At 46.0% G+C, this 57,504-nt stretch carries 59 protein-coding genes, 1 tRNA gene and 1 pseudogene (1 of these 61 only partly in view); 37 read left to right on the top strand and 24 right to left on the bottom strand.

Going from position 1 to position 57,504, the window contains the following annotated elements:
• Window positions 1-209 precede the first annotated feature (209 nt).
• Together J7529_RS00570 and J7529_RS00575 are read right to left on the bottom strand one after the other, a co-directional pair.
• Window positions 210-282 (bottom strand) — tRNA-His (locus tag J7529_RS00570).
• Window positions 283-325: 43 nt separating this feature from the next.
• On the bottom strand, window positions 326-1,591 hold the full coding sequence (locus J7529_RS00575) for a lipid-A-disaccharide synthase-related protein (RefSeq protein ID WP_318727378.1): 1,266 nt from the start codon (window positions 1,589-1,591) through the stop codon (window positions 326-328).
• 495 nt (window positions 1,592-2,086) lie between these two features.
• Here J7529_RS00575 and J7529_RS00580 point away from each other — a divergent pair, with 495 nt between their 5' ends.
• Together J7529_RS00580 and J7529_RS00585 are read left to right on the top strand one after the other, a co-directional pair.
• A complete protein-coding gene (locus tag J7529_RS00580) occupies window positions 2,087-2,761 on the top strand; it encodes a vWA domain-containing protein (protein ID WP_271943500.1) in 675 nt (224 codons plus the stop codon).
• A 195-nt stretch (window positions 2,762-2,956) separates the two neighbouring features.
• Window positions 2,957-3,847, top strand: coding sequence for a hypothetical protein (locus J7529_RS00585; protein ID WP_318727379.1), 891 nt, complete (start codon window positions 2,957-2,959; stop codon window positions 3,845-3,847).
• A 66-nt stretch (window positions 3,848-3,913) separates the two neighbouring features.
• On the opposite strand, the gene prmA is transcribed toward J7529_RS00585, so the two are convergent.
• From prmA to codA, 3 genes are all read right to left on the bottom strand, one after another.
• Window positions 3,914-4,819: a 50S ribosomal protein L11 methyltransferase gene (gene prmA / locus J7529_RS00590; protein WP_271943495.1), complete on the bottom strand. Its 906-nt coding sequence runs from the start codon at window positions 4,817-4,819 to the stop codon at window positions 3,914-3,916.
• Between the two features lie 173 nt (window positions 4,820-4,992).
• Window positions 4,993-5,781: an RNA methyltransferase gene (locus J7529_RS00595; protein ID WP_318727380.1), complete on the bottom strand. Its 789-nt coding sequence runs from the start codon at window positions 5,779-5,781 to the stop codon at window positions 4,993-4,995.
• A 215-nt stretch (window positions 5,782-5,996) separates the two neighbouring features.
• Window positions 5,997-7,235: a cytosine deaminase gene (codA, locus tag J7529_RS00600; RefSeq protein WP_318727381.1), complete on the bottom strand. Its 1,239-nt coding sequence runs from the start codon at window positions 7,233-7,235 to the stop codon at window positions 5,997-5,999.
• Window positions 7,236-7,311: 76 nt separating this feature from the next.
• Between codA and J7529_RS00605 the strand changes: the two genes are divergently transcribed.
• The 16 genes and pseudogenes from J7529_RS00605 to J7529_RS00680 all read left to right on the top strand — a co-directional run bounded on the left by J7529_RS00605 (window position 7,312) and on the right by J7529_RS00680 (window position 23,343).
• On the top strand, window positions 7,312-9,357 hold the full coding sequence (locus J7529_RS00605) for a serine/threonine-protein kinase (RefSeq protein ID WP_318727382.1): 2,046 nt from the start codon (window positions 7,312-7,314) through the stop codon (window positions 9,355-9,357).
• 43 nt (window positions 9,358-9,400) lie between these two features.
• Entirely contained in the window at window positions 9,401-9,967 is a 567-nt protein-coding gene (locus tag J7529_RS00610) for a Uma2 family endonuclease (protein WP_318727383.1), read from the top strand.
• A 238-nt stretch (window positions 9,968-10,205) separates the two neighbouring features.
• Window positions 10,206-10,517, top strand: a complete 312-nt coding sequence (locus J7529_RS00615) for a type II toxin-antitoxin system VapC family toxin (RefSeq protein ID WP_318727384.1) — start codon at window positions 10,206-10,208, stop codon at window positions 10,515-10,517.
• 274 nt (window positions 10,518-10,791) lie between these two features.
• Window positions 10,792-10,965 carry a hypothetical protein gene (locus tag J7529_RS00620; RefSeq protein ID WP_318727385.1) on the top strand — a complete coding sequence of 58 codons (174 nt, stop codon included), beginning with the start codon at window positions 10,792-10,794 and terminating at the stop codon, window positions 10,963-10,965.
• Window positions 10,966-11,142: 177 nt separating this feature from the next.
• The gene (locus tag J7529_RS00625; RefSeq protein ID WP_318727386.1) at window positions 11,143-13,701 is read left to right on the top strand and encodes a CHAT domain-containing tetratricopeptide repeat protein; all 2,559 of its coding nucleotides are present in this window, start codon (window positions 11,143-11,145) and stop codon (window positions 13,699-13,701) included.
• Window positions 13,702-13,736: 35 nt separating this feature from the next.
• Entirely contained in the window at window positions 13,737-15,239 is a 1,503-nt protein-coding gene (locus J7529_RS00630; protein ID WP_318727387.1) for a hypothetical protein, read from the top strand.
• Between the two features lie 94 nt (window positions 15,240-15,333).
• Complete coding sequence (locus J7529_RS00635) at window positions 15,334-16,497, top strand: tetratricopeptide repeat protein (protein WP_318727388.1); 1,164 nt, start codon at window positions 15,334-15,336, stop codon at window positions 16,495-16,497.
• Between the two features lie 26 nt (window positions 16,498-16,523).
• Complete coding sequence (locus J7529_RS00640; protein ID WP_318727389.1) at window positions 16,524-17,486, top strand: hypothetical protein; 963 nt, start codon at window positions 16,524-16,526, stop codon at window positions 17,484-17,486.
• 204 nt (window positions 17,487-17,690) lie between these two features.
• The gene (locus J7529_RS00645; RefSeq protein WP_318727390.1) at window positions 17,691-18,962 is read left to right on the top strand and encodes a uracil-xanthine permease family protein; all 1,272 of its coding nucleotides are present in this window, start codon (window positions 17,691-17,693) and stop codon (window positions 18,960-18,962) included.
• A gap of 22 nt (window positions 18,963-18,984) precedes the next feature.
• Window positions 18,985-19,152, top strand: a pseudogene (locus J7529_RS00650) (RNA-guided endonuclease TnpB family protein); the annotation flags it as partial.
• Between the two features lie 218 nt (window positions 19,153-19,370).
• Window positions 19,371-19,505, top strand: coding sequence for a hypothetical protein (locus tag J7529_RS00655; protein ID WP_271937182.1), 135 nt, complete (start codon window positions 19,371-19,373; stop codon window positions 19,503-19,505).
• A gap of 425 nt (window positions 19,506-19,930) precedes the next feature.
• On the top strand, window positions 19,931-20,893 hold the full coding sequence (locus J7529_RS00660; RefSeq protein ID WP_318727392.1) for a GTP-binding protein: 963 nt from the start codon (window positions 19,931-19,933) through the stop codon (window positions 20,891-20,893).
• A gap of 56 nt (window positions 20,894-20,949) precedes the next feature.
• Entirely contained in the window at window positions 20,950-21,453 is a 504-nt protein-coding gene (locus J7529_RS00665) for a DUF1097 domain-containing protein (protein WP_318727393.1), read from the top strand.
• A gap of 87 nt (window positions 21,454-21,540) precedes the next feature.
• Window positions 21,541-22,281, top strand: coding sequence for a nitrile hydratase subunit beta (nthB, locus tag J7529_RS00670; protein WP_318727394.1), 741 nt, complete (start codon window positions 21,541-21,543; stop codon window positions 22,279-22,281).
• Between the two features lie 11 nt (window positions 22,282-22,292).
• The gene (nthA, locus tag J7529_RS00675) at window positions 22,293-22,919 is read left to right on the top strand and encodes a nitrile hydratase subunit alpha (protein WP_271937176.1); all 627 of its coding nucleotides are present in this window, start codon (window positions 22,293-22,295) and stop codon (window positions 22,917-22,919) included.
• 46 nt (window positions 22,920-22,965) lie between these two features.
• The gene (locus J7529_RS00680) at window positions 22,966-23,343 is read left to right on the top strand and encodes a nitrile hydratase accessory protein (RefSeq protein WP_318727395.1); all 378 of its coding nucleotides are present in this window, start codon (window positions 22,966-22,968) and stop codon (window positions 23,341-23,343) included.
• A 33-nt stretch (window positions 23,344-23,376) separates the two neighbouring features.
• Here J7529_RS00680 and J7529_RS00685 read toward each other — a convergent pair whose 3' ends face one another.
• Complete coding sequence (locus J7529_RS00685) at window positions 23,377-24,681, bottom strand: pyridoxal phosphate-dependent aminotransferase (RefSeq protein WP_318727396.1); 1,305 nt, start codon at window positions 24,679-24,681, stop codon at window positions 23,377-23,379.
• 33 nt (window positions 24,682-24,714) lie between these two features.
• Between J7529_RS00685 and J7529_RS00690 the strand changes: the two genes are divergently transcribed.
• Window positions 24,715-26,577: a tetratricopeptide repeat protein gene (locus tag J7529_RS00690; RefSeq protein WP_318727397.1), complete on the top strand. Its 1,863-nt coding sequence runs from the start codon at window positions 24,715-24,717 to the stop codon at window positions 26,575-26,577.
• 551 nt (window positions 26,578-27,128) lie between these two features.
• Here the strand turns inward: J7529_RS00690 and J7529_RS00695 are convergent.
• From J7529_RS00695 to J7529_RS00705, 3 genes are all read right to left on the bottom strand, one after another.
• Window positions 27,129-29,270, bottom strand: a complete 2,142-nt coding sequence (locus tag J7529_RS00695) for an ABC transporter substrate-binding protein (protein ID WP_318727398.1) — start codon at window positions 29,268-29,270, stop codon at window positions 27,129-27,131.
• Window positions 29,271-29,305: 35 nt separating this feature from the next.
• Entirely contained in the window at window positions 29,306-30,133 is an 828-nt protein-coding gene (locus tag J7529_RS00700) for an alkaline phosphatase family protein (protein ID WP_413038787.1), read from the bottom strand.
• A 157-nt stretch (window positions 30,134-30,290) separates the two neighbouring features.
• Complete coding sequence (locus tag J7529_RS00705) at window positions 30,291-30,749, bottom strand: NUDIX domain-containing protein (protein WP_318727400.1); 459 nt, start codon at window positions 30,747-30,749, stop codon at window positions 30,291-30,293.
• Window positions 30,750-30,843: 94 nt separating this feature from the next.
• On the opposite strand from J7529_RS00705, the gene J7529_RS00710 reads away from it, so the two are divergent.
• The gene (locus tag J7529_RS00710; RefSeq protein WP_318727401.1) at window positions 30,844-31,233 is read left to right on the top strand and encodes an HD domain-containing protein; all 390 of its coding nucleotides are present in this window, start codon (window positions 30,844-30,846) and stop codon (window positions 31,231-31,233) included.
• Window positions 31,234-31,854: 621 nt separating this feature from the next.
• On the opposite strand, the gene J7529_RS00715 is transcribed toward J7529_RS00710, so the two are convergent.
• A complete protein-coding gene (locus J7529_RS00715; RefSeq protein WP_318727402.1) occupies window positions 31,855-32,586 on the bottom strand; it encodes an SDR family oxidoreductase in 732 nt (243 codons plus the stop codon).
• Window positions 32,587-32,730: 144 nt separating this feature from the next.
• Between J7529_RS00715 and J7529_RS00720 the strand changes: the two genes are divergently transcribed.
• On the top strand, window positions 32,731-33,279 hold the full coding sequence (locus J7529_RS00720) for an AraC family transcriptional regulator (protein WP_318727403.1): 549 nt from the start codon (window positions 32,731-32,733) through the stop codon (window positions 33,277-33,279).
• A gap of 71 nt (window positions 33,280-33,350) precedes the next feature.
• Here J7529_RS00720 and sodC read toward each other — a convergent pair whose 3' ends face one another.
• From sodC to J7529_RS00755, 7 genes are all read right to left on the bottom strand, one after another.
• Window positions 33,351-33,857, bottom strand: coding sequence for a superoxide dismutase [Cu-Zn] SodC (sodC, locus tag J7529_RS00725; RefSeq protein WP_278003061.1), 507 nt, complete (start codon window positions 33,855-33,857; stop codon window positions 33,351-33,353).
• Window positions 33,858-34,115: 258 nt separating this feature from the next.
• A complete protein-coding gene (locus J7529_RS00730; protein ID WP_318727404.1) occupies window positions 34,116-35,261 on the bottom strand; it encodes a TIGR03364 family FAD-dependent oxidoreductase in 1,146 nt (381 codons plus the stop codon).
• Window positions 35,262-35,272: 11 nt separating this feature from the next.
• A complete protein-coding gene (locus J7529_RS00735; RefSeq protein ID WP_318727405.1) occupies window positions 35,273-35,935 on the bottom strand; it encodes an ureidoglycolate lyase in 663 nt (220 codons plus the stop codon).
• 16 nt (window positions 35,936-35,951) lie between these two features.
• A complete protein-coding gene (locus J7529_RS00740) occupies window positions 35,952-36,683 on the bottom strand; it encodes an HAD hydrolase-like protein (RefSeq protein WP_318727406.1) in 732 nt (243 codons plus the stop codon).
• A gap of 71 nt (window positions 36,684-36,754) precedes the next feature.
• A complete protein-coding gene (locus tag J7529_RS00745) occupies window positions 36,755-36,979 on the bottom strand; it encodes a FeoC-like transcriptional regulator (RefSeq protein WP_318727407.1) in 225 nt (74 codons plus the stop codon).
• A gap of 180 nt (window positions 36,980-37,159) precedes the next feature.
• The gene (feoB, locus tag J7529_RS00750; protein WP_318727408.1) at window positions 37,160-39,496 is read right to left on the bottom strand and encodes a Fe(2+) transporter permease subunit FeoB; all 2,337 of its coding nucleotides are present in this window, start codon (window positions 39,494-39,496) and stop codon (window positions 37,160-37,162) included.
• A gap of 118 nt (window positions 39,497-39,614) precedes the next feature.
• Complete coding sequence (locus J7529_RS00755) at window positions 39,615-40,229, bottom strand: FeoA family protein (RefSeq protein ID WP_271939578.1); 615 nt, start codon at window positions 40,227-40,229, stop codon at window positions 39,615-39,617.
• Between the two features lie 315 nt (window positions 40,230-40,544).
• On the opposite strand from J7529_RS00755, the gene J7529_RS00760 reads away from it, so the two are divergent.
• The 3 genes from J7529_RS00760 (at window position 40,545) to J7529_RS00770 (ending at window position 43,750) form a co-directional block, all read left to right on the top strand.
• A complete protein-coding gene (locus J7529_RS00760; protein WP_318727409.1) occupies window positions 40,545-41,156 on the top strand; it encodes an HMA2 domain-containing protein in 612 nt (203 codons plus the stop codon).
• Window positions 41,157-41,220: 64 nt separating this feature from the next.
• A complete protein-coding gene (locus J7529_RS00765) occupies window positions 41,221-43,350 on the top strand; it encodes a heavy metal translocating P-type ATPase (protein ID WP_318727410.1) in 2,130 nt (709 codons plus the stop codon).
• Between the two features lie 157 nt (window positions 43,351-43,507).
• Window positions 43,508-43,750, top strand: coding sequence for a hypothetical protein (locus J7529_RS00770; protein ID WP_318727411.1), 243 nt, complete (start codon window positions 43,508-43,510; stop codon window positions 43,748-43,750).
• Between the two features lie 130 nt (window positions 43,751-43,880).
• Here the strand turns inward: J7529_RS00770 and J7529_RS00775 are convergent, their stop codons facing one another.
• Window positions 43,881-44,171, bottom strand: coding sequence for a DUF5132 domain-containing protein (locus tag J7529_RS00775; protein WP_278003058.1), 291 nt, complete (start codon window positions 44,169-44,171; stop codon window positions 43,881-43,883).
• A gap of 169 nt (window positions 44,172-44,340) precedes the next feature.
• Between J7529_RS00775 and J7529_RS00780 the strand changes: the two genes are divergently transcribed.
• The 7 genes from J7529_RS00780 to J7529_RS00810 all read left to right on the top strand — a co-directional run bounded on the left by J7529_RS00780 (window position 44,341) and on the right by J7529_RS00810 (window position 49,353).
• The gene (locus tag J7529_RS00780; RefSeq protein ID WP_271939585.1) at window positions 44,341-45,135 is read left to right on the top strand and encodes an MlaE family lipid ABC transporter permease subunit; all 795 of its coding nucleotides are present in this window, start codon (window positions 44,341-44,343) and stop codon (window positions 45,133-45,135) included.
• Between the two features lie 487 nt (window positions 45,136-45,622).
• Window positions 45,623-46,054, top strand: coding sequence for a globin family protein (locus tag J7529_RS00785; protein ID WP_318727412.1), 432 nt, complete (start codon window positions 45,623-45,625; stop codon window positions 46,052-46,054).
• Between the two features lie 3 nt (window positions 46,055-46,057).
• Window positions 46,058-46,705 (top strand): cytochrome c3 family protein, encoded by a 648-nt coding sequence (locus J7529_RS00790; RefSeq protein WP_318727413.1) that lies wholly within the window; start codon window positions 46,058-46,060, stop codon window positions 46,703-46,705.
• Window positions 46,702-47,496 (top strand): cytochrome c3 family protein, encoded by a 795-nt coding sequence (locus tag J7529_RS00795; RefSeq protein WP_318727414.1) that lies wholly within the window; start codon window positions 46,702-46,704, stop codon window positions 47,494-47,496. Before J7529_RS00790 ends, J7529_RS00795 begins: the two co-directional genes overlap by 4 nt.
• A 30-nt stretch (window positions 47,497-47,526) precedes the next feature.
• Window positions 47,527-48,183, top strand: coding sequence for a DUF3365 domain-containing protein (locus tag J7529_RS00800; protein ID WP_318727415.1), 657 nt, complete (start codon window positions 47,527-47,529; stop codon window positions 48,181-48,183).
• Window positions 48,184-48,265: 82 nt separating this feature from the next.
• Complete coding sequence (locus J7529_RS00805; RefSeq protein WP_318727416.1) at window positions 48,266-48,868, top strand: hypothetical protein; 603 nt, start codon at window positions 48,266-48,268, stop codon at window positions 48,866-48,868.
• Window positions 48,868-49,353, top strand: coding sequence for a thioredoxin domain-containing protein (locus J7529_RS00810; RefSeq protein WP_318727417.1), 486 nt, complete (start codon window positions 48,868-48,870; stop codon window positions 49,351-49,353). The genes J7529_RS00805 and J7529_RS00810 overlap by 1 nt, the downstream gene beginning before the upstream one ends.
• 19 nt (window positions 49,354-49,372) lie before the next feature.
• Here the strand turns inward: J7529_RS00810 and J7529_RS00815 are convergent, their stop codons facing one another.
• The gene (locus tag J7529_RS00815) at window positions 49,373-50,299 is read right to left on the bottom strand and encodes a pentapeptide repeat-containing protein (RefSeq protein WP_318727418.1); all 927 of its coding nucleotides are present in this window, start codon (window positions 50,297-50,299) and stop codon (window positions 49,373-49,375) included.
• Between the two features lie 153 nt (window positions 50,300-50,452).
• Here J7529_RS00815 and J7529_RS00820 point away from each other — a divergent pair, with 153 nt between their 5' ends.
• The 3 genes from J7529_RS00820 to J7529_RS00830 all read left to right on the top strand — a co-directional run bounded on the left by J7529_RS00820 (window position 50,453) and on the right by J7529_RS00830 (window position 52,589).
• The gene (locus tag J7529_RS00820) at window positions 50,453-51,862 is read left to right on the top strand and encodes a cytochrome c biogenesis protein ResB (protein WP_318727419.1); all 1,410 of its coding nucleotides are present in this window, start codon (window positions 50,453-50,455) and stop codon (window positions 51,860-51,862) included.
• A 69-nt stretch (window positions 51,863-51,931) separates the two neighbouring features.
• The gene (locus tag J7529_RS00825; RefSeq protein ID WP_318727420.1) at window positions 51,932-52,279 is read left to right on the top strand and encodes a nucleotidyltransferase family protein; all 348 of its coding nucleotides are present in this window, start codon (window positions 51,932-51,934) and stop codon (window positions 52,277-52,279) included.
• On the top strand, window positions 52,251-52,589 hold the full coding sequence (locus tag J7529_RS00830) for a DUF86 domain-containing protein (protein ID WP_318727421.1): 339 nt from the start codon (window positions 52,251-52,253) through the stop codon (window positions 52,587-52,589). Before J7529_RS00825 ends, J7529_RS00830 begins: the two co-directional genes overlap by 29 nt.
• Window positions 52,590-52,622: 33 nt before the next feature.
• Here the strand turns inward: J7529_RS00830 and J7529_RS00835 are convergent, their stop codons facing one another.
• Together J7529_RS00835 and J7529_RS00840 are read right to left on the bottom strand one after the other, a co-directional pair.
• Complete coding sequence (locus J7529_RS00835; RefSeq protein WP_318727422.1) at window positions 52,623-52,868, bottom strand: hypothetical protein; 246 nt, start codon at window positions 52,866-52,868, stop codon at window positions 52,623-52,625.
• Window positions 52,869-52,971: 103 nt separating this feature from the next.
• Complete coding sequence (locus J7529_RS00840) at window positions 52,972-53,295, bottom strand: nucleotidyltransferase family protein (RefSeq protein ID WP_318727423.1); 324 nt, start codon at window positions 53,293-53,295, stop codon at window positions 52,972-52,974.
• A 223-nt stretch (window positions 53,296-53,518) separates the two neighbouring features.
• Here J7529_RS00840 and J7529_RS00845 point away from each other — a divergent pair, with 223 nt between their 5' ends.
• Entirely contained in the window at window positions 53,519-55,204 is a 1,686-nt protein-coding gene (locus J7529_RS00845) for a cytochrome c biogenesis protein (protein WP_318727424.1), read from the top strand.
• Window positions 55,205-55,222: 18 nt separating this feature from the next.
• Window positions 55,223-55,681, top strand: a complete 459-nt coding sequence (locus tag J7529_RS00850; protein WP_318727425.1) for a Rieske (2Fe-2S) protein — start codon at window positions 55,223-55,225, stop codon at window positions 55,679-55,681.
• On the opposite strand, the gene J7529_RS24580 is transcribed toward J7529_RS00850, so the two are convergent.
• The 3 genes from J7529_RS24580 to J7529_RS00855 form a co-directional block, all read right to left on the bottom strand.
• Window positions 55,664-55,822, bottom strand: a complete 159-nt coding sequence (locus J7529_RS24580) for an AAA family ATPase (protein ID WP_413038785.1) — start codon at window positions 55,820-55,822, stop codon at window positions 55,664-55,666. The two genes, J7529_RS00850 and J7529_RS24580, sit on opposite strands and share 18 nt — an antisense overlap.
• 85 nt (window positions 55,823-55,907) lie before the next feature.
• Window positions 55,908-56,243: a DUF86 domain-containing protein gene (locus J7529_RS24585; protein ID WP_413038788.1), complete on the bottom strand. Its 336-nt coding sequence runs from the start codon at window positions 56,241-56,243 to the stop codon at window positions 55,908-55,910.
• A 22-nt stretch (window positions 56,244-56,265) separates the two neighbouring features.
• Window positions 56,266-56,610, bottom strand: a complete 345-nt coding sequence (locus J7529_RS00855) for a nucleotidyltransferase family protein (protein ID WP_318727426.1) — start codon at window positions 56,608-56,610, stop codon at window positions 56,266-56,268.
• Between the two features lie 84 nt (window positions 56,611-56,694).
• Here J7529_RS00855 and J7529_RS00860 point away from each other — a divergent pair, with 84 nt between their 5' ends.
• On the top strand, window positions 56,695-57,504 hold the 5' portion of the coding sequence (locus tag J7529_RS00860; RefSeq protein ID WP_318727427.1) for a hypothetical protein. It continues 774 nt past the right edge of the window; 810 of the gene's 1,584 nt are visible here — the first part of the coding sequence; it begins with the start codon at window positions 56,695-56,697; its stop codon lies beyond the right edge, outside the window.

Raw genomic sequence — 57,504 nt, forward strand, 5'->3', positions numbered from 1 at the left:
AGGGAACCCCAGCTTCCCAAGAGGAAGCCCCTTGAATTTCTCTATGGATTCTATAGAAAACTCTAATTACTATCTAACTTATTTAACCTATTTCTTGCCCCTTACTTTTGGAGGTGCTATGGTGGTTTTAGGTGCAAATTAGGTGCAGCAAAGGATTGCAGTTCCGACATTTGCAGATGAAAATCCCGTAGCTAAAGGCTTTTGAAGAGGGCGAACGACGGGAGTTGAACCCGCGAATGGCGGAACCACAATCCGCTGCCTTAACCACTTGGCTACGCTCGCCATAAACTCAGACTATAGTTTAGTATAGCACAGGTCTAGGTAATTAACCACTCTGGGCAGAAATTTTTTCTAAGAAACCAGTCGCAATTCTTTGGGAAGCACCAGGTTCGCCCATCCGCCGTCTGCCATTGGCATAGATCAATTGTAGGCGATCAGGATTGTGTAAAAGGTCTTGGAGGGTTTGGGCTACGGCTTGAGGGCTTTTGACTGGTATCACGGATGGGCCGAGAAGTTTGGCTTGCACTTGGGCAAACTGGGAGGTAAATTGAGGGCCTTTTCCGGGGAAAGTCAGGGCCGGTTTACCGAGACCGACAAATTGTTCAGTGGCAGTTCCGGCCATGGCCAGGGCAAAATGGGCTTGCTGTAGACAACAATTATAGGCGTTTTCAGTTAAGAACAATGTGCCATTACTGAGGGTATAGCAGAGTGTTTCTGGAGAAGGCAGAGCCATGCCTTCGGGGGGGGCTTTGCGACGCCATCCAAAGGATTCCAGGATTTGGCCAAAGGTTTCTAAACCTATTCCGGGAGCGATCGCCGCAAACACCCTTATCGGTCGATGCAACCCTGGAAACGGTTTCGGTTCGCCCATAACTTGCCCCAGTGCAGTTAATAGCACCTGCCAATTCTCATAGGCTTCTGGAGCGCGGGAGCCGGGGAGTAAAACCAATGCCAAGGGTTTCCCTTTTTCCTCTTCTTCGGGTTCCTGCTCTACTGGTAATAAATCATCCATCATTGGATTCCCACAATCAAACACCGGTAACTGCTGCCATTGTTGCAGGGTTTGAGCCGTTAACCGATCCCTGGGAAACACGCCTATACAGCGCCGCCGTGCCATTAACCAGCGCTCCCAGGGCAAATACACCGAACCGGACCAACCCTGGGCGAAACCGGTGGTTAAGGGCCCATTCTCATCCCGAATCCAGTATTCTGACTTGGCTGTCGCTACAAATCCATAAGGCAAATCACTGAGCCAAGCTAACAGTAGAGGTATAATATCTCCAACAGCTAAGACTGAACCTCCATCTTTTGCCCAGGAGCGAATGGCTTGATACTGTTGCCAAAGGAGTTGCAGCATTCCCGCTTTGACATCTTTGGCTAATTGGCGACCCTCCATATATACAAAGCCACCAGAGGGCATGGCTTTGACTGGGCCAATCAGAGGAATATCCATGTGCCGATAGGCTTGACCTTCTCCCACCAAGGACAAAGCTGATAATTCTGGGGGATTGGGGGTGGCTCTCAATTGGCGTAAGATGCGAGTGGCGATCGCATCTTCCCCATGGCCATTACTCAAGCACAGGACTCGCATGGTTCAATGAAAAATTAAAAATTGGTTTGATCTTACAATAGCGCCGTCAGCAATGGGGAATAGGGAACGGGAAATTAGGACAATTACCCCTCTTCTAAACCTTGAATCCGGTCTTCTTCGCGATCGCGATCCGAAACAATAATCAGCCGATTGTACCTTCTGGAGATTTCCTAATCGATCGCTGCTGCAATGTTGCCTCGGGAATTAAATAATCTCGCTACATAATTAATCTTCCTCAATAGCACTCTAGGAATCACCTCTACTACACTGGAACTCTCAATAGCATAAGAATCTTTTCCCAGATAGAAGAGTAACATTAACCGGGTAATTGCCTAGAGTCCTGAGAACTCCTTTCAACAGAGGAATGAACCATGAATAATGAACAATTGTCAGAGATAAGGGGCAAGTTCGCTATTCTCCCATTACCCATTACCCGTGCAAAGCGCTATATACTTTTGATTAGCATAGAACCGGAGTAGAGATTAGTCGATCGCCATGCCTGAATCCTTAAGACTTGATGAAGCTGTTGAATTTGCGGAGAACCCAGAACCCCGTTGTCCCTGTGTCCTCTTGCTTGATACCTCTGGTTCCATGCAAGGAGAGAGCCTTGATGCTTTACACGAGGGCTTAGAAACCTTTCGCACTGACCTGAATAAAGATACCTTAGCTGCTCGTCGGGTGGAAGTGGCCATTGTCAGTTTTAATAATGAAATCAAGGTAGAACTGGACTTTGTAACCGCCGATCAATTTGAAACCCCCAAACTCAAATCCCAAGGAATGACTTATATGGGAGGTGCAATTAATACAGGCTTGGATTTAATTGAAGCGCGAAAAGCTGAATATCGCGCCAATGGAATTGCCTATTATCGTCCTTGGGTATTTTTAATTACTGATGGTGCACCCCAAGGGGAACCAGAAGAAGTGGTGCAAAAAGCCGCTCAACGCATCCAACAAGCAGAAAATAATAAACAAGTAGCCTTTTTTGCCGTGGGGGTGGAAAATGCTGATTTAGCTCAGTTAAGCGAGATTGTGGTGCGGACTCCCGTAAAATTAAAAGGCCTCAATTTTGTAGAAATGTTTCTGTGGCTATCTGCTTCCATGTCTGCTGTTTCCCATTCTAAGATTGACGATCAAGTGGCGCTACCTCCTCCAGGTTGGGGAACGGTTTAAGGAGTCGGGTAGCGGAAAAAGATAAGATCATCTACTGGAAATGTAATAAGGTAGAGTAGGAAAAGATCCCCCTAGACCCACCTTAAAAGAATGATTTAGGGGGATAAAAATGTATCGGATAAAAGTAGAAAGTGTTGCGAGTAATAATTAATCAGTAAACGGTTTCAAAATTCAGGAGTGATTGAGGCAAGAACCATGAGTAAACCGATCTTTGAATTAGTTGATGAACTGCCCACAGATAATATTACCATTAAGTCGTTACGTGCCCTAGATTTTGTAGTTCCAGGAGAGTGGAATAACTGGGTGGGGTTTGAGAATAGCATCCGCACCATTACTGGGGAAGAGGATGAAGAGATGATTCAGGCGATCGGCGATCGCGCGATCGAACTCTTCAATGATAAAGCTAAAGGCTATCAACGCGCCCTTTGGCTCTATCAAACCGTCAGTGGAGCAGGTCGAGCCTTGGGAGCAGCTTCGTTAGCGAATATGGTTGGTGATAAAATTCCTTTAGTGGGTGGTTTGTTAACTAGCCTGACTCCCAAACCGGGTAAAGCTCAAACGATTGATTTATCCTTAAAGGTGGTGGCGGAATTGCTCGGATTTTGCTCAATTAATGGAATTCCTGGGGATAGTATTGGGGATTTTGTTGGTGCTTTAGGGGATTATAGTGGTGAGTCGTTAATGCGGATGGCGGCCCTGGTTTGTTTTGATGGTTTAATTCCTTTAGGGCCAGACTTTTTAGGTGTAGCGGCGGATTGGATTGGTGGTCTTTCTACGAGTGATTTAGAAGAAAATCAAGGATTCCGGGCGATAGAAGAGGCAATTCCTGGCAACGATCAAGAGAGTAAGTTGGGCTTTATTGGTGAATCGTTTGGTTCGGTTGCCAATTGGATGGGTGATTTTGTCAGCGATCGCGGTATTACGCCAACGAATGTGGCAAATAGTCTCCAAAGCTTTGTCGAATTCAGTGATGATAAATTAGACTATTTGGCCGCATTCCTGGATGTAAGTACCAATTATTATGAACATACTGGAATTCAGACTCTAGCCCATCGTTTAATTGAACGTGCAGTTGCCGAAATTTAAGGAAATAGGCAATAGGGAGACACTGAAATAACTCCCTATTGCCTATTTCCTATTGCCTCTTCCCTTTCAATCCTCTAACTCGCGACGGATATTGAAACAACACCATTCTTTCCGTCGCCAAAGGGTTGCTACCATCCAACCATGTTGTTCTAAAGCATCAGCAACAGGTTTGGCTTGCTCTAAGAGGACACCACTAATAACTCCCCAGGTGCTGGGTTTAGAGATCGCCTCAAATTTGGGAATCAGATCGATCACGACTTCAGCCAAGATATTACAAAGGATGCCATCGACGGGGGCAGGGAGGGTTTCGATGAGTTCATTGATACTTCCTTGGGCAGCGATCAGGCGATCGCTTCCTAAATGATTGAGTTTGCCATTACAGATCGTCGCCTGAACAGCTAGGGGATGGGTATCAACGGCATAGACTTGATCCGCGCCCAACAATAGAGAGCCAATGGATAAAATGCCTGAACCACAGCCAATATCAGCTAAAACCAAATCTTCGTTTTTTTGAGGTTCACCTAGGCGCATTTCTAACGATTCTAAGCAAAGTTGGGTAGTCGCATGACCTCCTGTACCAAAGGCAATCCCTGGATCTAAGTATAAGATGTGTCTATCTGGGGCTTCGGGAGGAGATAACCAAGCGGGACAAATAATGAAGCGATCGCCAATAGATTCCGGTTCCCAATGCTTCTTCCAGGTAATTGACCAATCTTCATCCTCAATTAAGTGCCAGTGAACGCCAGGAACGGGTAGGGAAACGGTAAGGGCATCTTGGCGAAAACCAATGGATAAAGCCGCTAAATCGAGCAATTGGGCTTTTTCTTGGGGTAAATAGGCTTGCACTAACCGAGCGTTAGCTTTATTTTCGCTGCTGGTTCCTTGACAGCCAAATCGATCTAAACGCCAGAAAATCAGATCTTCTAAGGCTGGATCGCAGAGTATTTGAATTTCCCACCAGTGATTTGCCACAATCCCTAAGCCTCCCTTAAAGCCTTTTCCCGTAATGATTTATTCTTGACTTTATCAAAATATGGAGCTTTCCGCTGGGAATGGGTAATGGGTAATGGGTAATAGGTAATGGGGAATAGGTAATAGCTCCCTGAGCGGAGTCGAAGGGAGCGTCCCCCCATTCCCCCATCCCCCTATCCCCCCTCCGTCCATTGTCTTTGGCTTTCGTAGAGAATAAGAGCAGCGGCGATCGCCACATTCAAAGATTCTACTCCCTCAGCAATAGGAATGCTCACCTGGCGATCGGCTAAGTCGAGCAATTCTGGCGATAATCCTGCTCCTTCATTGCCCAATAACACCCAAGTCGGTTGTGTCCAGTTAATATCCCAGTAAGATTGGGGAGCATTAGCAGTCGTAGCGATAATTTGCATCTCCTGTTGACGGCATTGGGCGATAAAGTCGGGTAAACTCGGTTGCATTGCCATGGGAACCTGAAACCATGCGCCCGCAGAAGCTCGTAGGACTTTAGGATGGTCTAAATCGACACTATCTTGGCTGAGGGCGATCGCCTCTAAACCGACGGCGGCACTGGTGCGAAGGATGGTGCCTAAATTACCTGGATCTTGAAGCGTTTCTAGGATCAGTCCTAGTCGATGGAGTCGCGGGGATAGGGGGTTGGACGCATCTCGGCGGAGAGTAGCAATTACGCCATCAGGATTGACCGTAGTGGCGATCGCCTTTAACACCTCAGCACTCACCTGCTCCACCCGTTGACAGCACTCTTGCAATTGCGCCCCTAGCTGGGCATTTTTTTGCAACCATTCGGGAGTATAGGCTGCACTGTCTAAAGCCGCATTCACCTGACAAGCGGCTTCTACCAAATGGGTTCCTTCTAATAAACATAATTGGGCGATTTTACGCCCCTTGGCTTGATGCAACTTTCGTAATTGCTTCACCCAAGGATTTTGAAGACTGGTTAACATATAGCAGTGAAAGAGTTGATTAGGACAGTGAGGTTATGGTTTGAGGCAAGAGGCAAGAAGCACAAATCGCAATAGAGAATGTCCTAACTCTCCCTTTCTCAGCTATAGCACTTTGTACTAGGGAATAGGGAATGAGGAATAGGATTGTGGTACATGGCTTTGGGAATTCAACAGTCTACTCCATAACAGCCCAAAGTACTATATCTCTAAACGATTTAAGTCTGCCAATGGACTTGGGGCGCATCTGTTCGTACCCGAATTTTACCTTGAGCAATGACAACCTCCACCGTTGCCCGTCGGCGAATGGCATCATAGGGACTATCAGCATCCAGAATAATGATATTCGCCGGCTTACCCACTTCTAAGCCATACCCATCAGATCCATTTAAAGTTTTTGCCCCCCCTGTAGTCACCATATCGTAGCAAGCATTAATTTCTGGTATCCCCGTCATCTGACAGACATGAACCGCCATATGAGCAACTTCTAACATATTGCCCGTTCCCAAACTATACCAAGGGTCTTGGATACAATCATGACCGAGGGACACATTTAAGCCGTTTTGCCATAACTCTTTGACACGCGTAACACCGCGCCGTTTGGGATAAGTATCGGTGCGTCCTTGCAGAGTAATGTTAATTAAAGGATTGGCAATAAAGTTAATCTTCGCCCGTTTCAGTAACCCCATCAGCTTAAAGGCATAGGCATTATTATAGGAGCCGAAAGCCGTCGTATGACTCGCCGTTACTTGGGAACCGAGTCCACTACGAATCGCACAGGCAGCCACCACTTCTAAAAATCGGGCTTGATCGTCATCAATTTCATCGCAGTGAATATCAATTAGTTTATGGTACTGTTGCGCCAGTTCAAAGATGCGATGAACGGATTTTACCCCATCTTCACGGGTAAATTCATAATGAGGAATTCCCCCAACCGCATCTGCACCCAATTGCAGTGCAGTTTCTAAAAGCTGTTCGTTTTGGGGTTGTCCATAAATGCCATCTTGGGGAAAGGCGACGACTTGCAGCGTTAGCCAGTCTTTTACCTGCTCTCGCAAGTCCAATAAGGCTTTTAAGGCAATCAAGTTTGGTTCGCTCACATCGGCATGGGTGCGTACCCAAAGGACTCCTTGTGCGGCTTGCTGCTTGAGCGCTTTTAATGCTCTTTCTTGAACTTCTGCGTAACTTAAGGATTGCTTGCGATCGCCCCAAATGGCAATCCCTTCAAACAGGGTTCCGCTCTCATTCCAGCGGGGATCTCCTGCAGTCAGAGCAGAATCGAGATGAATATGGGACTCCACAAACGGAGGACTGATTAACTTATCCTTTACCCATAATTCCTGTTGACTGGGAGCATTGATTTCTGGGGCAATAGCGGCAATGTGACTGCCGGAAATCGCCAGATCCAGGCGATCGCCGTCTGGAAAACACCCCCCTTTAATCACGACATCATACATACTTTCAACTCACCCATTACCCATTACCAGCGCGTTTCATGTCCGCGAAGCGGAAAGCGCTATAAGATAGATCGATATGCCCCGCCCAACCTATGTTATGAGATATTGCCTCAACCCGGACTGCAAGCAACCTAAAAATTCTGACAGCAATACATTTTGTCAAAGCTGTCGAAGTGCCCTGTTGCTCAAAGACCGGTATAAAGCGCTCAAATGTATTGGTCAAGGGGGATTTGGGCGCACATTTTTGGGGATCGATCTCGATAAGCCTTCCCAACCCTATTGTGTCATCAAGCAGTTTTTTCCCCAAGCCCAGGGAACCAACAATGTGCAAAAGGCAACCCAATTGTTTGAACAAGAGGCAGTACGACTAGACGATCTGGGACAACATGCTCAAATTCCGGCTCTCTATGCCCACTTTACCCAAGATTCTCGCCAATATCTGGTACAAGAATTCATTGATGGACAAAACTTAAGCCAAGTTCTAGAACAAACGGGACGATTTAATGAGAACCAAATCCGCGATTTACTCTATAATCTTCTGCCGGTTTTAGACTTTATCCATCATCACCATATCATTCATCGAGATATTAAACCAGAAAATATTCTTTTGCGTGAAAATGGGCAATTGGTTTTAGTGGATTTTGGTGCGGCGAAATATGCCACATCAACCGCTTTGTTGAAAACAGGAACAACGATTGGCACGCCGGAATATTTAGCGCCAGAACAAGGACGGGGACGGGCCGTTTTTTCCAGCGATTTGTATAGTTTAGGGGTGACTTGTCTGCATATGCTGACTGGAAAGTCACCGTTTGAGCTATTTGATATTCATGAAGATACTTGGATTTGGCGGCAGAATTTGGGCGATAATCCGATTAGTGAACCCCTAGCACAAATTATCGATCGCCTCATCGCCGATGCCATTAATCATCGCTATCATTCTGCCCAAGAGGTTCTCAAGGATTTGCAAGGTTTACCGAGTCTGGATCGTCGGGTTAATCAGCCCACAGCAACGATAAAACCAGTGGTTTCACCCTTAGCGTCTCAGTCCCCTTCCCTTCCTTCATCGGATCGCTGGCAGTGCGTCCATACTCTCAGTGGTCATACGCAATGGGTGAGGGCGGTGGCGATACATCCGAATTCTAGGGTGATTGCCAGTGGCTCAGAAGACCAAACTGTCCGCTTCTGGGATGGGGTGACGGGAGAGCATGAGGGAACCCTTCGCCGTCATGCTTTATACGTGAATGCAGTGGCGTTCAGTCCCAATGGTCGGTTTTTAGCCAGTGGGGGAGACGATCGCGCGATCTACGTGTGGGATTTACAACAAGGGGAATGGGGGCCGCAATTGGGAGAGAGTCATGCAGGGGATCAGAGAAGTTATGGAGATGCAATTAATGCGATCGCCTGGAATCCTCAAGGAACGCTCTTGGCAAGTGCCAGTAAAGACCGCACGGTAAAGGTTTGGCAACTTGACCCCACCGATTCCCACTACGGAGAAGTAATCTATACTCTCAGTGGTCATTTAGCCTCCGTGCGAGCGGTGAGTTTTAGCCCCAATGGGCAAATTATTGCCAGTGGCAGTGATGATAATAGTATTAAACTGTGGCATGTTGGGCGGGAAGTCGAGTTTGCAACTCTTGGAGATTTGGCTTCCCGCTTAAAGATTGTCAACGCCTTAGCCTTTAGTCCTGATGGAAATATTCTTGCCAGTGGAGGTTGGGATAACTTGGTGAAACTGTGGGATTTTGAGACAGGGAAAATGGTGCAGATATTTGAGGGACATCAGGATTATGTGCGATCGCTTGCTTTTAGTCCCGATGGTCAATTTTTAGTCAGTGGTAGCGACGATCGCACCCTAAAAATTTGGCAAGTACAAACAGCTACCTTATTAACGACCCTAGACGGTCATCAAAATTCCGTCAATAGCGTTGCTTGGAGTGCCAATGGTCAATTTATTGTCAGCGCAAGTGCGGATAAAACCCTGAAGGTTTGGCAAGGAGAACCCCATCAACCCAAAATTCAAGATCGAACCGTGCAACAGATGACTCGCTCTACTCCAGTTACTTCTCGCCAACCCAAACGCCCCGTATATCGCCCTTCAGTCCATCAACCTTGGCTGGACTGAAAGGAAACGAGCAGCCAGAACCAATTGTTACTTTTTAATTGCAATGACTGATGTCCTCACCGAAAACTTAAGCCTAGAAAAATTTCTCGAACTCCCCAACCTCGAACACTCGCCCCCTTGGGAATACGTTGCGGGAAATGCCATTCAGAAACCCATGCCTAAATTTCGCCATGCTATTTTACAGAAGCGACTGTTAGCTGCAATAGACCAGGCAAGCGATCGCTATCTCACTCTACCAGAACTGCGCTGTACATTTGCCAGTCGTTCCATTGTTCCCGATATTGTTGTCCTATCCTGGGATAAAATTCAGCTTAATAACGAGGGTGAACCGGAAGATAACTTCACCCAAGCACCAGATTGGTGTATTGAAATCCTTTCCCCCGATCAAAGTACCAATCGAGTCATTGATAATATTCTCCATTGTCTCCATCATGGCAGCCAATTGGGGTGGTTAGTTGACCCGAATGATTATTCGATCCTGATTTTAACCCCTCAACAAGAAATCCAAGTGTGTCGAGGGCATGATAGCCTGCAAGTGTTATCCGATATAGACTTACAACTAACAGCACAGGACGTTTTTAGCTGGCTAAAGTTAGGTCAAAAAGAGTGAAATTCCCACCGAGTCTGCTAGAAATCGGGTTTCTTCCAACTCTGCTTGGCGATTCCATATTCCTGTAGAAACCCGGTGGCTTCTCCCAAAACGGCGATCGCTGCATAGCCAATCATCAAAGCGGACAATATTGTGATATTTTGGGTTTGAGTTGAGAGGCGGATTAGATCGACTACCTATGTATGTAAGCCCGTCTTGAAATTGGTTAAGATTTAGGGTGAAAGTCAATCTGTGACCAATGAGAATAGTAGTTGATACGTCAACCATTATTGCTGTAATTGCTGGTGAAGCCGAAAAAGCCAAGTTGATTGAGATCACCAAAGATGCGATCGTCGTTGCGCCAGCCTCAATTGATTGGGAAGTAGGCAACGCTTTTTCAGCGATGCTTAAACGTTCGCGTATCGACCTTCAACAAGCTATTGAAGCCATAGAGGTTTATCAAGAAATTCCCTTGGAAATTGTGGAGATAAACTTAAAAGAGGCAGTCCGGTTAGCAGGAAAATCCAATATTTATGGCGATCGATGCCTATATCCTTCAATGTGCTATTGAACAGGGTTTACCACTAATCTCATTAGATAGAAATCTGGTTGAAATTGCAAAACGCGAGGGCATTCAAGTGATTGAGGTGGAGATATAATAGTCTACTCTTATTCTGAAGCGCAAGAACAACTTTCATCTTTATTAGAAAGAGCCTTAAGTGAAGGCGAAATCAAACTCAGAAACCCAGATGGGCGCGTATTCGTTATTCGTCCAGAGCAACCAGTAAAATTATCGCCCTTTGAGGTGCGAAGCCTGAAACTTCCCATTAATAAGGCAGATATTTTTGAAGCGATTGGAGAAAGTCGAGCAAGGTTTTAGAGACTATTTATTTGGTGGAGGTATTCACTCAAGCTGTTACTTGCCAGACCAATTAATTCAGGCGATCGCCGAAAGGTTAACCGTGTTAAGCAAAGATGAGAACTTTAAGTTGTATAGCGTCCCCCTATTATCATTTTGAACCTTAACCGCCCCCACCCAACAGCAGAAACCGGGTTTCTTCCAACTCTGCTTGGCTATTCCATATCCCTGTAGAAACCCGGTTTCTTCCCCCTCACCAAGACGATCGCTACAATACAGACTAAGAGATCGGGCGAGATCGCCAACCCAAACCCATTTTTAATTGTTAATTGACCTCATGGATGCAGACGATCTATTCAACCAAGGGAGAGAGCAATACAACCAGTTCCGATTTCGAGAAGCTCTCGCCTCTTGGGAACAGGCGCTCACCCTCTATCGGGAAATGGGAGATCGCCAGGGAGAGGCTAATTCCCTGGGAAGTCTGGGCAATGCCTACCATGCATTAGGGCAAGTCCAAAGAGCGATCACCTTTCACGAGCAGTCTTTAACCCTAGCCAGGGAAATCAGCGATCGCCAGGGAGAGGCTAATTCCCGGGGAAATCTGGGCCTTGCCTACCGTGTATTAGGGCAATACCAAAGAGCGATCAACTTCTACGAGCAGTCTTTAACCCTAGCCAGGGAAATCAGCGATCACCAGGGAGAGACTGCTTCCCTAGGAAATCTGGGCATTGCCTACGAATCATTAGGGCAATACCAAAGAGCGATCAACTACCTTGAACAGACTTTAACCCTAGCTAGGGAAATCGGAGATCGCCAGGGAGAGGCTAATTCCCTGGGAAGTCTGGGCAATGCCTACCATGCATTAGGGCAATACCAAAGAGCGATCAACTTCCACCAACAGACTTTAACCCTAGCTAGGGAAATGGGAAATCGCCAGGGAGAGGCAGCTTCCCTGGGAAATCTGGGCAATGCCTACGAATCATTAGGGCAATACCAAAGAGCGATCGACTACCTCGAACAGACTTTAACCATAGAAAGGGAAATTGGATATCGTCAGGGAGAGGCTAATTCCCTCAATAATCTCGGTGTGGTTCTGCAAAAAACCGAGCAATTCCCAGAAGCAGAAGCAGTTTTGCGAGACTCGCTTACCGTTCGGGAAGCCATACGAGTCGGGTTACAAGACAGCCATCAAATCTCCCTCTTTGAAACCCAGCGTTCCTCCTACATCCTCTTGCAAGAAGTCCTCATTGCCCAAGATAAACCCATCGAAGCCCTAGAAATCTCCGAGCGCGGGCGCACTCGTGCCTTTATCGACCTCCTCAGACAGCGCTTCCCCGAAGAGAGCAACCCTTACATCAGCGCCCCTCAAATTCGCCAAGTTGCCCAAACCCAAAACGCCACCCTGGTCGAATACTCCATTGTCAATGAAGAACTCTATATCTGGGTCATCCAACCCACCGGCAAGATCGAGTTTCGCCGCTCCCCCATCACTGAAGCCGACCTCAACAACCTCGAAACCCTGATTCTCCGATCGCGAGTCTCCATCGGCATCACCGAAAAAGACAACGACAACCAACCCCTCAAACTCAACCCCGAAGAAAAACCCCGCAACGGTCACTTTCCCCTGCTGCAATACCTCTACCATATCCTCATCGCCCCCATTACCGACCTCCTGCCCACCAACCCCGAAGCGCGAGTGATCTTCATTCCCCACTATGCCCTCTATTTGGTTCCCTTCGCGGCTTTACAGAACCCCCAAGGGCGCTATCTGATCGAAGACCATACCCTCCTCACCGCTCCCTCCATCCAAGTCCTAGAGACCACCCACGCCCAACAGCAGCGCCTGCACCCAACCCAGAAAAAAGCCCTCGTCGTCGCCGAACCCACCCTGCACCCCAAATTCCAAGACAACCCCTACAAACTGCGCTCCTACGAGTATATGCAGGAAGCCGCCCAAACCATTGCCACCATTCTCGACACTCTCCCCATCATCGGCGACAGTGCCACCAAAGTGGCCGTCATCAACCAAATGCTGCAAACCCGCATCGTCCATATCTTCGCCCACGGACTCCTGGACGAATACCAACCCGAAGACACCAACCTCGGCGACATTCCCGGAACCATCGTCCTTGCTCCCGATGCCAACAGTGATAGTGATGGCGCTCTCAATGCCGCCGAAATTCTCGACCAACAACTCAACGCCGAGATTGTCGTCCTCAGCGCCTGTAGCACCGGCAAAGGTAAAATTACCGGCGATGGCATTATCGGCCTGTCGCGCTGTTTCATTCTCGCCGGAGTTCCCAGTCTCATCGTCTCCCTCTGGAACATCGGCGCACCAGCCGCCAAAGTCCTGATGACCGAATTTTATCGCCACCTGGCTAACGGCGAAAACCTCGCGTCCGCCTTGCGCCAGGCCATGCTCCACACCAAAAATACCCCCAATTATATCTATTCCAGTCCCGCCGACTGGGCCGGATTTACCCTCATTGGCGAAACCTCTGGTTTAAACTTAGAAACAATTCGTATTGATGATATTTTTAGCCTCATGTCTATTCCCGCAGATGCCACTGCCGAAGAAATTATCGACGGCTTTTATCAAGCCCTAGAAACCAACCATCCCCAACTCTTTGCTCCCCACCAAGAAGCCCTAGTTGAACTCTATTCTCGTCCCGGAGAAACCGACGTACAATTAGCAGAGCGCTTTCGCCAATGGTGCGAATCTCGCCCCCCTATTGCCCAAGCCGTTACCAATAAAATCTGCACGGCAGCCGCCGGACGCACCACCAGCAATCCTTCCGCCGAAACCGTCAGAAAATCCGATGAACGCTTAAAATCGAATACCGAACGACTCAGCACTCCTCCTGAAAATCCGCCAAAGAATCCTCCATCACCATAAACTATTCCCTATTACCTAGCGCGAAGCGCTGTAATATGCAAAATTCCTCCAAATCCACGATTAGTCCAGAAATCGTTCAAGACATTCAACTGCAAAATTCCACCCTAACTCTCTATCCATTTCAGTTGCGGGACGATCGCGATTTGGAAGAGGGAAAACTCGCCGATAGCGCTCTACACTTATGGCAACGCATCAACGATCTCGGCCAACAACTTAACATCAGCAAGATTGCTAACTTTTCCACATTCCTCATTCCCCCCACCGAAGAAAATCCAGAATCACCCTATGAAAAGTTATTAAAGCAAGCAGACGTAAACAATAACGAAATCTCTGGCTGTAATAACCCGTTAGAAGTAATCATTTCTCCCGTTCGCTTTCACGATACTTACAGTGCCGATATCACCGTTTCCCATCTGGCTCCCCTCTCCATTCGCCAACTCCATCAACTCCATCCTCACTCTTGCTTTTCTCCCCAATTTATTCAACCGTCTCTCGGTCAAACCCTACTATTCTATACCTGTCCAGTTATCGATTTATCCCTTCCTTCCGAGGAAGACACTCTCGATCTTCTCGCGCAACAATGCTATAAAATTCTCCTTCCTCACAACTTAGACATTCAACCCCAATTCATTGCCAAAGGAGTCCTATTCGGCAGTCCCATTTACGAATATGACAATCGTGCTACCGATCCCAAACAACGATATCACATCCTCATCTGGCTCGATCGCCATCCCCAAACCCTAGACTTGCTCACGGGTGATGTTAATCACTACTTGCATCGCCTGTTTCTCTATCGTCACAAAACCTTATTTTCCTATCACCGCTCCCGACTCTGGTATCAAGAAGGCAAAAAAATTGCCTCGCAGCTTGATGTCCAATCTGGAAAATTTACCGAAATTGACAACTGCGATGATGCCAACCAAAGACTGACACAACTGAAAGCATTTCTCGCCAAAACTAGACGATTAGGATTTAGCTACCGTCGCTGCATGCGAGATGTCACTGAATCCATTAACACGATTGCCACGAATACCGAAAATTATAGCCAATTTTTAGCCTATCTTCAAGAGCGAAAAATACTAGGTGATGATTTATCCTTTCTCGGTGACTTTGTGCAGATTAGTCAAACCAAATATCAAGGACAAGTTGCTGTCGATCTCAAGTATTTACAGGCCAGCGAACCCTTCTTTCAAGAAATGATTGCCACCATCCGAGGGAGGTTAGAAATCGAGCAAATTGAAGCTGATAGAAAGCACAATCAACAAGAATCCATCAGCAGTAGAGACTTAAATATTACTATTGGAGTGGTTGGTGGAGGCATGGCTGCTGCTAGTGTAATCGCTACCAGCTACGCCCTGACTACAGATAACCCCGTACTGATGCCTTGGGATGCCGAGGCTACCACTGTGCATCCATTTGTACATTCAGTGGGTTGGAGTCTCTTATTTGGGGCACTTCCGTTATGGATTTGGCTGGCAATACTGAATAGACGAAAAAAGAAAGAGCAAGATGAAAGCGATCGCCAAAATCCGAGATAGTCCATGACCTATTACCCGCACGTAGCGCCATAATTTTTAAGTTTTAATTGATAATAGGGAATCATGAAGGAGAAATCAATACTTGGTGATCGCGATGTGGAAAGAATTTTGGCGCTCTTTGATCGGTTGGATTAAGGGATTATGGGGACGGTTGTTTGGGAATCAAGGGAATTCCGGAGCAATCTCCTCCCAAGAGCAAGAGCGTCCAACTCCGCTCGATCGCACGGGATATGAGTTTGTGTTTATGCAACTGTTGGAAGGAGTCGATCAGGGATGGCAAACCCTTCAGGTGCAGCAGTATTTGAGTAAGTTATCCGATCGCACCACCGAAGAAGGATGGATCGATTGGTTAGGGGAATTTGGCGATCGCCTCTTAGAAAATCCGCTTCCCAACCACCAATTGGCTTCCCGAATGTTGAGATTGGGCGAAATTGAGCTGGGAGTAATCGGTCAAAAGGCGACTCAAGTGGGGCGATCGCTACTGAAAAAAACCTTTACCCTCGAAACCGTACAACCGATAACGACTGAGGCTCAGGAGCTATTTTATCAAGCCAATAGCTTGTATGAAGAGAAACACTACACCAAGGCTTTGGAAGTTTGGGATCGGGCGTTGGAGGTAAAGCCCGATTTTTATCAAGTTTGGACAAATCGGGGAGTAGCGCTCAATCAGCTTCAACGATATGAGGAGGCCTTAGCCAGTTACGATCAGGCTTTGGCGATTAAATCGGATTATGACATAGCTTGGAGTAATCGCGGAGTGTCTCTGAGAAATTTAGGGCGCTATCCGGAAGCTTTAGATAGTTATGAACAGGCCTTGAAATTACAACCCAATGCGTTTGATCCTTGGCTGAACCGAGGAACCGTATTGAGTGGGTTTGACCGATATGAGGAAGCCCTGCAAAGTTTTGAGAAGGCGACGGAAATTCGGCCGGAAGCATTTCAGGGATGGTTAGGACAAGCACGAATGTTAACGACACTGAAACGCTATGAGCAGGCGATCGCCGTTTGGGATGAGGTGATTGCCAGAAATGAGACCTTGGCTGATGCTTGGCAAAAGAAGGCGATCTCATTGTATGCTTTAGAACGGTATGAGGAGACCCTTACTTGTTGCGATCGGGCCTTGCAACTTGAACCGGAGCATCTGGAAACCATTTCCTATTGGAGTAAAGCTCAAGCACGATTAAGTGGTTTAGCGGCTCAAGAACAGGAGAGCCAGAACCCGGAAAACCCCTTAGAATCTGAACCAGAATCACCCTAATTGAACAATTGGTTTGAAAAGTCTGTATGCAACCCCCATCCTCTCCGTCTTCCTCCTTATCCGTCAATCAACTCCAGGAGCAAATCCATACCCTTAACCGCGATCGTCTGAAACTGTTAAAGAAAATAGAAAAGCAACAACAGAAAATCGATGATTTTGAACAAGAGCAAGAGCAGATTCTTCCTAAAGTGGCTCAGAACCTAGAGCCAATCTCAACAGAAATCGATCGGGTTGACCAACAAATTCATGAGTTATTTGAAGATATCTTCAGAACCCGTGGCTTAAGTCGTAAAAAAACGCAAAAAGTTCTGTTTATTTACGAAAGTATCCAAAAAATGGGTTGGATTAGCAATCGGCTCAAGACCCAAGAATCCATAGACGAACCCATGCAAGACAATCGAGAGAACATCCCTTGGCAAAATGTCAATAATCAGGATTTAAGTCAAGTTCGACAAAAATTTTTGCAACTTGCGTCGGTTTTCCATCCAGATAAAGTCAGCCATCATCAAGACCGGGATTACTACACGGAAGTCATGAAAGAAGTTAACCAAGCTTATCAAGCTGGAGACTTAGCTCAGTTAATCCAAATTGAAGCGCAATACCATCACGGGCAAATCAGGGTAATTAACCAAAACGATAACCTGGATTTAAAGCAACAGGTGAATCGATTGAAACAAGAAAATCAAATCCTGAAGAGACAGTACCAGGCTCTCAAAGAGGATTGGAAAGTTCAGCGCCGCACCCCAGAAGCAAAAGTCGTCAAAACCTATCACTCTCTGCGAGAAAAAGGAATAAATCCGATTGACCACATGAAACGAAAAAGTAACTCTCGTCTAGAAAAGCTAGAAGATATTCGATATTTTGTTAAACGATTTCGGGATCGAAAAATAAGTACCCAAGAATTCTTGAATGAACGGAATCCATCTAAAGAGATTGCTAAATTTGTCAAAGGGTTGTTTAGCTCTTCTTCTTTCTTTAGTAACAACTAGAGTCATTCCCCGCATTGACGAAGCTTGCACGAAGCGAGAAGGTTGTCCCAAAGGATTCTCTTTTCTATCAAGTACAACTTGAAGGCTTAGATCCTAAGCAATCCAAGCTATTCTCTATTGCCTATTCTCTATTGCCTATTGCCTACCGCAAACGACCATATCACTATAATACAATATTAATCTTGAATTCTAGACTAAACGCTGATGATTGAACCTCCTAATCCTAACCCAGAAACCCAAGAAACCGAGATCGACCCAACTGCCTATCGCTTTAGTTGGCGTTATTTTCCCTTGGGCGCTCAGATCCTCTCTATTGCCTTTGGAGCCTTGGTTTTAGTGCCCATTTTAACCGGATTGAATCCGAATGTTGCCCTATTAACGGCTGGTTTGGGAACCTTGGTGTTTCAATGGGTAACTGGGGGGAAAGTGCCGGTTTTTTTAGCTTCTTCTTTTGCCTTTATTGCCCCCATTCAACTGGGAGTAGAAAAGTATGGGTTACCCGAAACGTTATCGGGATTAATGACTGCGGGTGTCGTTTATTTACTCTTGAGTTTATTAATTGTATGGCGCGGTTCTGAATTTTTGCTACGGCTGTTACCGCCCATTGTTACGGGGCCGGTAATTATGGTGATTGGATTATCTCTTGCCCCCATTGCTATTGAGATGGCATCGAATGCAGGTGAAGGATACAGTGAAGGAGATGCTCTAGCCGTTTCTGGCAGCGCTTTACTAGCCACATTATTAACTGTCTTATTCAGTCGAGGCTGGTTAAGATTAGTGCCGATTTTGACCGGTTTACTCGTCGGTTATATCGTGGCATTTCCATTAGGAATGGTCGATCTAACCACTATCGCTCAAGCTCCTTGGTTTGCGCTGCCGGAATATACCTTACCCAAATTCCATTTACCGTCCATTCTCTTTATTGTACCCGTCGCGATCGCCCCTGCCATTGAACACTTTGGCGATATCCTAGCCATCAGTGCTGTCTCTCAAAAAGACTACTTTCGAGACCCTGGCATTCATCGTACCCTACTCGGAGATGGTCTCGCCACCAGTCTAGCGGCTTGTTTGGGAGGTCCGCCCAATACCACCTACTCAGAAGTGACGGGAGCCGTTGCCTTAATTAAAATCTTTAATGCCGGTATCATGACTTGGGCTGCAATTCTGGCGATTGTACTCGCCTTTGTAGGTAAACTGGGGGCCTTTTTGCGCTCCATCCCCGTACCCGCTATGGGCGGAATTCTGGTGATTTTGTTCGGGACAATTGTGGTAGTGGGGATGAATAGTCTGGTTCGCTCTAGAGAAGATTTAATGAAACCTCGAAATTTGGCGATCGTCTCCATTATCCTAGTGTTTGGAGTTGGCGGACTGAGCGTAAAAGCTGGAGAATTTGCCCTAGAAGGAATTGGTTTATCCGGTATCTTTGGAGTCCTGATGAATTGGCTCTTACCCGAATCTGGCGAAACAAACTCCTAGTTAATCTCAACCCTAGAACAGTAGAATGACCTGCAAAGACGATGTGATTGTGGTGGAGGATCTAGCAGTTAAAAACATGGTGCAGAATCACAACCTTGCCGAAGCAATCAGCAATGTGAGCTGGGGTCAATTCTGTACCCTGCTCAAATACAAAGCCGAGTTGGAGTGCAAGGTTTATTTGGAGATTGGGTGATTCTTCTCTTCTTCTCACCTTTGCTCCAACATCCTATTGCCGCTAGAAAAGATCTATAGCAGAGAAAGCGTTGGTTACGACAGTTAGGTTATGGTTTGAGGCAATAGGCACGAATCGCAATAGAGAATGTCCTAACTCTCCTTTTCTCTGCTATATCAGTGCGATCGTTTATGTGCCCTCATTGCCAGGAACGGCATGATAGATCCATCGCTTTTGTGGTTTCCTTTTTCCAGGCGATCGCCCAAAATTTTTTGGATACTAATATTACCTCAACGGCCCTTTGCCCTGGCGCTGTGGCTAGTGCTTTTGTGGCAGCAGGAGACCTGGAAGGCAACACCTTATGGAACTAAGCTGCATCCGCTGAGTTTGTTGGTCCGTGTGGTTATGAGGCGATGATGAAAGGCAAATTAGTGAAAATTAATGAGGTATCTTTTGGACCTTAAACTCAATTGAGTGTACGGTTTATTCCCCGCAAAACAGTATTGAAAATGTCACAACAGATGATGGAGAAAAAGGAATAATTCTATTGGCTTTCCGGCTTGGTACGGGGGAATTAAGGGGAGTAACTTGAGCGATCGCTCAAGTTGGTTAAATAGATTTTGAGGGAACTTCCCGTTAAAGTTTGTCAACAGTTTTCATGGCAATCTTTTTAAATCGTGATGCGTTATACGGTTCATTACTTGGCTGTATGATTTACTAAAACTCGGCAGTGTTCGATCCTTATCTCGATCAAACGGCAGCTTTATTTTTTTGATACGATCCTCGTACAAGGGTAATGGCTATAACGCAAAAAGTTCCTGTCACAGTTCTTACCGGCTATTTAGGTGCAGGAAAAACAACATTATTAAACCGAATTTTGACGGAAGAGCACAACAAGCGTGTTGCGGTCATTGTTAATGAATTTGGTGAGATTGGTATTGATAATCAACTGGTCATTGATGCTGATGAAGAAGTTCTGGAGATGAATAACGGCTGCATTTGCTGTACCGTTCGAGGGGACTTAATTCGCATTATTGGCAATTTAATGGATCGGCGCGATCGCTTCGATCACCTTCTCATTGAAACGACTGGGCTTGCCGATCCAGCCCCCGTCATTCAGTCTTTCTTCACAGATGAAGTGATGCTTCGACAAACACAGCTCGATTCCGTCGTCACGGTGGTGGATGTCAAGCATATTACTCAACATTGGGAGAGCGAAGAAGCCCAAGAGCAGATTGCTTTTGCCGACATTATTCTGCTGAATAAGGCGGAGTTGGTTGCACCCGAGATTTTGGAAACCCTGAAACAGAAGGTGCGCGGTATGAATGCGATCGCGAAAATCCACACCACCAATTATTGCAATCTGTCGCTGGATTCCGTCTTGGGCGTTCAATCTTTCGATCTCAAGAATGCCCTGGCGATCGATCCGGAATTTCTCGATGAATCGGCCCACGAGCATGATGATTCGGTATATTCAGTTGCGATTAACGAACCCGGCGCAATCGATACGGACAAGATTAATCGCTGGCTCTACCAGTTAGTCCAAGCCCACGGTCCCGATCTATTTCGCATGAAAGGCATTCTAAACGCCCACGATATGGAGCGCCGGTTTGTATTTCAAGGGGTTCATATGACCCTGGATGGTCGCCCGGGTAAGCCTTGGAAGCCGGACGAAACCCGTCGTAACGAGCTGATCTTTATTGGTCGCAACCTCGAACAAATGAATCTCCAAGACGGGTTTAACGCTTGTTTAGTTTGATGTGTCCCTTGGCTGGCATCAAGTATTTGGCAATTTAGCGATTAGGAGTGATAAACGTGAAGCAAGCAGAAGCATTGAGCATCAGTATTGGTGTCTTGGGAGGGATTGATGTTTTCCTCACAGCAACGGTTCTTCCCTTGCCCGTATGGGTAACATTTACAGCCTGGGCCTCCTTTTTTATTGTTGGGGGAGGGGTGGATGGCTTCAAGAAGTCGGTAGCCTGCAACATTACCGGGATTTTGATTGCTGGCGCATCCCTGCTGGCGATCGAGCTGATTGGTCCAACGCCGATCGTCGCGGCGATCGTCGTGGGTCTGGGTAGTGCTGCGATGGTGCAAGCCAGCAAGATTCCCTTTACAGCGGGGATTACACCCGCAATTGTTTGGGGATTTTCGCAAACTGTGGGGACTGCTGCCGTAACGGGTAATCCAATGACCTCCCCCTTCCTCGAAAACCCCGTCGCGATCGCGATCGCCGCCATGATTGTGGGTGCTATTTTCGGCTACCTTTCAGAATTGTGGGGGAAAGCCATGACAACAGCACCGGAAACCGCAGCTTGATCGCCAGGTTCGCTTGCGAACTGCACTGAATCTTTTCTTCATCGCAAGATAAGAAATGCTATTGTTAATCAACTAAGGGTTAAAGCCATGAAATTACAGCATAATTTAGGCGGTTTAGAGAATCTAGGGCCAATCAACTTTGAGACGGAAGTTTTTGTCGAACCCTGGGAAAAGCGCATTTTTGGGATTCATACCGCAATGATGGCATTAAGCAATCATCTCACCGAATCGCCGTATGACATCGAAAACGTTCCCACTGAATTCAAGAGTTTTTGGACTTGGGGACATCTCCGCAAGGGTGCCGAAGGGATGCATCCCTTTGAGTATTTTCGGTTGCGTTACTACGAGAAATGGCTTGGCGGCATTTCTGGCTTTTTTGTCGAAGAAGGCTACATTACCCAAGAAGAGCTAGATGCACGCACGGCTGAGATTTTAGCCGACAGCGCCAAGGCTGAAGCCCCACTGCCCCAAGGTGGGAATCCGGCGATTAACGTTCAGGTTGAGAAATACCTGCGTGAAGGTGACTCCCCCAAACGTCCAGTTGCGATGGAACCCAAATTCAAAGTTGGAGACCAAGTCCGCATTAAGGATGTGCCTCCGGCAGATCATACCCGTTTACCCGGACATTTGCGCGATCGGATTGGTGTAGTTGATAAGGTTTACGAAGGGGTTTATACTTACTTCTTCAAAACCGATGATGGCATTGGCACGCCAATGCCGATTTACAGTCTTTGTTTCCAGCCCGATGCCCTTTGGAATGAATCCCTGCTGGATTCCAAAGCGATTTACTACAACGACATTTTTGAAGTCTATATTGAAGCTGCTTAAGGAGAAAGAAAATGCCAAGTCTTTACGAAGGTTTCCAGTACGATCCAGAGCGCGAGCGTTACAGTGCGGCCAAGGTCAAAGCGCTGGAATCATTGCTAATTGAGAAAGGAGTGATCGCTGGCGATACAGTGGATAACATCCTTAGCTATTTTGAAACCCAAATGGGGCCATTTAATGGCGCGAAGTTAGTTGCCAGAGCCTGGGTCGATCCCGCATTTAAAGAATTGCTGGTCAATGACTGCAACGCAGCCTGTAATGAGATGGGCTTTCCCCCCGGTATGTCCGGTGCAGAGGGGGAACACATGCGGGTAGCGGAGAACACCCCTGAAGTACATAACGTGATTGTCTGCACCCTATGTTCTTGCTATCCCTGGCCAACGCTAGGCTTACCGCCTTACTGGTATAAAGATCCCACCTTCCGGGCCCGCACGGCGCGGGAACCCCGCACGGTGCTGAAGGAATTTGGGGTTGAGCTGGATGATTCGGTCGAAATTCGTGTTTGGGATACGAGTGGCCAGATTCGTTGGTGGGTGTTACCCATGCGTCCTGAGGGGACGGAAGGCATGAATGAAGAGCAACTAGCTTCTCTGTTGACCCCCGAAGCAATGATGGGCGTTGCACTGCCTAAAGCAGCATAAGACCTGCAAGAGTGCCAAGTTGATATCCGAGTGACAGAACAAAATTATGTTCACTAAATTTGAACATTTTGCGGCGACGAGCTTAATGGGTTCGCCAGAGGAAGCGCCACCTCGACGTGACGGTCATCTCTATTTCGATCGCGACTGGGAGCGTCTAGCGTTTGGGGTGGCGATCGCCCTTTCTAAACAGGGGCATTACGAATGGGAAGACTTTCGCCAGCAATTGATTAGCAAAATTGGGGAGTGGGAAGCAGAGCATGGAACAGACGATCCAAGTTGGGATTATTACCAACGTTGGTTAGCCGCGCTCGAAGAAATTTTAGTCGAGTCTGGGGTGTTGGCTCCCGGTGAGTTGGACGCTCGAATGGCAGACATTCTTGATGCTTGCAGTCCCGAGCAGAAGCAATCTGAGCTACCCCGTTAAGGGAGTGGTAAATCTCAGCGCTATATTACTGCTCTAAAGCGCTGCTACGGCTTCCCGAATGCGTTCTAGGGCACGCTGGAGTTGCTCTAAAGAGGTGGCATAGGAGAGACGTAAATAGCCCTCCCCATAGTTTCCAAAGGCGGTTCCAGGTAAGAGGGCGACTCCGGCTTGATTGAGGAGATAATCGGCTAACGCTTGAGAGTTTAAGGGCAGTTCTTTTATGTTCGGAAATGCATAAAATGCGCCTGGTGGAGTGAGACAGTGAATACCGGAAATTTGATTGAGTCCAGCAACGAGCAATTCACGGCGATGCTGGAAAGATTTCGCCATTTCTTGTACTGACTCTTGCGAACCTTGCAACGCGGCAATACCGGCTTTTTGGATAAAGGTACAAGTACAAGAATTGGAGTTGAGCATGAGTAATTCTAAGGCACTGATTAAATGTTGGGGCATCACGCCATACCCTAAACGCCATCCCGTCATGGAATAGGTTTTAGAAAAGCCATCGACTAAGAGGGTTCGATCTTCCATTCCAGGTAGACTGAGCAAACTATAGTGAGGATGGTCATATAACAGGCGAGAATAGATTTCGTCAGCTAGGATATAAAAATTATGTTTAATGGCTAAATAGGCGATCGCCTCTAAATCAGCTAAAGGTAAAAATCCTCCCGTGGGGTTATGGGGGGAATTGAGGATCAATAGCTTGGTTTTGTCTGAAATCAGCCCTTCTAAATCTTCGATGCGAAAGCTAAATTCCCGCTCTTCCACTAAGGGTAAGGGAATGGGACGACCTTGGGCAAACTGAATCACGGAGCGATAGGTGGGAAAACCGGGATCGGGATAGATGACTTCATCCCCAGGATTAACCACTGCTAGAATACCGAAAAAGAGTAGGGGTTTGGCTCCAGGAGTGACGATAATGCGATCGCCCCCTACCTGAATTTTCCGGGTTTCGCTAACCTGAGCGGCGATCGCCTCTCGCAGTTCTGGCAACCCTAACGTTAAACTATAACCGGTATAGCCCTGGGCGATCGCCTCGGTTGCTGCTTGGCAAATATGAGAAGGTGTAGGAAAGTCAGGTTGACCAATTTCTAAATGAATAATATCGCGTCCTTGCGCTTCTAAGGCTTTCGCTTTACCCAAAACCTCAAACGCAGATTCTGATAACAATCCCCCGATGCGCTCTGCTGGATTCATGAACCGATCTCCTCTAAAAATGGTAATGGGTGGGGAATAGGCAATAGGCAATAGGCAATAGGCAATAGGCAATAGGCAATTTCCCCGCGTCCCCGTGTCTCCGCGTCCCCCATCCCAGATCATATCCTGATCTCGATCCAAAACTCCGTATCAAGGAGTAGCGCATGGAGATGAATGGGAGTGGATGCTATGCGGATGTCAACCGTTGCCCTTGTTACATTAGCGGCCTTGATCGCGCCGGAATTTCGGTCTTCGTCTGATCTAAAGCAATCTCCACTTCAACCGATAGGAGATACTGGCAAAACCGAAAAACCGGATTTAGACCCTAAGTTTATTGATTCGATTGTGCAACAGGTGATGCCGGTTGCCCTGGCTTCTATTAGCCCTCCAGAAGTTGTTCTTCCGGTAGCAGAATCTACCGATGAACCCTTCGATCACACGTCCCTGTCTCAGGAAGATATTCAGCACCTGAAAACCATGATTGCTCAGGTGGTTGATACCTCTATTGCTCAGGAAAATTTAGCTTTAGTTAGAGGGGACGATCGCCTGCCAAAAATTGAAGGAACGATTACCGTCTTAAATTTATTGATGGTATTGATCGTTAGTATGCCAGTTATGGCGATGGCTTTATTTTGGTTCATTCGAGGTTGGGTAGTTCAAGATTTAGTCAAACTGATCCATTCCCAATTAGAAGGATTTAGCGATTTAGATCGAGATTTAAAGGATTATCATTTAAAAGCCGATGATTGGATGGGCGAGTTATACCGTCATCTGAATTTATATAAACAACATATTCGCGATGAGTTAACCACGGTTCATGAACAGTCCCAACAGTCTCAGATTTCCCTAGAGGAACTCGAGAAAATCAAGCGCCAAATGATGCGTCAGTTTCAGGAGATGTTGACGGAAACGAAAGCGGAAAAAGAGAGTTTATTCCAGGAAATGTCCCAAACACGCCCTTCCCAAATGGTGGAGGCTCTGCCGGTGAATTTGTCGTCTGAAGTGCCTGATTTTTCACCTCCTCAGTTAAATCGGAGTCTGGTTCCGGATTCAGCTCATCCGCAGTCTGTGGTGAATCCGGACGAGTTGACGATGGAAGATTATGTCAGGCAAGCGAAGCAATTCACCCAAGTTCATCGTTATGAGGATGCGATCGCCGCTTATCATAAAGCTTTGGAATGGCTGCCAGATTCCTATGAAACCTGGTTGGCGATTGGTAGATTATATGTGAAACAACACCATTATTATCGCGCTCTAGAAGCCTATCAAAAAGCGATTGATATTGATGAGACTCGGGATGAAGGCTGGTATAATTTAGGCAATACGCTCAGTAAATTAGAGAACTATCTCCGCGCTCTCACTGCCTACGATCGCGCCCTATCGATTTATCCGGGCCGCTATGAAGCCTGGTATAATCAAGGGAGTGCTTTCGCTAAGTTAGGACGTTATGCGGAGGCGATCGACTCCTACGATCGCGCCTTGATTCTTAATCCCCAAAGTTGGGAAGCTTGGTATCATCGGGGCAATTTATTGGGATGGATAGGAGAGTATGAAAAAGCGATCCTTTCCTATGATAAATCAGTCAATCTCCATTCTCAGAATAGCGAGCCTTGGTATAAACAGGGTTTAGCCTTAGCGAAATTGAATCGCCATCAGGAAGCCCTAGCCTGTTATGATATTGCTTTGTCTTTAGGTAAACACGGAGAAGGGTTATGGCGCAACCGTGGGGCTACCTTGGAAAGCTTAAATCGATATGAGGAGGCGATCGCGTCCTACGAACAAGCCTTAGCTGTTGAACCAGAAATGTTAGATTTATGGTTCAGAATTGCCTATCTTTTAGATCACCTCAATCGTCCAGAAAAAGCCCTAGAAACCTACAATCATATTTTATCCATTCAACCCAATCATCCAGAAGCCTTAAAACTCAAGGGCAATATTTTGGTTGAGTTTCACTACTATCAAGAAGCCATTGATTCGTTTACTGAAGCTCTGGAAGCGCAAAAAACAGGCACTTGTGCGGTGCAAGTGGCTAGTTGATGATGCGATCTCTCAATTCTCCAAACCGATGATTGGGCGATCAGAAAGCCTAATCATACTTCCCGACGTTTGTACGGACTATAGCAGTGAAAGAGTTGATTAGGACAGTGAGGTTATAGTTTGAGGCAATAGGCAATAGAAAATCTCCTAACTCTCCCTTTCTCTGCTATATGATATGACTTTTCACTCTGCCCCTGGGCTAGGCGATCCATCTATTGCAGAAATTATCTCTATGTTTAAGCCAGTTTTTGCACACCCACAAGACTCTCAACACCATAATCTCAGAGTCTCTGAGGGAGACAATCTAGAAAACTCCATCAAGAATTTGATGGGTTAGTGGCTCCCTTGCGTGTAAAAACGCCTCTCTTGAGATAAGACATCAGATATAGAGAACGGGTGGAATTTAGTGAAAAACGCGAAGTCTAGTTTTCAAGACTAGATGGAGAAGCCCGCGCTGTACCTTTCAGGTAGAGCATCGGGAGTATGTCACAAAGCGAGTTTCTGTCAGAAAACCACTTTCTAGCGTTTATCCATTACCAGCGCGTAGCGCTCTACTTCAAGAACCATTGACTGGGACGATAGGGATAAGCCCAGTAATAGTCATAGGATTTGGCAGTAAATTCCTGGAAATTACCTAAATCATTGCGATGGTAAACAGGTTCGGCAGGATTCCCTACCGTGCCGATAAAGAGTAAATCCGATTGCAGTAAATCGACGATTTGCTTACCCAGTTGATTGGATTCCGGTGTCCCCAACGTATACTTCTGATACTCCGTGGAAGCTTGATCCAACTCGGTCACCCATTCGGGAGGTTCCAAGCCTTCAGCGCCATCGGTTTCAATATATTTAGCCCAGAGATGACCGTTGGTGAGGCTAAAATAGTCACCAAAGGGAGGGAAGAAGGGTTCCCGCGAACCCGCTACAAATGCTGAGGTATAGGCTTTGGTCCAGGTCATGACATCCAAATCGTTTGACGCTTGACTGGCGCGATATTCATCGGAGGTGACTTCCTTGAGCTGCATATTAATGCCCACATCATCAAGATATTGGGCAAACAGTTCATGCAGTTTGACTGCACCACCTTGGGTAGAAAATTGTAAATTAATCACTAAGGGCTGACCGTTAGGGCGATCGCGTTTTCCATCCCCATTGGCATCCACTAACCCTATCTCATCAAGCAATTCATTGGCTTTATCTGGGTCATACTCAATTAAATAGGTCTTTTGCTCCTCCGTGATAAAATCTACCGTATTCGGGTCAATGCCTGTATATTGGGCGGGAGTAGCTAACCCAAAATACACCAACTCGTTCATCTCCTCACGATTCATGGCATGACTGACAGCTTGACGGAAGCGAAGATCGTCAAAAATCTCTCGCAAGCCTTCATCCTTGTGGTTGACATTAAAGGAGTAGACCACCATAGATTCCCCTACAGTGGGAACGGGATTGACACTATAATTCCCTTTACTTTCATTTTGTTGCAATACGGGCAAATCTTCAGCAAATACAGCTTGAGATTTATACACCACTTCCCCATTGGAGAGTTTTAAGTTCTGGACTTCCTTCTCTGGCACATACACCTCATCAATCCTGCTGATATAGGGGAGTTGTTGTCCTGTGGTATCAACTTGATGGAAATAGGGATTCGCCACCAAACGCCGACCTTCTGCGGTATCGGCAATGACAATATGGGATTCTAAAGTCGGCATTACTGCTCGCTCTAAGCTATTGGCTTTAGCTGTATCTTTGAGCAAAGGAGAGGGGACATCTTTCCAGTCACTGCTGCCATAGTAGAAGTTAAACGCTTCATCCCAGCTTTCAAAGCCATCATCTTTGGCGTTCTTTTCAGCATTGGAGTCAATATCGGGGTGGTATTTGCCTAAGAAATGTTTGGGTAGAAACGGTTGAGCGTAGTCGGTGGCAAATAAGGAGGTTAAACCGGGTTTGGCTTGGGAGAGGGTAAAGGTTACTGTGGTGGGATTAACCGCTTCTACTGCCATGGGTTGGCCGTTGACGAGGAAGCGATCGGGGATACCATTCGAGTATAGGGTTTTATTCGCTAGGACGTTGTTATACCAAAAGACAATATCTTCAGCCGTGAAGGGTTCGCCATCTGACCACTTGTGTCCTTCTCGTAGATAAACCGTGAGAACGGTGTAATCATCGTTCCATTCAAAGTCGCGAGCGATATTGGGAACTAAGGTTTTTAGGTCGTCGGAATAGCGGAAGAGGTTCACATGGCGAGTAGAGAGCAGGTCTGAAGTTCCAGATTCTGTGGCTTTGGAGAGTCCAGCTAGGATGCCCCCATATTGACCAATTTCTTCATAGGGAACGACAACTAATGGCTCGTTCGGGATTCTTTCATCTATGGAGGGGAGGTCAGCGTTGCCTTGAATTTCCCCATTGAGATCCTCAATTTCTGGGTTAGCGACGAAAGCCATCTCACACCCCGTTTCGGCTTCATAGTTCTGTAAGTCGTATTGCTGGGGATATTTTCCTTCACCAATGCCTTGGGTATCAGCGAGGGTAATGGCAGGACAACTGCCTTCAGCTCTGGTGGCGGTAGTCCCAGCAGTCGTTGTGGTTTCCACGTTAGAAGCACAGGCAGCAAGTCCGGCGATCGCCAATACTAAAGCAGAATGAGTAACTTTTGTGACTCTAGAACTCAAGGGTGGATTGAATCGATAATGCATGAGGTTCTCCTGAAAGTAGGAATAATCAAATGGGTTTAAGAAGCGGTGAGGGATAACGCTTGTGCAGATTTGAGCATCGCTGGTGCGGGCGAGATGTCCAATAGAGTGCAGATTAAAGGGGCGATCGCCAATTGGGATATCGGCTCAGTTGCCTCCCCCTTCGAGTCAGTCCCGATCGTAAATAGGGGAACCTCCCGCACATCCGGTAGAGTTCCTCCATGGTGACCGTCAGGATTCATACCATGATCGGCAGTAATGAGAAGGGTATAACCGGCTTCCCGCCAAAGGGGAATATAGTGGGACAGTAGACTATCGGCTAGCAAGGCATAACCGCGATACTCTTTACTATCCGAGCCATAGCCATGTCCCGCATGGTCAATTCCCATAGAATGGACAAGGAAAAAGTCAGGATTATAAGCTTGCCTGAGCATTTCGGCATCAGCAAACAGATGGGAGTCAGGGTAAGAGTCTTCCCAATAAAAGCGCCCATGTTGGATGGGGTTATGGGTATTATGCTGGTCGCGATCGCGCTGGGGAACAAACGGAGCATGATTGTAGAGTTCGCTAAACCACGAATAGGCGGCTGCTGCGGTAGTTAAGCCAGCTTCCGTTGCCAAATGAAACACACTTTGCTGATGGGACAGACGCACCACATCATTGGCTCCAATACCATTGACGGAAACCGGTGTACCGGTCAATAGCACTTCATAGAGGGGCCGGGATAAACTCGGCAGTTCAGCTCGGACTTGATACAGACTGGCTTGGAGGGTTTCCACTAAATGGCCCAAGTAACCCATTGAGGAAACAGCCACATCAAAACGCAAGCCATCTAATAGCACTACAATGACCTGTTTACTCATAATTCACCCATCCTGAATGCTTAGATAGTCATACCAGAGAAAGACTAAGCCCAGGTTATGGGTTAGGAGGTAATGGGTTATGAATCAATTAACTTGAGTTCAGGTTGAGGGATGGGGAAGATGGGGGATCGAGAGATCGCCTATTCCCTATTCCCTGTCTCTACTCACCAGCGCCCAGAACTTGTAGCGCTTGCCAGCAGCGAGTGGAGCAGGATTTTTGAGACACAGAAGCCATATCGACCCATTGAATGCCTTTGGGGCCAATTTCGGCTTCATCGCTATGGAGATGAGTGGGTTTACTCGGAAGTGAGCATTGGTAGATAATGTTAATCGTATGGAGGACGCGATCACCTCCTTCGGGAAAGAAACTTTCGGCTATTGTCAATAGATCATCGATTTCAAAGTTCTCTATTCCTGTCTCTTCTTTAACTTCTCGTCGTAGAGCTTCCCGAATCGGTTCGTGGGGTTCAATGCCTCCCCCTGGTAAGTCCCAACAGTCAGGTTCTGGGAACGTCATCTGATGAATCAGTAACACTTCGGTTTCGATGACAAATAAGGCGACAACCGCTACTCGTAAGCGAGTTTGAGGTTTAGTGGTTTCTATCTGCTGATTTTCCATGATATTAACTTTTCATGCACCTCTGATGTCAAGGGTATCATCATTGAGTCAATTAAAGATCAGCTCTATCAATCGTGTATTTCTAATTTCCGCCATGAATCCTATACTTAAAACACTCATAAACTGTTTATCTACCCAAGGTCATACTCAGTATGATGGGGAAGTAGTTAGCCAACTCGAACATGCTTTGCAATGTGCTACTTTAGCGGAAACTGCGCGTCAATCTAGAGAGATAATTCTCGCTTGTTTATTTCACGATCTCGGTCATCTATACCCGGAGCGGAGTACACTCGAAGGCGATCGCCATGAATATTGTGCTTTGCCGGTTTTGCGATCGCTCTTTCCTCCCGCTATCACAGAACCCATCCGTCTCCATGTTGAAGCAAAACGCTATCTTTGTGCAGTCGATCCCAAATATTTGAGTCAACTTTCCCCGGCTTCCCAACAGAGCTTAATTATCCAAGGAGGTGTGTTCTCTCCATAAGACGCTCAAGCATTTGTCGCACAACCTTATGCTCTCGATAGTATTAAACTTCGTTGCTGGGACGAACAAGCCAAAGTTGAGGGTTTATCGACTCCAGATCTTGACTATTTTGTTCGGAAGTATTTATAGCACTTACAGCGGTTTGCGATGTAATGAGATACAGTAAGAAAAATCCCTCTAAATCCCCCGATCTTCGGGGGACTTTTACTGCCCTCCTTAGAAAAGGGGGGTTGGGGGGATAGAAATCTACCACATAAGAGCGAAAACTGCTGTAATATCCAGCAGAGCGGGCAGGAAAATAAACTCACTTCTTCTGAACTTTTAATAGTTTCTGGTGTTATAGTCAATTCAAATAACAGTGAGACATTTTTGTAGGGGCAAAAATTTTTTCGCCCCTACATATACCGTCATTGTAGACACTCTAAGAGTGTCTCAGTGTTAATTGAATCAACTCATGATAGCCGAGGACAAACCAAAGGGACTCTCGTTCACCAGTAAGGAGGGTTGGCTTCAGCCACGCGCCAGGGGCTTTACCGCGTTCACCCCCAGATGAACGGTTGCACCTTGTTCCACAGTCTGCTTAATCGTTGCCAGTAAACTTTCGATCTTTATGAATTGGGTTTAGGCCGGTTGCCGGGTAGCCGCGATCGTGATATCACGGATGTTTACATTCTGCGGTTGGGAATACATAAACACTGCTGTGCGAGCAATGTCGTCGGCAACCAATGCGCCGCCCATTGCCTTTTTCCACTCCTCATAACCATCAATGATTTCCTGCGAAGTGGTGTGACTCAGCAGTTCGGTTTCTACTGCGCCAGGGTGAATTGCCATCACGCGTACATCGCTGTTAGAAACCTCTTCACGAACATTCTCGGTAATTGCGGAGACAGCAAACTTGGTTCCAACATAAGCCGCATGGTTGGGAAAGGACTTTTTGCCTGCAATAGAACTCATGTTTATGATGGTGCCAGTGCTTCGCTCCTTCATCGAGCTAAGAACCGCCTGCATTCCGTTTAACAAGCCGAGAACGTTCACATCAAACATTCTGTGCCATTCCGCTGGGTCTTGTGTATCAATCTGCCCTAGAAGCATCACACCAGCATTGTTGACTAAGCAATCTACCGGGCCATATTCAGCTTCAGCCTCTTTAATGGCAACATGGAAAGCTTCAGCATCGGTGACATCGAGTTTGCGGCACATTGTGTTGGGTAGGCCAAGCGCTTCGAGTTTTTCAATTCGGCGAGCGAGAAGTAACAGCGGGTGACCAAGTTCGGCGAAACGTCGAGCAATAGCCTCACCAATACCGGAGCTTGCACCGGTAATAACCACTAAGGATTTCTGATTTGTCTCCATATTTTCCCCTCTCTAGTGTCATGTAAATGCAGTGTACTTTTGAACTACTAGCAAGCTCAAGGCCTATTTCTGCTTAGACATTGCCTATTTCTGCTTTCTGCCCATTGTTTGAGCGCAATTCTTGACAGCGATTGCTATAGTCAAGTGATAAGGCTATTTGAGGAGGAGCGAATTATTTATCTACAACAAATCATGGATGTTTATCAGTTTTCCAAAGTGGAAGGCTTTATCGAGACTCATATCAGAGGTGTCAGTTTCTTCTGGGCAACAAAAGCTATAGCGTGTTCGCCGCTCGTCTACAATGCTGGGCGAGTGATTATTGAGCAGGGTAATAAGGTTGGATACCTCGGCGATCGCGTGTTTCACTACGATAGTGACCATTACCTTGTCCTTAGTGTGCCACTCACCTTCGAGTGCAAAACAAATGCCAGCTTGGACAACCCGTTACTGGGCCTTTTTATTGAACTCGATCTTGCCGAACTTCACAAGATGGTGATGCAACTCTCAAAACATAATGCACTCGATAGCTTTGAGCTGACATCACCATTATGTGGTGTTGAGCCGGTTGCCCTTGATTCCCAGATGCGTAAGGCAACAACTCGGCTCATGCAAGCCCTCTGCTCAGAACAGGATAGTGAAATTCTCGGTTTGTCATTAGTTAGGGAGTTAGTAAGGTGGCGCGATCGACTATGATACAGTTACCCTCAATGTTATTCATGAGAAGTTCCCATATACAAAATTTGATCGCGTCTCGATTTTACTGGCTACTCAGAAATTACACCACAAGCCAGGCGAGGACCGCCGCCACCGAGAGGAGCTGGCTCGTCAGAAAAGTTATCTCCGTGCATATGCACCATTAGAGAACGACCATTTAAGAAGCTGACTTCTAACCGGGGAGCTAAAACAGGAGTTGTTGCTGTACCATTATTGGCCACAAATAACGGAGGTAAATCTCCCAGGTGACCATCATCCGCATAGGGGCCTTTATGGACTCCGGTATTGAATGGGTCGAAGTGCCCGCCGGCAGCTAATCCAGGTACGGTCTTGCCATCTTTCATTCCAGGGCCGCAGTCTGGATTGGTATGAATATGAAATCCATGGGAACCTGGAGTCAAATTGGTCAGATTCGGGGTAAGAAGCAAACCATATTCCGTATCTTCCAAAAGCACCGTACCAACAGCCGCGCCAATACCATTGGCATCAGTGAGATTCATTTCAACGGTAATGGCATGACCGTCAGCATAAGCTGGTGCGAGAACAGTTGCTGTCATTAGGGCTGTCAGAGAAGCAATATAAACTGATTTTTTTTTCATGGGTATCTTGGAAGTCAAAAAATAAATAACGTATGACTGGGGACAATATATTAATTGACACACGAGACAGTGTGCCAGTAATGGTTAATGCAAAGTGTATCCCAGAAAACGAAAACCATAAGGCCATATAGCGATTCTCTTTTCTATGAAGTACAGCTTGAAGCCTTAGACCCTAAGCAATACACGCTTTTGCCTATTGCAAAGCAAGCCTATTGCCTACCGCGAAGTGCTATATATTTCCGAGATCGCCTCTTCTGCTAGACCAAACGATAGGGTCATTCCCGCACCACTGAGGGCGTTAACAATGGTCACACCCGGTTCTGGATATAAAATCAATTCAGTCGATCCGGGTAACTTGGCATAAACACCGTGCCATGTTTGGGCAATGTCTAGGGAAGGGGGTTGGACAAAGCCTTTTAAGTAGTTGAGAATGTAGTTGTTCAGATCGGCGTGATCGAAGGGGTGAGGACACCAACCATATTCGTGAGTGTCGCCAATAATTAATTCTCCTAATCCATTTTGCGACATCATGACGTGAATTCCCCATTCTGGAAAATAGGGAGTTTCTTTAGCAATGCGTTCTTTGAGAGCAGGAAGGGAGGGACAGTCTGCAAACGCACTGTAATGGGTTAGGGTTAATCCTCCGCAAAGTGCTGCACCGAGTCGCCAGTTGTTGGGTTGGGGAGCAGTTCGCATCATTTGCAGTTTAACTTTGGTGATGCCACTCTTGGCGTAGTGTTGGGGATAGAGGGTTTCAAAGTCTGCACCGGAACAGACAAAAATGCGATCGCCTCGCCATTGCTCTCCCCCGGCAATTGCCACCCGATCTGCGATCGAGGTTACGACTGTGCCAAACTTGAACGTTACCCCATAGGCTTTACTGAGATAATTTGGTAATTTGGCGATCGCTTCTCTGGGGTCTACAATCACTTCTGTGGAACTCCACAGCGCTCCTAATAACCCTTCCTTAACTACGGCTGGACTCTTCTCTAAGACTTGATTAGGGGTCAGTAAAGCTACAGAATGGGTAGAGGCTCTAATGCTGACAAATTCCTCTAAAACCGCCATTTCATCTTCACGATAGGCCAGATGTAGCGATCCGGCTTCTTCTGCGTGAAATCCAGCCTGAGCCGACAGTTCCAGCCAAATCTGTCGAGAGTTGAGGGCGCGATCGCCTAATTGTCCTAAGGGTTGTCCCACAGGCCAGACCATGCCAAAATTGCGAATTGAGGCACCAATTGCCTGGGGATTCCGTTCAAAAACAATAACCTTGAGTCCTCGTTTGGCACAGGCTAAAGCATGAGCTAAACCAACAATACCTGCACCAATAATTAATACATCAGCCTGATTTTGTGAAGTCATGAGTTACTACGTTAATAAATCAGAGGAACAGATAAGAAAACACCAAATTCTTGGGCTAAATTACAACTGACACGACCATGAACTTTACCTTGTTCATCGTGGAATTTTGCCCGGTCTGCCAGGGGAAATACAGCCTCATGCCACACATTAGGATGAATATATAATCCCTGGTGACCTTCGACATAGAACGCGATAAAGTCTTCCGGTTTCACATCGTCTCCGGGTAAAGCGAGGGGAACGACAAAGGGCGTATTTTCTAAGGGAAAAAACAGTTGTCCACCATCGGGGTGATAATTGGCGTGCCAGAGTAAGACCTGAGAGTGTCCTGATTCTGGTGTGGTTTGAGATTGGGCATTTCCTGGGTTTGTAGACCAGCCGAAGAGATAGCGATCGCCAACCGCTTGATTATGACCATAAAGGATCTCTCCTTCCCACCAAAATTCAAAGATCCCTTGGGTAGTTCCCCCTTGGTTGCCGGTTTCTGGATCGAGTTTTCGCCATCCTTGGGTGGGCCAGGTCACAATTTCAATAGAATAGCTCTCATAATCATCCACCAATTGACCATATCCAGCCAGAGATTCTGGTGTGGCTTTGACCAAGGGAACGTCCACCCAGGGGAGTTCTGGGGGAACATCAGGAGCCAGGTAGTTAATGGGATGGCCTAAAGTTTGCATATCGTAATTCTTGGGATTATACTGTGATTTTTTCTTTCAACTCCCACAGAGAATCCAACAATCCATCATTAGGATATTGGGCTAACTGTTCTCGGCGATGAGTTCCATTCGTTACCCCCAAAGCCATCAAACAATGGGCATTCAATCCCGCTTCTAAATCCGAGGGAGTATCCCCAACTACAATTACAGCCTGGGGATTCTTGACCCCAAGTTTGTACATCGCTTTCTGAATCATATAGGGAGCTGGGCGACCTTCGTTATTATAAATCTCTGAGGGCGTAACCGAGACTTGGATATAAGAGTGTTCTGAGCCAACATAATCTTGATTTAACCCTTTATCCCATCCCAAACGACGCAAGATAATATCCGTTACCTCGCGATAAAATCCTGTATTTAACCCAATCTTAATTTCCTCAAACTTTAGCCAGTCAAACAGTTCTAAGCATCCTTCTGTCGGTTCAACCGGTTGGGTTTGATAATGATGTTCTAAGGTTTCCTTAAACCGTTGATAAGAAACCTCAACATTGTGCTGATAATCTGGGTGATCTTCACCGAGTTGTTCTCGCCACAACGTTTGAAATACAAGCTTTTTTGACCATCCCATCATGGCATTTACGCGATCGCCGGAAGCCTGTAAACCCGTTTGTTCAGCAGCTACAAAGAAACAGTTTTGCACTTCATTCTTATCCTTGATCGTTGTGCCTGCCATGTCAAAGATAACCAGTTCCACATTAGAAGTAGAAGACATTCAAGTGACTCCTCCGATGAGTCAGTTTGTCTCTATTAGGATAACTTAAAACGTACCCTATTCCCTCTTCCCTAGTTCTTCCCTACCCATTCGTAAATTTCAAAGGCGGTTGTATCGCAATGGGTACAACCGCCACATTTTTGCCCTTCTAAGCTTACCGGGCGCACTCTGCCTTTATGGACTAATTTATTGAGCATTGCCCGCAAAGCATCAGGATGGCTGCGAAAGTGGGTTTCGAGTTCGGCTAGAGAGACTTTCTGTTTTTGGGCGAGGTAGTTTTGTAGTTCTAGAATCATGGCTTTAATTAATAATTAATAGATTTCTTGCAGAAGTTAGGCAATAGGCAATAGGCAACAGGCATAAGACTGTATTACTATTCATTTATGCAAGAGATCTAATACTTTTGGCAATAGAGAACGGGGAATGGGGCATCTCTACTGCCCCGCTCCCCGTATCTCCCCATCCCCTTGTCCGCACTAAATGGGGCTTTCAGACTGGCGGTGGGTTTTCAACTGGGGATTCAACATTTTGAGACCGAAGAAGACACCAACGCTAATCACTACCATACTTAAAAGCCATACACTAGCGAAGGCGGGTTGAACACTCAATTGAGTGATTTGATAGAAACTGGTGGCGACGATGTAGGCTAAACCTGTTGTCCATGAAGCAACAAAAATTGTCCATTGCCAGTTGGTTTCCCGGTAAACGGCTGCGGTGGCAGCGACACAGGGGAAATAGAGCAACACAAATAAGAGGTAAGCAAAGGCTCCAGCTTTGCCATCAAACCGGCGTACCATGGCTCCAAATGTCCCTAAAGCAACTTCCTGTTCTTCCGAGGCAATTTCTACATCTGAGGTATCGCCAATATTCAATCCTAGGGGGTCGAGTAAGGTACCGGGAACGTCAGCTAAGTTAGCAGGAATGGTGGCGAAGGCTTCTTGGATACCGCCCCAGAAACTAAAGCCTCCTTCTTCCTCTTCTAATTCGGGATTATCAGTAATGGCTAATTGTCCGTAAATGGAATCGAGTGTGCCTACCATGGCTTCTTTAGCAAAGACACCGGTAAAGATTCCCACAGTAGCGGGCCAATTTTCCTGGGTAACGCCCATGGGAGCAAAAATGGGAGTTACAGATTGACTGGCAGCGCTTAGGATGGATTGGTCGCTATCTTGATTACCAAATGAACCATCCGTTCCTAAGGAGTTGAGTAATCCGAGGATGGTGACCATGATAATAATGACTTTTCCGGCTTTCAAGAGAAATGCCCGTAGCCGATCCCAAGTGCGAATCATGACCCCTTTGAATCGAGGAATATGGTAGGGAGGAAGCTCCATGACAAAGGGAGAAATTTCGCCTTTGAGGATGGTGTTTTTCATCACCAGTCCGGTGAAGATGGCAAAGGCAATACCGAGAAGATAAAGGCCAAAGACGATATTTTGACCGCCCAGGGGAAAGAAGGCAGCCGCAAAGAGGGCGTAAACCGGAAGCCTTGCACCACAGGACATGAAGGGATTCATGAGAATAGTCATGAGGCGATCGCGGGAATTTTCTAAGGTGCGGGCGGCCATAATTGCGGGTACATTGCAGCCAAAGCCGACTAACATGGGCACAAAAGATTTTCCGGGTAGGCCCACAAACCGCATCATCCGATCCATAACAAAGGCGGCTCGTGCCATGTAGCCAGAATCTTCGAGTATCGATAAGAAGAGGAACATGAAGCCAATAACGGGAATAAATGTGGCGACGGTTTGCACACCACCACCCGCACCGTCAGCTAACAGGGCGATCGCCCATCCGGGGAAGCGGAGGCTTTCGAGCAGTTGGCCCAATCCGTCTACAAAAATTGTCCCAGCAACGATATCAAAAAAGTCAATAAAGGCACTGCCAACATTGATCGTAAATAGGAACATCAGATACATGATGCCTAAGAAAATGGGAATCCCCAGCCAACGGTTGAGGACAATCGCATCGAGCTTATCGCTCATGGACTGACTCACTTCTCCCGTGCGTTGACTGGCTTCTTGGGTCACGGTTTGAATAAAGCCGTAGCGACTATCGGCAATCAGGATATCGAGATCTTCTCCTAAGACTTGATGAATGCTACGCCGATGTTTAGCGATCATTTCCGTAAGCGCTGGAGTAACGAGTTCACCGACTCCCCGTTCATCGTATTGCAGCAAGTTTAGAGCCGTCCAGCGAGGTTCGACGATCCGATTGGTCGTGTTTTGAGTTAGGTAAGGGACGATTTCAGCTAAGGCATCTTCGATGACTGCTGGATAAGCAACGTAACTGGCAGGATGGGTTAAGTTTTCTAGGATGTGACCGACGAGATCGACTAAAGAGCCAATTCCTTCGCGATCGCTGGCAATCAGGGGCAGAACAGGAACTCCTAAGCGATCGGCTAAACGCTCTGCATTAATATCGATACCCCGCTTCTGGGCAATATCGATCATATTCAGAGCGACAACCATCGGCAGGCGCATTTCCATCAACTGAGTCGTCAGATAAAGATTACGCTCTAGATTGGAGGCATCAATGATATTAATTACCAATTGTGCTTCTCCAGAAAGGAGATAATCTCGCGCCACTAATTCATCCATTCCGGTGGCACTTTCTTCGGCATCCAGGGAATAGACCCCTGGCAAGTCTACCAGGGTAATGGTCGATTGATTAATCTTAAACTGCCCTTCTTTGCGATCGACTGTAACCCCCGGCCAGTTTCCTGTCCGTTGGTTAGCTCCGGTGAGGGCGTTAAATAGGGTGGTTTTTCCGCAGTTGGGATTACCAATTAAGGCAACAATGGGTTTGAGCATGGCTAGGGTTTTAATGTGGGGGAATGGGGGGAGAGGGAGATAGGGGGATAGGGGGCATCTATTGCCATGACCTATGACCCATTACCTATTACCAGCGCGAAGCTCGAAGCAAAAAGCGCTATAAACGTTCTACTTGTAAAGCTTCGGCTTCTTGTTTGCGTACAGTTAAATGAAAGCCTCGTACTTGAATTTCAACCGGATCGCCTAGGGGTGCTACGCGAATCACCGTAAATTCTGTACTTGGAGTGAGGCCCATGGAGAGGAGTTTGCTTTTGTAGGCGCGATGGGTCTTTTCATAGCCGAGAATGCGCCCTTTTGTGCCTACAGCTAGGTCTCCTAAATGGAGTGTGGAGGTTGAGTTTTCCATATCTGAGTGTGGATGTAAGGATAGATTTGTGTCTGTGACTAAGACTCGTGAGGCTAGACCTGCACCTAAGCCTAAGCGGTTATCGGCGATCGCTACTACCACCGAGCCACTCCCTTGGTGACTGAGAATTTGCAACTGAGATCCTGGGGTAATTCCCATGGCTAAAAGGCGAGAGATACCCCCTTTGCCTTGAAACCCCTTAACCCATACCTGCTGTCCAGGTTGTGCTTCACTGAGCAAAAAGGCATTAACGTCTAGGCGTTCTGATGCGGCTTCCTCTTGACTATCTAGGCTCGAACTGTCTCCTATGTAGTCGTAGGAGCTGTCGTCATCATGCTGTCCTGACCCTGAAGGGTGATGGTTCATTTTTTTTCCTCTACGTCTTTTCATCCAACCAACAACTTGAGGGCGATTCATTGGAATTGCTAATAATTTTCATTTAAATGCCATCGACAGTCTACTCTAATCCCTAATAAATAGCGGAAGGATTAAAAAAGATTTAACCTTTAGTTCAAAAAAGTTCTTAATCTATTTTTAATCTTCACTTCTGTAATATTTCGCAAAATTCAGATAAATATTAATTTTTAATTTAGAGATCTATTTATTTCTTCACTGTGAAGTATTATGAAAGATGGATCATTTAAATTCTCGCGACAATAAACTCAAAAATAGTTAAAGATCATGACCGACGCTGCATCTCCTTCGGAAGTCTCCCCTGCAACAGTAGCCCAGAATCCCCAACCCCCTTCTGAGTTTACTTCTCAATTAGGACAATGGCTAGAAAATACCAGTGAAATCGCTGCAATTTTACCGGTCGTCACTGGATTATTGGTTACTAGCCGCTTACAGTTGCGAGGGGCACAAGCCTTATTGGTAAACCTGACGATCGCCGCCCTAGTCCGTCAAGCCATCCAACAAATCAAGAAACAAGCCAAGCCTGGCTCAGAAAACGGTCAACAAGCTTTATCTGCTAGTGAAGAACAATCGAATCAAGAGGAAGAAGATTATAAAATTGTCCATTCTGTCCCTGGGCGAATTCGTTTACGCATTCCTCGTTTAATGAATGACATGCTTTATGCCAAACGCCTAGAAAAACTTCTGAGTGCCGAGTCGAAAGTCAAGCATGTGCGGATTAACCCAGCAGCCGCTTCCCTCATTATTCAATACGATGGAGAGGGCATGTCAGAACTAGAATTAGGCATGTATTTACTCAATATTCTCGATCAAGCCAATTCTACAAACCTGGATGGTCAAAGCGATCAAGATTCAGAATCTGAAGGCGATAGGCAATAGGCAATAGGTAACAGGCAACAGGCAATAAATGCCCCCATTCCCCCATTCCCCCATCCCATACTCCATGCTAAAGACTGTTCATTCAATTCCTGGGCGAATTCGCTTGCGAGTTCCCGAACTGAAAGAAAATTCTACTTATGCTTCTCAACTGCAAGCAACCCTGTCTACTTGGCCGGGGGTAAGGCATGTTCGCATTAATCAGTTATCAGCGTCTCTAGTGGTTGGTTATGCTCCTGAAGTTTTGCAGGAAGGGCAGATCAGACAAACTATAGAGGATCGGATCGAAAAAATTAGCCAGAATCTTGCTCCAGAGACACATCCTGCTCTGCCGAGTCAAGACAGTTCAGAAGGGTGGTCAAGTTTACGCCTTCCGTTGGTGGCGACTTCTCTGGCTCTGCTGAGTCGGACTCTCCCTCGATGGGTTGGCTTGCGTCCAGTTACAACGATCGCCTTTCTATTGATTGCTTTTCCAGTCGCCAAACGAGCATGGCAGAGTATGGTCAATGAACAGCGTTTAAATATTGATTGTTTGGATTTTCTGGCTCTCAGTTTAAATGCGTGGCAAGGAAAACAGGTGACTCCGATGATGGTGATCTTGCTCCATGAATTGGGGGATATCATCCGCGAACAAACGGCGAGAGCAACGGAAGTGCGGACGGCTGATTTACAAGAGGCGATCGGGCGGTTTGCTTGGGTGAAACGGGAAGAAGATCAACCTCCACAGCAAATTCCTAGCGATCGCGTGGAAGTTGGCCAGACAGTTATTGTTTATCCTGGGGAGCAAATTCCTGTCGATGGCACGGTATTGCGGGGGGAAGGAGTGATCGACCAACAGCAGCTTACTGGGGAAGCTATGCCGGTCGTGAGACAGGAAGGAGAATCGGTATTAGCTTCAACATTGCTGCGATCGGGTCAACTGTATCTGCGTGCCGATCGCGTAGGCAACCAAACCCGCGCTGCTTTGAGTCTCGCCCTATTGCAAAAAGCTCCTGTCCATGATACTCGCATGGCTAACTATGCCGAAAAAATCGCCGATCGCCTGATTTTACCCTCTCTATTTCTCGCTGCTCTCGTTTGGCTCACCACAGGCGATTCTTCTAGGGCAGCCGCTATCCTCACTCTAGACTTTGTAACCGGCATTCGTGTCTCGATTCCCACTGCCTTTTTAGGAGCCTTGAACCATACCACTCGCCATGGCATTTTGGTTCGCAGCGGTCGGACTTTAGAACAATTGGCGGAAGTAGATACGGTAGTGTTTGATAAAACGGGAACTCTTACCCAAGGGATTGTCACAGTATCGGGAATTACTCCTTTCAATGGATCGTCTGAAGAGCGAGTGCTGCAACTAGCCGCTGCCGCTGAACAACGGCTGAATCATCCCGTGGCTGAAGCCATTGTTGACTATGCCCATCAGAAGGGGGTAACGATTCCTTCACGGGGAGAATGGTTCTACGAACTGGGTTTAGGGGTTCGCGCTCAAATTGAAGGTCAGGAGGTTTTGGTCGGCAGTCAGCGCTTTTTACACCAGGCTGGGATTGAGTGGGAAAGTGTAGATGGGGAACAGGTAGAGACCGATGCCCCCTCTGAGATTTATGTGGCTTGTAACCAGCAGTTTCAAGGTATTATCCACTATCGCGATCCCTTGCGTCCAGAGAGCGATCGCCTAATTCAAACTCTACAAAAGAGTTATGGCATTGATGTTCATTTGTTAACGGGCGATCGCCCCCAACGAGCGGCTCAAGTGGCTCAGGAACTCCGTATTCCGACCTCCCAAGTGTATGCCGAAGCGTTCCCCGATGATAAGGCTCGGATTTTGCGTGATTTACACCGTTCTGGTCGAACTGTCGCCTTTGTAGGAGATGGTTTAAATGATTCGGTTGCCCTCGCTTATGCGGATGTGGCGGTGTCTTTTGAACAGGGTTCAGAGATTGCTCGGGAAACGGCGGATGTGGTGTTGATGAATAATAATTTACTCGATTTACTCGAGGCGATTTCTATTGCTCGTCAAACCCGCAATCTGATCGATCAAAATATTGCGTTGGTGGTTGCACCTAATTTAGCGGCGTTGGGGTTAGCGTCGAGTGTGGGACTGCATCCTTTGCTGGCAACTGCTATTCACAATGGATCGGCGATCGCTGCTGGAGTCAATAGTCTGCGTCCCCTTGTCGAGCATCAGATGACAGTTAAAAGTTAGGGAATAGGGAATAGGGAATAGGGGATACGCCATCGCTGTATCTCCATGTCGCTGTCGCTCTCTACTTTAAGATTGTTAACAATAGTTCTCATTAGTTGCAAAAATTCTGCTAGGCTATGGGCAGAAATCAACCTTTCTACATTGTCTTCTAACCCCTATGTCTCTGATTCATCTGGAAAAGTCCATCGTGACTTTTCATCTCAAGGAAATTCTCGAAGATGGACACGGTAATCATCCCCTATTCTGGGTTGGATTAGGCGTTTTAGTTTTAGCCCCTACTCTGTTACCCGATCCTCAACCGGTGAATCAACGGTTGAATAAAGAGGGAAGAACAGGAAAAACAGAAATGTCTTTATCTGAGTGGGTGGCTCAGGCACAAAAAAATAGAGTCGATGCTTGACAGTTAACGGTGACTGTCTACAACTCTCAAGTTAAAAGACAAGGGGCCCCTAGCCCCTTGTTTTGGTGAGTTTCTCCGAGTTTACAGCACCATCAAAACGATCCAAGAGGTCTGTAACTGAACTGTTAGGTTAGGAATTCGGGAGGGATTTGTTCTCAGTCTGGGCATGAACTTCCGCTTTGGCTTCAGCCGCAATATCCGCGAGGCTTTCGGCCGTTTCCGCTAGGGTAGATTTGGTCTTTTCATACCAAGTAACTCCCGTTTTAATGGTGGTTTTCAAAACCGGTTTGACCAACGGCAAAATGACAGGTGCAAGGGCAACGGTAGCGACTCCGACGACGATCGCCTTGGTGTTGGGGTTACGGGTGAGTTCGGCGACTCGCGATCTTAGTCCCATGCCTTCTTGATGCATCATTACCATAATTGAAGATCCTGTTGCTAAGTTGAAATAAAATGTAGCTCACATTCTCATCTATTATACTCTAATTGAGAAAGAAAAACCAGACCAATCAGAGGAGTAAGACGTTACTTAACGTTTCTGATGATCTGGGATATCCTGTAATTGATGTTGTGCAAACCTTGAAGTAGCCTTGAGTCAACCTAAACTCTTGCACAGTGGCAATCCTTTGTATCGACCCCTAACGGCTATCCTGTTGGGGGGACAGGCGATCGCCCATATCCTAGCCGGAAAAATTCATCGCCGAAATACGATGGAGCAGATGATTAACGTGGGGCCAGCATCAGTGGCGATCTCTGTGATGACGGCGGTTAGCGTCGGCTTCGTGTTCACCATTCAAGTTGCCCGTGAATTCATCAACTTTGGAGCCACTACTGCGGTTGGGGGCGTTTTGGCGATCGCCCTAGCCAGAGAACTCTCCCCTGTCCTGACTGCCGTTGTTGTTGCTGGGCGCGTCAGTTCCGCCTTTGCTGCCGAAATTGGAACCATGCAAGTGACCGAACAAATCGATGCCCTCTACATGCTCAAAACCGATCCCATTGATTACCTTGTCATTCCCCGATTAATCGCCTGTTGCTTAATGGTTCCCCTTCTGAGCCTCCTGTCCCTTGTCATGGGGATTGCCTCCGGTTTATTTATTGCCCAAGCTCAATACCGCATCCCCTACTCTGTCTTCCTCTCCTCCGTACAAAGCTTCATGACTCCCTGGGATGTCTTTAGCTCTGTGATTAAAGCCTTTATTTTTGGAGCCTTAATTTCTGTCATTGGCTGTAGTTGGGGACTCACCACCACTGGAGGTGCAAAAGGTGTGGGTAAATCCACGACTACCGCTGTAGTTATTTCTCTGCTGTCGATCTTCATGACTGATTTTGTCCTCTCTTGGATTATGTTCCAAGGTATGGGTACATCCTCAATTCAAGGGGTATAACCCTTCTCTGGAGCAACGATTTAGTCCATAAATCATGTTATCGGATTGGCTTTAAGCCATCTTGAGAACTTGATAAAAGATAGGGGGCAAATTCTAGGGAGATGCTATTTACAAATCATCAAAAATGCATTTTTTGCATATACTCTATGTTTTTATTTCAATAAGTATTTTTTTCCGTAGTTTATCTTACAGAATATCCTAGATAATCTGGATATATACAAGTTATATCTTGGACAAAAAAGAATTGAAATTGTCTATAGCAAGGAATAAGTTAGTGAGAACAAGCAATTGACTTAGAGTCAATTGTTATCAGCTAATGGGACAGTTTTCTATAAGTCCTAAGTATTTCTTAATTGGCTATAGCAATCCTCTCTTCTATGGAGTACAGCTTGAAGCCCTAGACTCCAAGCAACATCAGCTATTGCCTGTTGCCTATTGCCAGCGCGAAGCGCTATATCACCCAGACTGCATAAGGAGAACACCAAAAATGTCACTAAAAGTCGAACTTCTGGAAGAGAGCTTTGAAAAAGTGAAGCCAGAAGCGAATGAATTTGCCGAGAGTTTCTATACACATTTGTTTACGGATAATCCGGACGCTAAACCGTTGTTTGAGCATACGGATATGAAGAAACAAAAGCAAATGCTTTTGCAATCTTTGGTCTTTACAGTAGAAAATTTGAAAAAGCCAGAAGAGTTAAGTAATACACTTAAAGGCTTAGGGGCACGCCACGTTAAATATGGAGCCCTTCCTGCCCATTATCCCCTAGTTGGTGGGGCACTCTTGAAAACTTTTGAACAATACTTAGGGGATGATTGGACTCCTGAAGTCAAACAAGCTTGGATTGATGCCTATCAAGCGATTACCGATCTGATGCTTTCCGGTGCAGATTACGATAAAGCGGAAACCCAACTTTCTTAAGTCATGACCAGCAATTTGCAGCGGTTTCCTCTTCTGAAAAATATTCTTCAAGTCAAGACAGCTATTATTGCAGTGGTCGTTTTGTTACTGATTTGGGGAATTGCTGCGTTTGCCTTAGATCAACGTCAAATCTTTCTTCCGGGAGTGACATCAGACGGGCACACCTTAATTGAGGCTTCTTGTAGTTCCTGTCATGAAGGATTTAAACCGGTCAGTAATGAAACCTGTATGCGTTGTCATGAAGCAGAGTTAGTCAGTGATATTCACGGCCCGAAAAAGTTTCGCGATCCCCGTTGGGCAGAATATCTCAGTAATTTAGATGTGTTAACTTGCACTGCTTGTCATGCGGAGCATGTCCATATGTTTGGTCGCGGGGTTCACCTGAAACCAGATTTATGCATGGCTTGTCATGAAGGAGTCATTACTGGAGATATTCCCAGCCATAAAGGGTTTGAACCAGATGGCTGTTGGACAGCAGGATGTCATAATTTTCACGATCATCGCTCGATTTCCACGGGGTTTTTGCGGGAAAACTTGAATCAACCCATCCTATTACCGAAGCCAGAAATACCGAATTTAGAAGTCACTCTGACCGAAAGTAAACCCCCTAAACCTGATTTGGGTGAGGAGTTTCTGGAGGGGAGAGGATGAGAAGAAACAGCATTTATCTGATGGTATGGCTATGGTCTGTGGTGATATTGTGGGGTTGTAATGGGGCGATCGCCTCCCCAATCTCCGCCGAGCGAGTAACAGAAATTACTCAGCAATGGGAAAACAGTGTTCATGCTCTGGCGGATGTCAACTGTTCCACTTGTCATCAAGAGAGCCAAACGAAAACCTTGGTGGTGCGTCCTAACCAAGAAAGTTGCCAAAGTTGCCATCAGCAACAGGTGGATACATTTCTGCTCGGTAAACATGGTATTCGCACGGCTGAAGGACTGTCTCCTTTAACGCCAAAGATGGCGCACTTACCGATGAAAGCCTCTGCTCAGGAACAGTTCATGGGGTGCAATACCTGCCATGATGTCCATCAACCTGACACGTTTAAGGCTTCTGTAGACTCCTGTTTGCAATGCCATGATGATACTCATTCTCTCAATTATGGGGACTCGAAACATGGTTCTCTGTTTGCCGCATCGGTTAGACTGCCTCGCCCGAGTCCGGATCTGGTGACCTGTGCAACCTGTCATTTACCCCGCACAGTCAATGAAAATACCAATTCGGTGTTTGTGAATCACAATAACACTTACACTCTGCTTCCGCGCGATCGCATGGTGAAGGATGTTTGTATGAATTGTCACGGCTTGGAATATTCCTACAACAGCATCTTTGATGATGAGTTAATTGAGGGGAATTTTCACCATCGCCCTCAACAGGATTTAGACACTCTGAAGTTAGTTAGAGCATTTGAAAAAAAGCGAACTGCTTCAAACTCTGAATAAAAAATTTGTTCACCTAATCGAAAACTGACTATGCCTATCCTCACAACTTGGATACGTTCACTTAGATTGAAAACCATCAGCTTATTCGTTTTAGCGACAGCTATTTGTCTGACTGCTGTTTCTTGTGCTGGAGGAAACAGCAATAGTTCGACTCAAACCAGTGGTATTGATCCTGCTCTTGTGGTTGATTATATCCATACAGTAGCCGAATCCGATCGTACTGCCTACACCAGGCATGTGGTTAACCGGCTGAAAACATTAGAGGGACAAGAGAAATCCAATGGAGTCGTTCCCGCAGAAGCAACGGAAGCTTGGCAAGAAGCCGATGGTATTCCTTTACCCGCACAAATGTTCCGTTTAGGTGCAGAACTGGCTTCTGAACAAGGTGCATTCACGTATGGTTTAATTTCGCCTTGGTTTATTAATGACGCGCAAGCCCCCAGAGGGGAGTTTGAAGAGGTGGGGATGCAAAGCGTTATTGACAGCGGTGAACCCTATAAAGATTATCGGGAAATTGCCGGTCAACAATATTACTCTGCCATTTATCCTGATGTGGCGATCGCCGAAGCCTGCGTCACCTGTCACAACGATCATCCCATCCATAAAGAACGTTATCCCGATAAAATCTTTGAACTGGGAGATGTCATGGGCGGTGTCGTAATTAACTTACCCCTTGAAGGAACTTAATCCATTTCTTTTTTTAGGTTTGATTTAGGGAGGAATGCAACGTTTGTATTCTCTCCCTTAATTTCAATGTAGCTTATCCACAATGAAACCCAAGTTTTCCACCCTCATCCTCTTAACCGTAATTTGTGCTATTCTGCTCACCCCTTTTGTTTTCAGTCCTAACTATATCCCCGTCCTCCGCTTAAATGACTTTGATCTCTATTTAGCCTTTCAGAGCGAACTCTATAAGCAAATTACGGGATATTTATCCCTATCTTTTGTGCTACTAGAAATGGCGCTAACCCTCCGTAAACGAGGAAGAAGCTGGAAAGTAAAAATCAAGGTTCCGGGCAGTATTCAGCTCTGGAGAAGCCTACATATTTTTCTAGGCATTGCCTTAGTGGGCAGTACATTTATCCATACTATCGGGGTACGAGGTTTGAATTTTAATGCCATTTTCCTATGGGTCTTTTTCTTGGTCACCTTATCCGCTTTAGTCGGGGTGGTTGCTGAAACTGGAATTATAGAATCTTCCCAGCGTTATTTCCGATTTAGTTTATCTCCTACTCCTGGCAATACCGGCATTTCTAAAGGAGTTTTAATTCGCAATTTACGAGGAATTTGGCTAACTAGTCATATCATTTTAGTCAGCATGTTTTTAGTTATGCTAGTCTTTCATATCATCATTGCCTACTATTATCAATAATGCCGATTGAGACGATCAAACAAGTTATTTTGGGATTAGTATTGATGGCCGTATTTGCTTACTTCTTTCTGCTACCCAAATCTCCTGCGTTACTGCCCTCTAGTTTAACCGGTTTGCAGCAACTTAAAGCCAGTGTCCAAATTGCTGTTCCCTATCGTATTGCGCTCAATAATTCTTTACCTACAGTGATTGAATTTTATGCCGATTGGTGTACTACCTGTCAAGCTATGGCTCCTACAGTTTGGCAAATTGAAAAAGAGTATGAACATAAAATAAACTGGGTGATGATTAATATCGATCGCCCAGAATATACCCATCTTATTGAAGAATATAACGTGCAAGGTGTCCCTCAGTTTATTTTCTTCAATACTCAACAAGTTGTTCAGGAAATTCTAATTGGAAAAATTCCTTCATCTCTACTGGTTGAACAAGTTCGTTCATTACTAAATTTTGATGATACATCACCCAATCAGGAGCTGAGATAAACTTGACTAATCCATGGGATTAATGGGGAACATTTAAGGCTCCTGTGTGTCTTAACCAATCTTTTTGATCGTCAGTCAATCCTTGGGCATCCGTAAATGTTGCTCCCATGAATTCGCAGTTAATGAATTGAACATCTTTCCAAATCGTCCGTTCTAAATTGGCATCCTGGAAACTGGTTTCAACCAACTTGACTTCATCGAATAAAGCGGATTCTAGATCGGTAGACAAGAATGAACAGTGTTCTAAAACACTATTGGTAAAGGATGCATTGATACATTTAGCCCCTAAGATCTCTGTATCTTTCATCTCAAGAGATCGAAAATCAACTTCACACAAATTTGTAGATACAAGACTAGAATTATGTACCTTGCTCCTTAGAAAAATGGATCGATGTAAATTGGCTTTTTCTAAATTAGCATCTATCAAGAAACTGTCACTTAAATCTGCATTTTCTAAAATAGCCGAGCGCAAAACTGATTCAGTAAGATTACACTGTGTCAACTGAGAAGAAGTCAGATTAACTTGGGTTAAATTGGCAGAATTTAAATTAGCTTTCTGAGCTTTAATTTTTCTCAGATCTGACTTATAAAAATCAGCATCAACACCATTCAAGTGATCTAACGTTGCACCATAAAGTTTCGTATAACGAGCATCAATAGATCGGCAATTGGCACTGTTTAAACAAGCTCCATTGAGTTCAGCACGGAATAATTTAGCATACACTAAATTAGTTTCGGTCAAATTGGCTAACATCAAGTTGGCTTCAGAAAAGTTTGTCCCTTGACAAAAGGCTCTAGATAAATTTGCCCCCCGTAGATAGGCTTGACTAAAATCACCATCATCAAGGATACAACCCTCGAGATTAATCCGGCTTAATTCAGCCCTAACAAAAGATTCTCCGTCCTGGAGTTGGTTGATAACTTCTTCGGCTGTGAATAAACTCATAAAATTAAGGTAATAGATGACAAAACTTAACTTCTAGCTTATCGCTTAATTGCCCGTTTTTGCTACTTCTGTCATCCTGAATACAACCGGATCTTCTCAAACCAGTAAGGTAGACAATAAGAAAACCCTTTGATCATTCTTGAAACTGTTAAGATGAATACGCCTTTGATCCGGTTCTTTGGCTCGATCCAGTTTGCTGTTCCCCTTCTGGCTAGTATTGTTGCTATTTTAATCGGAGCGACAATTTATGAGTCTCAAGTTGGCTCGACTGTGGTACAACATCTGATTTATAAAAGTCCTTGGTTTGGGATCTTGATGTTCCTGCTGGCAGTCAATTTATTCATTTCGGCACTCACGCGCTATCCTTGGCGAGGCTTTCGTAAAGCGGGATTTGCTTTAACTCATATTGGACTGGTTTTGATTATTGTAGGCTCGGCGGGAGTTATTCACTTGAGTTTGGAGGGAATGCTACCGTTAAGAGAAGATCTAGCGGGCAATAATCAGATTCGGGTTGAGGGAGATTTATTAGAAGTGATGACTCCTGAAGGCGAAACTGAACAACGGGATATTTTTATCCGTCCTGATGGCTCTATTTCTCCTTCTTCAGTTCTGGGACTTTCTTTGTTAGGTTATTCGGAAAATACGGTGAAAACCGTTCGCTTTAAGGAGGGAGGAGCCACGGATAACGTGGCTTTGAAGGTGCGGTTAACCAGTGCGCGAATGTCACAAGAGGTGGAACAATGGTTAGGGTTTGCACCCCTACCTTATCGTAGGGTAAGTTTGGGGCCGGCTGAGTTGGTGCTGACGGTTGTGGAGAGTGAGGAAGCAGCGCAAGAGAAGGTTGCGACACTGGCTGATACTTCAGAGGGGAATTATTTTCAGGCGATCGCCACTTCATCCGGTAAACTTTATTATGCTACCCATTCCTCTCAAGGCTTCCAATCCGGTATTCTAAAACTGAATGAACCGATTGCACTGGGTTGGGCAGACTTTGAGATTACCCTAGAAGAGCAGCTAACCCATGCTGAGATTGACCGTCAAATTGTACCGGTTGGCGATCGCACCGTGCAAGGCACTCCCGCTATCCTAGTCAAAACAGAAACAGGAACCCAAACCTGGCTACCTTGGGGAGAACCTACCACTATTCCTGTACCCGATGGGGAAATTTTAGCAGCATTTACGCCTAAACTTTTTTCGCTTCCCTTTCAAGTGGCGTTGCAAGACTTTATTGTAGAGCGCAATGAAGGTTCTGATAGCGTCGCCATGTGGACAAGCAAAATCCAAATTCAAGACCCTCATCAGCATATTAGCAGCGATCGCACCGTTTGGATGAACCACCCCACTTGGTATCAGGGATGGAAAATCGCCCAAGCCTCCTGGAATCCTGGAGATTTACGCCAATCTACCCTACAAGTCAAACGAGAACCCCTGTGGATAACTCTGCTCACCTGGACAGGTTCTGCCCTTGTCGTTGCCGGCATTGGTACAATGTTCTATGGTAAGGCTATTCACAAAACACTCACCCGTTATCCCTCACCCGTCGTTAATTTAGGAGAAAATTAAGCAACTTTTATTGTATTTGTTTCTGTTCTACCTACACCGTTACTCTATCTACTGTTACTCTTGGGTTGTATGATGAATATCGATCTACTCTACCAACGACTGGGCATTACTGCTAATCAACTCCTAGAGTTTTGCCAAAATAACCAGATTATTGAATTAGCTTTGTTTGGCTCGATTTTGCGGGATGATTTTCAACCCAATAGTGATGTTGATATACTCGTTACCTTTGCGCCAAAAGCGAAAGTTAGCCTTTTACAGTTTATTGGCATGGAACAAGACCTAGAATCCCTACTTCACCGCAAAGTCGATCTGGTACAAAAGTCTGCTGTTGAGAAGGATTATAACTCCATTCGTCGTCGTGCTATTTTAGGAAATTATCAGGTGTTGCATGGAGCGCGATCTCTCATATCTTCATGATATTTATCGCTTTGCTAATCAGATTATTCAATTTGTTGAATCCTTGGATGAATTGAGTTTTGCTCAAGACAGTAAGACTCAGTTGGCTATACTCTATGCTCTGTCGATTATCGGAGAAGCAACGAAGAAACTCTCTCCAGAATTCCGGACTCAACATTCCACTATCCCATGGAAGCAAATCGCAGGGATGAGGGACAAGTTAGTCCATGATTATCGACAAGTTGATATTGATATTATTTGGGAAGTCACCCAAACGGATATTCCCGATATGATTGAAAAAATCAAACCTCTCTTGTCAGAGGAAATTTAAAAAGATAAGCATTGGGATATAATAAAATTGGCTTTAATTCCACAAGCTTTCGTCAACCTCCCTAAAAGCCTTCGTCTTTTCTAAAAACTCAGCCTCATCTGTTTCTGTCCAATTTCCAACAACCTGAGTTAACAACAAGCGATCGCGATCTGACAACAAAACTGTATCATCCTCCCTGCTCCCTAACTCATGTAAATCCTGAAGCAAAAACTTAATCATCTTTAATTTATCCTGCCTAGATAAATGATGCAGTTGTGGCAACAAGTTTGTAACGGTCATATCTAATTTCCAGACTAATACTCTATATCAAAACCTATAACAAATTTTTCGGCAGCATTGATTGCTTCTAGGATATCCCTTAAGTAATCTTTGATGGTACGGTTCATAGGTAAACCACTTCCTTGAGAATATTTTCCCCGATATCGGGTTTTAAACCATCTTTAGTAACCAGATCGACTTTTTTACCCAGTTTTTCACTCAGGTAATTTTCAAGTTGACAGTAAGCAATTAGACCACAACGAATGTCTAGTTGGAATTCAATCAGTAAATCAATATCGCTGGCTTCAGTTGCTTCACCTCGGACATACGAACCAAAAATTCCTAGCGTACTGATTTGGTATTGCTTTTGAATTTGAGGGAAGATTTCCCGGAGAGATTCAAAGATAGTGTCAGCAGTGAGAGCTGGAGTTTTATGGATACCGATCATGGATGAATTATAGAGATTATCTTGATTTTTATGCTCAATTATAGGTGAATTTTTATTTCGACTCCTACTTTATCACATAAAGGCTAACATCGTGGACTGAGAAGTATAGGGTAATAGCTAGATGTTACCAGTGAGCAGAACAATTCACCCCAGACAGTTACCACTAAGGAGTCAGGAATGTCTCAGGGCTTCCTACATCACCAGTCTGTAGCCTATACATAGTATGAATCCAATTAAATTTCTCATTGGTTTAACATTAGGTCTTCTCTTGTGCTTCTTTCCCGCATGGAAAGGGATAATCTCTAGTCCAGAAACGAGTTATGATTCTCTGAAAACTTTGGCGGTGCAACTGGATGGACGCAAAAAGCCTCTGGATACGGTTGCTAGAGAAACGGTTACTCAAATTCATGGAAGTTTGCACTATGAACCCTTAACGGGAGAAAAGCTAGATTATCTCAATACTTATCTTTCCCTATTATTCAATAACCGAGACTGGAACGAAGAACCATTTATTCTGTTGAGTTATCGCCCTTTGAAAACACAACTGGGATTCAATCCAGAAAAGAAATATTTTTCCTTTGTGGAATTGGTTTCTTCTCCCTTGGGTTCGTTTGTTTTGCAAGCCCATGAAGATCAAGCGCAGAATCTAGATTTGACGCGAGATCAACGGGAAGCGCTAACTTTAGAAGACCGTTTAGCGTTAATGTTAGAGACGGTTAGCAGTACCCAGTTACCGGTTGTTCCCCATCCGAGCGATCCGAAAGGCAAATGGTTGGGAATTACTCAGGCTTCTGAATATTATTCGCCGGAACAAGTCGAGACCTTGCAAACAACCTATGGCGAAATTAAACAAGCAGTACAAATGGATTTAACTTCGGATTTAAATGCCCAGGTTGCAACTTTGAAATCGCAACTGATAACATTAAGTCCCCAAGTCTATCCTTCTGGGGAAAAACTAACGCGGGAAGTTCGTTTTTATGGACTGCATTGGTTTACCCAAGCCTGGATTTTATACGGTTTAGGATTTCTGGTGATGTTGCTTACCTTGGCATGGGAAAAGTTACAAGCTTATTGGGTAGCATTAGGGTTATTTTGCAGTGGGTTAGCGGTGCATGGATATGGGTTTTGGGAGCGGATGCAAATTGCAGAACGCCCCCCAGTGACGAATATGTATGAGTCAGTGATTTGGGTGAGTTTGGGAATAGCGGCGATCGCCGTTACCTTTGAATTCCTGCATCGTGCGAAATATTACCTGTTAGCGGCTGCACCCTTGTCTGTCTTGTGTTTGGTATTGGGCGATCGCCTCCCGGCTGTCCTCGATCCCAGCATTAAACCCCTCGTTCCCGTCCTGCGCGATAACTTTTGGCTCAGTGTCCATGTGCCTACCATTACCCTTGGTTACGCCAGTTTTGCCCTTGCCTTTGGTTTTGGTCATTTGCTCCTGGGCGCTTACCTATTCAAGCCCACAGCCAAAGACTTTATCAACCGCCTCTCGCGCTGGAACTATTCCATCCTCCAAGTCGGCGTACTTTTCCTTACCACCGGCATTATCCTCGGTGGCATTTGGGCCCACTTTTCCTGGGGACGGTTTTGGGGATGGGACCCCAAAGAAACCTGGGCCTTAATCGCCCTCATGTGCTACATTGTGCCCCTACACGGTCGATTAGCCGGTTGGTTAGAGAGCTTTGGTATGGCGATCGCCAGTGTTGTCAGCTTTAATGCTATCCTCATGGCCTGGTATGGCGTGAATTTTGTCCTCGGAACCGGATTACACAGCTACGGGTTCAGTACCGGAGGCTCAGAACTGATTATCGGTAGCTTAATTGCCCTAGATCTCCTGTTTGTATTGGTCGTATTCCTGCGTCAACAGATGCTCAAAAACCAATCCCAATCTCCAGTCCTGTCCTAAAATCAACCCCCATCTACTATGGAACGTCGTTACTTTATCAGTTGGATGACCCTTAGCGCACTCGTCAGCCTCCTCCCCCCCACCCTCTCCAGTTGTCAGTCTGGAGAAACGCCCCCAACACCCTCCGGCAATGATACCCCTAAACTTGATACCTCCATGCGCGAAGACGGGTTTCAAGCCCTCGGTACAATCTCCCAACTCGAAGCCCAAGGAACCATTCTAGACCGACGCAACGCTCCCAAGCCCGTCCTCATCTTCCGCCATCAAGAAACCCAAGCCATCACTGCCCTCAATCCTATGTGTACCCATCAAGGTTGCACCGTAGAACTGTTGGCTGATGAAAACGTATTTGACTGTCCCTGTCACAGTTCCCAATTTGACTTAGATGGCGCAGTTTTAGCTTCTCCTGCGGAAAAACCCTTACCCCTGTTTGAAGTGAAACAGGAAGGGGACTTAATTTTAGTCAAAGCTCAGTAGATATAGCCCTAGTTTTCTGAGAACATCAAAGACAGCGGTTTTCCCAGAACCATTTGCACCCAGAAACGGACTAAAGCTATCTACGGTGAGTTCAAAGTTAACTAGACATCTAAAATTGTTGACGTAAATTCTTTTCAGCATAATATCATTTCTGTATGATGTGGCACTGAACAGGGGTTTGTATTAATGAAGTCTCTGAGCAGGTTTTAGAAGACTGGAATGCCCCTTATGGTTCAGGCAAACGGCTGTTTTCCAAGAGTTGACGGAGTTCAGGTATGCTAGTCTCAATTACATTCCAGAGGATTTTGAGATCCACCTCTTTGTACTCGTCGATAATTCGATTTCTCATTCCTCGGATCGCATCAATGGGGACTTCTGGGTTAGCCGCAACATAAGCCGGGGATAAACGATTGACGATTTCGCCGAGGATAGCGATTTGATACAGTACAGAGGATTGGGTTTTCGGATCGCCTTCAAATTGAACCCGATCGAACCCCTGGCTAAATTCCAGGATCTTAGTACAGGCAGTGATAGCATCAAGGAGATATTCGCGATCGCGCAGCGAAACGGAGTTTTATCGCGGCTCATTGGCAGTAGATAGTGTAGGTATGACTGAGAATGTTTTGGCGGCGGATGGGATTATGGCTGTTTTCGATCGCGTTGCGGGTTACCAAGTCGATGGGGCGATCGCCAAACAGTTGGCTCAGTTGTGCTTCAATAATATCCAGGTCAAAAAAAGTAATTTTCGCCATCTCAGAAAATTGAACGAGTAAATCAATGTCGCTATCGGGGCGAAAGTCATCGCGCAGGACAGAACCAAACAGAGCCAGCTCGACAATTTTCCAGCGATCGCACAATTGATTGAGTTGAGTGCGATCGATGTGCAAGTCAGGGCGCAGGGGAATAGTGTTAGAGACAAAAGTAGACATGATCGTTAATTGTAGCGACTTTTTAATTTTTAATTTTTAATTTTTAATTGATTTACCATAGGAGCTGGTGGGCTGGGTTAGACCATGAGCAAGAGTAGCCGGATTACACTGCCATTCATCACGGGTGCAGCAAATGTGGGGTTGGGGGTTTGTATTAATGAAGTCTCTGAGCAGGTTTTAGAAGACTGGAATCCTCCCACGCTGTTGGTGATTGGGATTGCGGTATTGTTTGGGGTGTTGCCTTTTGTGGCCAATGCGGTGTCGGAGCGATCGGAAGAGGATGCGCGTACCCGTTGGGTGTGGGTTGCGGGGTTATCGATAACCGGGTTTGCGGTTGCTTCCCTGTGGATGCTGACGCAATGGATAGCGCTACCGGAGAAGGTAACGGAATTTCTGGGATATGCGGCCGGGGTGCTGTTTGTGTTTGGCGTGCTGTTTCCGCCGATCGCGTTGCTGCTGCTGGCTTTGCGCCAGCACGAATATCGTGAAGGGGAGGTGACCCTGGAGGAGTTGAATGAAGTCGTTTATTTCCAAATGTTGGAGAATGAACAGATTGAAGGGAATGAGGGACTGTTAGAATTAGCGCGAATTGCCCTATTTTTGGATCTAATTCCGGTGGCTTATCCACAGGGAATTGAGAGCCAAGGGACAGAGGGAGAGGAAACACAAGCGGCCTTATTAGAAGCCTATGTGCAGCGCCAGTTAACCAAGTCAAAAACCAGGGGCACAGGGAAATATACCCCAGAGCAAACGCGCCATTATCTTACCTGGTTGGCTTGGAGTTTGAAGCAGCAGAACCAGACCGATTTTTATATTGAAGACATGCAGCCTAGTTTGTTCGCCACCCAGGGAGAACGTTTTGTTTATGAAATAATTGTGGGGCTAATTTTGGGT

This window comes from Roseofilum sp. Guam, assembly GCF_017746735.1.
Taxonomy (GTDB): Bacteria; Cyanobacteriota; Cyanobacteriia; order Cyanobacteriales; family Desertifilaceae; genus Roseofilum; species Roseofilum reptotaenium.

Coding starts and splice junctions, on each gene's coding strand:
- sodC (WP_278003061.1), bottom strand. CDS start 33,857: ATGACAGCAACTGTTCTCGCACCAGCTTATGCTGACGGTCATGCCATT.
- codA (WP_318727381.1), bottom strand. CDS start 7,235: ATGTATGATGTCGTGATTAAAGGGGGGTGTTTTCCAGACGGCGATCGC.
- J7529_RS00765 (WP_318727410.1), top strand. CDS start 41,221: ATGCTAAAGACTGTTCATTCAATTCCTGGGCGAATTCGCTTGCGAGTT.
- J7529_RS00840 (WP_318727423.1), bottom strand. CDS start 53,295: ATGATCGGTATCCATAAAACTCCAGCTCTCACTGCTGACACTATCTTT.
- J7529_RS00795 (WP_318727414.1), top strand. CDS start 46,702: ATGAGAAGAAACAGCATTTATCTGATGGTATGGCTATGGTCTGTGGTG.
- J7529_RS00730 (WP_318727404.1), bottom strand. CDS start 35,261: ATGACTTCACAAAATCAGGCTGATGTATTAATTATTGGTGCAGGTATT.
- nthA (WP_271937176.1), top strand. CDS start 22,293: ATGCCAAGTCTTTACGAAGGTTTCCAGTACGATCCAGAGCGCGAGCGT.
- J7529_RS00770 (WP_318727411.1), top strand. CDS start 43,508: ATGTCTCTGATTCATCTGGAAAAGTCCATCGTGACTTTTCATCTCAAG.
- J7529_RS00855 (WP_318727426.1), bottom strand. CDS start 56,610: ATGTCTACTTTTGTCTCTAACACTATTCCCCTGCGCCCTGACTTGCAC.
- J7529_RS00710 (WP_318727401.1), top strand. CDS start 30,844: ATGAATCCTATACTTAAAACACTCATAAACTGTTTATCTACCCAAGGT.
- J7529_RS00660 (WP_318727392.1), top strand. CDS start 19,931: ATGGCTATAACGCAAAAAGTTCCTGTCACAGTTCTTACCGGCTATTTA.
- J7529_RS00580 (WP_271943500.1), top strand. CDS start 2,087: ATGCCTGAATCCTTAAGACTTGATGAAGCTGTTGAATTTGCGGAGAAC.
- J7529_RS00800 (WP_318727415.1), top strand. CDS start 47,527: ATGCCTATCCTCACAACTTGGATACGTTCACTTAGATTGAAAACCATC.
- J7529_RS00680 (WP_318727395.1), top strand. CDS start 22,966: ATGTTCACTAAATTTGAACATTTTGCGGCGACGAGCTTAATGGGTTCG.
- J7529_RS00820 (WP_318727419.1), top strand. CDS start 50,453: ATGAATACGCCTTTGATCCGGTTCTTTGGCTCGATCCAGTTTGCTGTT.
- J7529_RS00630 (WP_318727387.1), top strand. CDS start 13,737: ATGCAAAATTCCTCCAAATCCACGATTAGTCCAGAAATCGTTCAAGAC.
- J7529_RS00745 (WP_318727407.1), bottom strand. CDS start 36,979: ATGATTCTAGAACTACAAAACTACCTCGCCCAAAAACAGAAAGTCTCT.
- J7529_RS00705 (WP_318727400.1), bottom strand. CDS start 30,749: ATGGAAAATCAGCAGATAGAAACCACTAAACCTCAAACTCGCTTACGA.
- J7529_RS00635 (WP_318727388.1), top strand. CDS start 15,334: ATGTGGAAAGAATTTTGGCGCTCTTTGATCGGTTGGATTAAGGGATTA.
- J7529_RS00645 (WP_318727390.1), top strand. CDS start 17,691: ATGATTGAACCTCCTAATCCTAACCCAGAAACCCAAGAAACCGAGATC.
- J7529_RS00760 (WP_318727409.1), top strand. CDS start 40,545: ATGACCGACGCTGCATCTCCTTCGGAAGTCTCCCCTGCAACAGTAGCC.
- J7529_RS00830 (WP_318727421.1), top strand. CDS start 52,251: ATGGAGCGCGATCTCTCATATCTTCATGATATTTATCGCTTTGCTAAT.
- J7529_RS00810 (WP_318727417.1), top strand. CDS start 48,868: ATGCCGATTGAGACGATCAAACAAGTTATTTTGGGATTAGTATTGATG.
- J7529_RS00850 (WP_318727425.1), top strand. CDS start 55,223: ATGGAACGTCGTTACTTTATCAGTTGGATGACCCTTAGCGCACTCGTC.
- J7529_RS24580 (WP_413038785.1), bottom strand. CDS start 55,822: ATGCTGAAAAGAATTTACGTCAACAATTTTAGATGTCTAGTTAACTTT.
- J7529_RS00610 (WP_318727383.1), top strand. CDS start 9,401: ATGACTGATGTCCTCACCGAAAACTTAAGCCTAGAAAAATTTCTCGAA.
- J7529_RS00775 (WP_278003058.1), bottom strand. CDS start 44,171: ATGGTAATGATGCATCAAGAAGGCATGGGACTAAGATCGCGAGTCGCC.
- J7529_RS00735 (WP_318727405.1), bottom strand. CDS start 35,935: ATGCAAACTTTAGGCCATCCCATTAACTACCTGGCTCCTGATGTTCCC.
- J7529_RS00805 (WP_318727416.1), top strand. CDS start 48,266: ATGAAACCCAAGTTTTCCACCCTCATCCTCTTAACCGTAATTTGTGCT.
- J7529_RS00785 (WP_318727412.1), top strand. CDS start 45,623: ATGTCACTAAAAGTCGAACTTCTGGAAGAGAGCTTTGAAAAAGTGAAG.
- J7529_RS00605 (WP_318727382.1), top strand. CDS start 7,312: ATGCCCCGCCCAACCTATGTTATGAGATATTGCCTCAACCCGGACTGC.
- J7529_RS00640 (WP_318727389.1), top strand. CDS start 16,524: ATGCAACCCCCATCCTCTCCGTCTTCCTCCTTATCCGTCAATCAACTC.
- J7529_RS00755 (WP_271939578.1), bottom strand. CDS start 40,229: ATGAACCATCACCCTTCAGGGTCAGGACAGCATGATGACGACAGCTCC.
- J7529_RS00695 (WP_318727398.1), bottom strand. CDS start 29,270: ATGCATTATCGATTCAATCCACCCTTGAGTTCTAGAGTCACAAAAGTT.
- J7529_RS00825 (WP_318727420.1), top strand. CDS start 51,932: ATGATGAATATCGATCTACTCTACCAACGACTGGGCATTACTGCTAAT.
- J7529_RS00625 (WP_318727386.1), top strand. CDS start 11,143: ATGGATGCAGACGATCTATTCAACCAAGGGAGAGAGCAATACAACCAG.
- J7529_RS00585 (WP_318727379.1), top strand. CDS start 2,957: ATGAGTAAACCGATCTTTGAATTAGTTGATGAACTGCCCACAGATAAT.
- nthB (WP_318727394.1), top strand. CDS start 21,541: ATGAAATTACAGCATAATTTAGGCGGTTTAGAGAATCTAGGGCCAATC.
- J7529_RS00815 (WP_318727418.1), bottom strand. CDS start 50,299: ATGAGTTTATTCACAGCCGAAGAAGTTATCAACCAACTCCAGGACGGA.
- J7529_RS00615 (WP_318727384.1), top strand. CDS start 10,206: ATGAGAATAGTAGTTGATACGTCAACCATTATTGCTGTAATTGCTGGT.
- J7529_RS00835 (WP_318727422.1), bottom strand. CDS start 52,868: ATGACCGTTACAAACTTGTTGCCACAACTGCATCATTTATCTAGGCAG.
- feoB (WP_318727408.1), bottom strand. CDS start 39,496: ATGCTCAAACCCATTGTTGCCTTAATTGGTAATCCCAACTGCGGAAAA.
- J7529_RS00790 (WP_318727413.1), top strand. CDS start 46,058: ATGACCAGCAATTTGCAGCGGTTTCCTCTTCTGAAAAATATTCTTCAA.
- J7529_RS00845 (WP_318727424.1), top strand. CDS start 53,519: ATGAATCCAATTAAATTTCTCATTGGTTTAACATTAGGTCTTCTCTTG.
- J7529_RS00595 (WP_318727380.1), bottom strand. CDS start 5,781: ATGTTAACCAGTCTTCAAAATCCTTGGGTGAAGCAATTACGAAAGTTG.
- J7529_RS00575 (WP_318727378.1), bottom strand. CDS start 1,591: ATGCGAGTCCTGTGCTTGAGTAATGGCCATGGGGAAGATGCGATCGCC.
- J7529_RS00740 (WP_318727406.1), bottom strand. CDS start 36,683: ATGTCTTCTACTTCTAATGTGGAACTGGTTATCTTTGACATGGCAGGC.
- J7529_RS00690 (WP_318727397.1), top strand. CDS start 24,715: ATGGGAGTGGATGCTATGCGGATGTCAACCGTTGCCCTTGTTACATTA.
- J7529_RS00715 (WP_318727402.1), bottom strand. CDS start 32,586: ATGGAGACAAATCAGAAATCCTTAGTGGTTATTACCGGTGCAAGCTCC.